At 44.9% G+C, this 57,671-nt stretch carries 43 protein-coding genes (2 of these 43 cut by a window edge); 20 read left to right on the top strand and 23 right to left on the bottom strand.

Annotation, left to right across the window (positions count from 1 at the left end; genetic code table 11):
- Positions 1 to 391: the 5' portion of a hypothetical protein gene (locus EPX21_RS12735; protein ID WP_134090073.1), read on the bottom strand. It extends 542 nt beyond the left edge of the window; only the first 391 of its 933 coding nucleotides appear in the window; it begins with the start codon at positions 389 to 391; its stop codon lies beyond the left edge, outside the window.
- A 247-nt stretch (positions 392 to 638) separates the two neighbouring features.
- Between EPX21_RS12735 and EPX21_RS12730 the strand changes: the two genes are divergently transcribed.
- On the top strand, positions 639 to 1,067 hold the full coding sequence (locus EPX21_RS12730; protein ID WP_134090072.1) for an EamA family transporter: 429 nt from the start codon (positions 639 to 641) through the stop codon (positions 1,065 to 1,067).
- 88 nt (positions 1,068 to 1,155) lie between these two features.
- Here the strand turns inward: EPX21_RS12730 and EPX21_RS12725 are convergent, their stop codons facing one another.
- Positions 1,156 to 1,959, bottom strand: a complete 804-nt coding sequence (locus EPX21_RS12725; RefSeq protein WP_134090071.1) for an inorganic diphosphatase — start codon at positions 1,957 to 1,959, stop codon at positions 1,156 to 1,158.
- A 267-nt stretch (positions 1,960 to 2,226) separates the two neighbouring features.
- On the opposite strand from EPX21_RS12725, the gene EPX21_RS12720 reads away from it, so the two are divergent.
- From EPX21_RS12720 to EPX21_RS12705, 4 genes are all read left to right on the top strand, one after another.
- Positions 2,227 to 2,964 carry a 3-keto-5-aminohexanoate cleavage protein gene (locus tag EPX21_RS12720; protein ID WP_166670753.1) on the top strand — a complete coding sequence of 246 codons (738 nt, stop codon included), beginning with the start codon at positions 2,227 to 2,229 and terminating at the stop codon, positions 2,962 to 2,964.
- A 162-nt stretch (positions 2,965 to 3,126) separates the two neighbouring features.
- Positions 3,127 to 4,380: a putative DNA modification/repair radical SAM protein gene (locus EPX21_RS12715; RefSeq protein ID WP_134090069.1), complete on the top strand. Its 1,254-nt coding sequence runs from the start codon at positions 3,127 to 3,129 to the stop codon at positions 4,378 to 4,380.
- Positions 4,380 to 5,144, top strand: a complete 765-nt coding sequence (locus EPX21_RS12710; protein ID WP_134090068.1) for a TIGR03915 family putative DNA repair protein — start codon at positions 4,380 to 4,382, stop codon at positions 5,142 to 5,144. The genes EPX21_RS12715 and EPX21_RS12710 overlap by 1 nt, the downstream gene beginning before the upstream one ends.
- Positions 5,145 to 5,244: 100 nt before the next feature.
- Positions 5,245 to 5,685 (top strand): pyridoxamine 5'-phosphate oxidase family protein, encoded by a 441-nt coding sequence (locus EPX21_RS12705; protein ID WP_134090067.1) that lies wholly within the window; start codon positions 5,245 to 5,247, stop codon positions 5,683 to 5,685.
- Between the two features lie 132 nt (positions 5,686 to 5,817).
- Here EPX21_RS12705 and EPX21_RS12700 read toward each other — a convergent pair whose 3' ends face one another.
- Entirely contained in the window at positions 5,818 to 7,299 is a 1,482-nt protein-coding gene (locus EPX21_RS12700) for a zinc-binding dehydrogenase (protein ID WP_166670752.1), read from the bottom strand.
- Positions 7,300 to 7,554: 255 nt separating this feature from the next.
- Between EPX21_RS12700 and EPX21_RS12695 the strand changes: the two genes are divergently transcribed.
- From EPX21_RS12695 to EPX21_RS12685, 3 genes are all read left to right on the top strand, one after another.
- Positions 7,555 to 10,065, top strand: coding sequence for a heavy metal translocating P-type ATPase (locus EPX21_RS12695; protein WP_134090065.1), 2,511 nt, complete (start codon positions 7,555 to 7,557; stop codon positions 10,063 to 10,065).
- 134 nt (positions 10,066 to 10,199) lie between these two features.
- Positions 10,200 to 12,482 (top strand): glycosyltransferase family 4 protein, encoded by a 2,283-nt coding sequence (locus EPX21_RS12690; protein WP_134090064.1) that lies wholly within the window; start codon positions 10,200 to 10,202, stop codon positions 12,480 to 12,482.
- Positions 12,433 to 13,446, top strand: coding sequence for a glycosyltransferase family 4 protein (locus EPX21_RS12685; RefSeq protein WP_134090063.1), 1,014 nt, complete (start codon positions 12,433 to 12,435; stop codon positions 13,444 to 13,446). The genes EPX21_RS12690 and EPX21_RS12685 overlap by 50 nt, the downstream gene beginning before the upstream one ends.
- Here EPX21_RS12685 and EPX21_RS12680 read toward each other — a convergent pair.
- The 4 genes from EPX21_RS12680 to EPX21_RS12665 form a co-directional block, all read right to left on the bottom strand.
- Positions 13,435 to 14,931 (bottom strand): glycoside hydrolase family 130 protein, encoded by a 1,497-nt coding sequence (locus EPX21_RS12680; RefSeq protein WP_134090062.1) that lies wholly within the window; start codon positions 14,929 to 14,931, stop codon positions 13,435 to 13,437. The genes EPX21_RS12685 and EPX21_RS12680 overlap by 12 nt on opposite strands.
- Before the next feature lie 118 nt (positions 14,932 to 15,049).
- Complete coding sequence (locus tag EPX21_RS12675) at positions 15,050 to 16,324, bottom strand: PepSY domain-containing protein (protein ID WP_134090061.1); 1,275 nt, start codon at positions 16,322 to 16,324, stop codon at positions 15,050 to 15,052.
- 18 nt (positions 16,325 to 16,342) lie between these two features.
- A complete protein-coding gene (locus EPX21_RS12670; protein ID WP_134090060.1) occupies positions 16,343 to 17,563 on the bottom strand; it encodes a DUF4374 domain-containing protein in 1,221 nt (406 codons plus the stop codon).
- Positions 17,564 to 17,579: 16 nt separating this feature from the next.
- Positions 17,580 to 19,877, bottom strand: a complete 2,298-nt coding sequence (locus tag EPX21_RS12665) for a TonB-dependent receptor (protein ID WP_134090059.1) — start codon at positions 19,875 to 19,877, stop codon at positions 17,580 to 17,582.
- 713 nt (positions 19,878 to 20,590) lie between these two features.
- Here EPX21_RS12665 and EPX21_RS22700 point away from each other — a divergent pair.
- Complete coding sequence (locus tag EPX21_RS22700; protein WP_166670751.1) at positions 20,591 to 20,749, top strand: hypothetical protein; 159 nt, start codon at positions 20,591 to 20,593, stop codon at positions 20,747 to 20,749.
- Positions 20,750 to 20,838: 89 nt separating this feature from the next.
- Complete coding sequence (locus EPX21_RS12660) at positions 20,839 to 22,638, top strand: serine hydrolase (RefSeq protein ID WP_134090058.1); 1,800 nt, start codon at positions 20,839 to 20,841, stop codon at positions 22,636 to 22,638.
- Between the two features lie 243 nt (positions 22,639 to 22,881).
- On the opposite strand, the gene EPX21_RS12655 is transcribed toward EPX21_RS12660, so the two are convergent.
- The gene (locus tag EPX21_RS12655; RefSeq protein WP_134090057.1) at positions 22,882 to 24,198 is read right to left on the bottom strand and encodes a DUF389 domain-containing protein; all 1,317 of its coding nucleotides are present in this window, start codon (positions 24,196 to 24,198) and stop codon (positions 22,882 to 22,884) included.
- A 462-nt stretch (positions 24,199 to 24,660) separates the two neighbouring features.
- Here EPX21_RS12655 and EPX21_RS22695 point away from each other — a divergent pair, with 462 nt between their 5' ends.
- From EPX21_RS22695 to EPX21_RS12610, 10 genes are all read left to right on the top strand, one after another.
- Positions 24,661 to 24,801 (top strand): hypothetical protein, encoded by a 141-nt coding sequence (locus EPX21_RS22695; RefSeq protein WP_166670750.1) that lies wholly within the window; start codon positions 24,661 to 24,663, stop codon positions 24,799 to 24,801.
- 467 nt (positions 24,802 to 25,268) lie between these two features.
- On the top strand, positions 25,269 to 28,280 hold the full coding sequence (locus EPX21_RS12650) for a SusC/RagA family TonB-linked outer membrane protein (protein ID WP_134090056.1): 3,012 nt from the start codon (positions 25,269 to 25,271) through the stop codon (positions 28,278 to 28,280).
- 18 nt (positions 28,281 to 28,298) lie between these two features.
- Positions 28,299 to 29,981: a RagB/SusD family nutrient uptake outer membrane protein gene (locus EPX21_RS12645; RefSeq protein ID WP_134090055.1), complete on the top strand. Its 1,683-nt coding sequence runs from the start codon at positions 28,299 to 28,301 to the stop codon at positions 29,979 to 29,981.
- A gap of 261 nt (positions 29,982 to 30,242) precedes the next feature.
- On the top strand, positions 30,243 to 30,509 hold the full coding sequence (locus EPX21_RS12640) for a hypothetical protein (RefSeq protein WP_134090054.1): 267 nt from the start codon (positions 30,243 to 30,245) through the stop codon (positions 30,507 to 30,509).
- 417 nt (positions 30,510 to 30,926) lie between these two features.
- Positions 30,927 to 31,703: a LamG-like jellyroll fold domain-containing protein gene (locus EPX21_RS12635; protein ID WP_134090053.1), complete on the top strand. Its 777-nt coding sequence runs from the start codon at positions 30,927 to 30,929 to the stop codon at positions 31,701 to 31,703.
- Between the two features lie 110 nt (positions 31,704 to 31,813).
- Complete coding sequence (locus tag EPX21_RS12630) at positions 31,814 to 32,422, top strand: RNA polymerase sigma factor (protein WP_134090052.1); 609 nt, start codon at positions 31,814 to 31,816, stop codon at positions 32,420 to 32,422.
- A gap of 72 nt (positions 32,423 to 32,494) precedes the next feature.
- Positions 32,495 to 33,454, top strand: coding sequence for a FecR family protein (locus EPX21_RS12625; RefSeq protein WP_134090051.1), 960 nt, complete (start codon positions 32,495 to 32,497; stop codon positions 33,452 to 33,454).
- A 170-nt stretch (positions 33,455 to 33,624) separates the two neighbouring features.
- A complete protein-coding gene (locus tag EPX21_RS12620) occupies positions 33,625 to 36,972 on the top strand; it encodes a TonB-dependent receptor (protein WP_240768680.1) in 3,348 nt (1,115 codons plus the stop codon).
- A 19-nt stretch (positions 36,973 to 36,991) separates the two neighbouring features.
- Positions 36,992 to 38,788, top strand: a complete 1,797-nt coding sequence (locus EPX21_RS12615; RefSeq protein ID WP_240768679.1) for a RagB/SusD family nutrient uptake outer membrane protein — start codon at positions 36,992 to 36,994, stop codon at positions 38,786 to 38,788.
- Between the two features lie 20 nt (positions 38,789 to 38,808).
- Positions 38,809 to 40,011: a metallophosphoesterase gene (locus EPX21_RS12610; protein WP_240768678.1), complete on the top strand. Its 1,203-nt coding sequence runs from the start codon at positions 38,809 to 38,811 to the stop codon at positions 40,009 to 40,011.
- A 544-nt stretch (positions 40,012 to 40,555) separates the two neighbouring features.
- On the opposite strand, the gene EPX21_RS12605 is transcribed toward EPX21_RS12610, so the two are convergent.
- The 15 genes from EPX21_RS12605 to EPX21_RS12535 form a co-directional block, all read right to left on the bottom strand.
- Positions 40,556 to 42,163 (bottom strand): hypothetical protein, encoded by a 1,608-nt coding sequence (locus EPX21_RS12605; protein WP_134090049.1) that lies wholly within the window; start codon positions 42,161 to 42,163, stop codon positions 40,556 to 40,558.
- Between the two features lie 19 nt (positions 42,164 to 42,182).
- Positions 42,183 to 42,935: a hypothetical protein gene (locus EPX21_RS12600; protein WP_134090048.1), complete on the bottom strand. Its 753-nt coding sequence runs from the start codon at positions 42,933 to 42,935 to the stop codon at positions 42,183 to 42,185.
- 472 nt (positions 42,936 to 43,407) lie between these two features.
- Positions 43,408 to 45,780 (bottom strand): polysaccharide biosynthesis tyrosine autokinase, encoded by a 2,373-nt coding sequence (locus tag EPX21_RS12595; RefSeq protein WP_134090047.1) that lies wholly within the window; start codon positions 45,778 to 45,780, stop codon positions 43,408 to 43,410.
- Positions 45,781 to 45,797: 17 nt separating this feature from the next.
- Positions 45,798 to 46,619: a polysaccharide biosynthesis/export family protein gene (locus EPX21_RS12590; protein ID WP_240768677.1), complete on the bottom strand. Its 822-nt coding sequence runs from the start codon at positions 46,617 to 46,619 to the stop codon at positions 45,798 to 45,800.
- A 9-nt stretch (positions 46,620 to 46,628) separates the two neighbouring features.
- Complete coding sequence (locus EPX21_RS12585) at positions 46,629 to 48,092, bottom strand: capsule assembly Wzi family protein (RefSeq protein ID WP_134090046.1); 1,464 nt, start codon at positions 48,090 to 48,092, stop codon at positions 46,629 to 46,631.
- 9 nt (positions 48,093 to 48,101) lie between these two features.
- Positions 48,102 to 49,331 carry a WcaI family glycosyltransferase gene (locus EPX21_RS12580; RefSeq protein WP_134090045.1) on the bottom strand — a complete coding sequence of 410 codons (1,230 nt, stop codon included), beginning with the start codon at positions 49,329 to 49,331 and terminating at the stop codon, positions 48,102 to 48,104.
- A gap of 7 nt (positions 49,332 to 49,338) precedes the next feature.
- The gene (locus tag EPX21_RS12575) at positions 49,339 to 50,166 is read right to left on the bottom strand and encodes a glycosyltransferase family 2 protein (protein WP_134090044.1); all 828 of its coding nucleotides are present in this window, start codon (positions 50,164 to 50,166) and stop codon (positions 49,339 to 49,341) included.
- A 60-nt stretch (positions 50,167 to 50,226) separates the two neighbouring features.
- Entirely contained in the window at positions 50,227 to 50,775 is a 549-nt protein-coding gene (locus tag EPX21_RS12570) for a WcaF family extracellular polysaccharide biosynthesis acetyltransferase (RefSeq protein ID WP_134090043.1), read from the bottom strand.
- The gene (locus EPX21_RS12565) at positions 50,768 to 51,973 is read right to left on the bottom strand and encodes a glycosyltransferase (protein ID WP_240768676.1); all 1,206 of its coding nucleotides are present in this window, start codon (positions 51,971 to 51,973) and stop codon (positions 50,768 to 50,770) included. The genes EPX21_RS12570 and EPX21_RS12565 overlap by 8 nt, the downstream gene beginning before the upstream one ends.
- Entirely contained in the window at positions 51,961 to 53,091 is a 1,131-nt protein-coding gene (locus EPX21_RS12560) for a glycosyltransferase family 4 protein (protein ID WP_134090042.1), read from the bottom strand. Before EPX21_RS12560 ends, EPX21_RS12565 begins: the two co-directional genes overlap by 13 nt.
- Positions 53,092 to 53,096: 5 nt before the next feature.
- Entirely contained in the window at positions 53,097 to 54,074 is a 978-nt protein-coding gene (locus tag EPX21_RS12555) for a glycosyltransferase family 1 protein (RefSeq protein WP_134090041.1), read from the bottom strand.
- Complete coding sequence (locus tag EPX21_RS12550; RefSeq protein WP_134090040.1) at positions 54,071 to 55,504, bottom strand: hypothetical protein; 1,434 nt, start codon at positions 55,502 to 55,504, stop codon at positions 54,071 to 54,073. Before EPX21_RS12550 ends, EPX21_RS12555 begins: the two co-directional genes overlap by 4 nt.
- A gap of 13 nt (positions 55,505 to 55,517) precedes the next feature.
- Complete coding sequence (locus tag EPX21_RS12545) at positions 55,518 to 56,672, bottom strand: glycosyltransferase family 4 protein (RefSeq protein WP_134090039.1); 1,155 nt, start codon at positions 56,670 to 56,672, stop codon at positions 55,518 to 55,520.
- Between the two features lies 1 nt (position 56,673).
- Positions 56,674 to 57,417: a hypothetical protein gene (locus EPX21_RS12540; RefSeq protein WP_134090038.1), complete on the bottom strand. Its 744-nt coding sequence runs from the start codon at positions 57,415 to 57,417 to the stop codon at positions 56,674 to 56,676.
- Positions 57,407 to 57,671, bottom strand: the 3' portion of a protein-coding gene (locus EPX21_RS12535) for a hypothetical protein (protein WP_206106059.1). It continues 1,301 nt past the right edge of the window; the window shows 265 of its 1,566 coding nt (coding positions 1,302-1,566); the start codon falls outside the window, past its right edge; it ends in the stop codon at positions 57,407 to 57,409. Before EPX21_RS12535 ends, EPX21_RS12540 begins: the two co-directional genes overlap by 11 nt.

Raw genomic sequence — 57,671 nt, 5'->3', positions numbered from 1 at the left:
CATCAAAACCGTCAACGGGCACCGTTGAACCCACCACCCCGATATCATACTGACCATAATGGAGATCAGCTATTAAAACCCCGAAATTATCGGAAGAAGTATCCTGTGTCACCAATGCTACACTTTCAAAAGTATTTCGGTCTCTGATAGCCATGTACAGATAGTTAATATGATGTTTCAAATCATTTCCCCAAACCTGCTCCATTTTTTTTGCAACAGCCAGTTTTCCACCCCCTTTGGCAAGGGGTTCCGTTATTACCTGCAGGTTGGACACCCTAAATGTAACCGCGTGTTTCTCATTGGAAGGCCCTGCTGTTTCCCGGTCTTTGCTGCAGGATACCGATAGGATCAACAGCAGCAAATACATGTACGAAAGTTTGTTTTGTATCATAATCTTGTTTTTTGGTTTTCAAAAGTACCTAAAAGCCAATCAGTTAATCACAAATTAAGTCGATTGTACTATTGGAAAGCTTAAATTGTGAAAAGCTGAGAAAAACAGTTAAAAGGTAAATAATGTCTTCAGCCTAACGATGTTTTATGTATATTAATTTGAAGAAATATGTGTGGACTATTGTTGGATACATCTCGGTGCACAACTTTTTACGGATCCGCTTGTTTGTGATAGAAAGAGAACAGCTATGTGGGTTTTATGGGCAATATTAGCGGCGATATGTGCTGCATTAGTAATAGTACTAACAAAAGCGGGATTAAAAGACGTAGACTCGAGTTTGGCCTTTGCTATACAGGCAATACTGATTCTTATGATTTCGTGGTCTGTTGTTCTCTATCAAGGCAATTTTGGCACTTGGAAAGCCATCGAAAAAAATGCATGGATCTTCTTGCTCAGTGCAGGCGTATGTACATCCCTTTCAACTTTATTCTCTTATAAAGCTTTATCTATGGGGCCGGCATCATACGTCACTACGATAGAGCGTACATCCTTAGTCATTGCCATCATTCTCTCTGTTTTCTTCCTAAAAGAAAAGGTTACCTGGCAGCTTATTGTGGGCGCAACGATCATGGTTGCCGGCGCTGTATTAATCACGTTGTCTGATAATGCCAATTAAGACCGTACCTTCGGTTAGACCTTCATAAAGAAAGACAAACACTATAAGACGGAAATTTCATTAAGCTTTATAAATAAGCTGATTTTTCTTACAGCACACCAATCTCCATTTGCCGGATAAGCAGTTCATCTTGCTTAAAGGTTTTCGCTAATTTTTTTTTGTAACTCGTCCAGAAGTCGACCTCAATCCGATCAACCATAACTTCATAGACAACCAACATGTCTTTTTCTTTTCTTCCTTTTTCGTCGTTCCAAATTCCGCTAACCGGCGAATGCATATAAATCGACACACCCCCGAAACGATCGGTAAGCTCTTGCCGCAATGTGAGATAGTATTTCTCCGGAAAGGGCTTCGCATTCGAATCGTACAAAGGAAGAAAAAGTTGGATCAGCTTATTGGGCCTTGTCTTTTCTGCTAAGGCCTGCGCTAACAGCTGGTTTGCCCGGACTGCTGGCAGCCATTCCAAGGGCTTGAATTTTTTACCGGCTTGTTGGTTATAATTAATAAAGAACTGTTCCAATTGTTCCTTCACTTCTGGCGTCAAATCAGCGATATCCTGCACGGCTCTGTACAAAACGGATACCTCCGGGATGCCAATGAAACGATTGTTTCTAAATACAGCACCATCCCGCTCCTTTTGATCGGCCTTCAGGCATCCGATGACCCGACAGTTCACTGCACAGCCGGTAAATGTGCCAAGCTCGGATAGAACGATCATGTCCAAGGGATCCCCGTCTTCTCCCACCGTTCCCATTATAAAGCCGAAATCGAACGGGAATACCAAGCCCATCGGTAGGACTTTTGTCAGTAGGTAATAGCCTAACTTAGGATCAAAATCATATTTTAGCCCTTGCCCTTTGGGTGTCTCAATAACAGCGGTGACAATCTTCATAAATAATGCAGCGATTTTGCGCCCTTTAGCAATTATAACTATGTGTTAGGAGAACAAGGTAATCTGGAGGTTGTTTATATTGTATAAGAAAATCGCAAATTTGTTTCAAATTTCTTATCCAGATAAAAGACCTCTTTCGGTATAAGGGAAAAGAATAGAAGCCATCCGTCAAAATTCAAAATTGAAGGCTTAGAGATTTCGGATAGTAAAAAAATAAACTAGTTTTATGATCTATCGAAACATGAGGTGTCCTAAAAAACGATGAATATGAGCCAAAAACTAACCTCACCACTTATTAAGGCAGCTATAAACGGCTCTAGAACAAAGCTAGACAGCACAAAAATACCAACAAGCAAGGAAGAAATTTTAGCGGAAGCTAAACTTTCGGTAATTGCCGGTGCCCAACAAATTCATTTTCATGTCAGGGACAAAAATGGCAGAGAAACATTGGACGGCAAATTTGTAGCTGAACAGCTATCACTCCTAAGGCAACATCTATTAAATATTCCAATAGGTATCAGTACCGGCGACTGGATAGAACCGAATTTTGAATTAAGAAAAAAACTTATAAACGGATGGACGACTTTTCCGGACTTTGTTTCTGTTAATTTTGGCGAAGACAATTGTGAGCAAATTATTAAAATGCTTTTGGATAAAGCAGTTTCTATTGAAGCAGGAATTTCGAAGGTAGCCGACGCGAAAAAATTGATAAACTCTGGCCTGCTTAAATATTGTTTCCGAATATTAATCGAACCGCAAGAGCATACAATTTCAGGTGCGCTGGAAAACGTTTCTGCAATTGAAAAAGTTATATTGCCGGTTATCTCCAGACAAGAGATTCTTTTACACGGTTTGAACGGGACTTGCTGGGCTCTGATTGAAAAAGCATTCGAACGAAACTACAGCACGCGGGTTGGATTTGAGGACACCCTTTATATTGACGAAACCACCAAAGCGGAAAGCAATGCAGCGCTTATTAAGAAAACACTATCTTTCAAAAAATAGTCAACATCACAATCGGATTCCTTGGCATACACAATCGATTTATGTCGATATAACGTTTAAAGCCTCCAACGCCAAAGTTATAATTGAAAACTTATCCGCAAATCACCTTTTATACTAATTTTTTTAGTACATTTGAAACGATTCGACTAATATATTGAGCATATGCTTGGATTTGATGAAAAGTTGAAAATATTGGCGGATGCCGCAAAATACGATGTCAGTTGTAGCTCGAGTGGCGGAAAGCGAAAAAATGGGGGTGGTATTGGGGATTCTTCTGCGAGTGGAATCTGTCATACTTATACAGAAGACGGACGTTGTGTGTCTCTATTAAAGATTTTGATGACGAATTATTGCATATATGATTGTGCATTTTGTGTTAGCCGACGCAGCAATGATGTCCAGCGATCAGCATTTTCAGTAAAAGAAGTGGTAGAGCTGACTATGAATTTTTATCGCAGGAATTATATTGAAGGTCTCTTTTTAAGCTCCGGAATATTTAAGTCGGCGGATTATACGATGGAGCGGCTTATGTTGGTAGTCAAAAAGCTCAGAACAGAAGAGAGGTTCAATGGCTATATCCATCTAAAAGCTATTCCCGGAGCAAGTGAAGCTTTGCTAAAAGAGGCCGGATTATATGTAGATCGTATGAGCGTTAATCTTGAAATTCCAACAGAGGAAGGGCTAAAACTCGTTGCCCCGGAAAAAGACCATCAGTCCGTACGTGAACCCCTCACCATAGTCAAAAATGAAATTAAAGCAGCGCAACGAGATAAAAAGTTCCTCAAGAAAGTTCCACTATTTGTACCGGCCGGACAGAGTACACAGATGGTAATAGGCGCCACTCCTGAGAACGACTTGCAGATTATGCAAACCGCAAGCGAATATTATAAAGATTTCGACTTAAAGCGGGTGTACTATTCAGGATATATACCTATCAACGATAAGGACAGTAAACTTCCGCAAGTAGGTACTACCCCGCCATTGGTCCGTGAAAACCGGCTTTATCAGACCGATTGGCTGTTGCGGTTCTATGGGTTTTCCTTGAATGAAATTCTTAATAACAAACATCAGCATCTGGAGTTGGATATAGACCCCAAATTATCCTGGGCCCTGCGAAACCCCCAGTATTTTCCAATCGATATTAACAAAGCCGATTATAATTGGATCATAAGAATTCCCGGAATTGGCACGCATTCCGCTCGCAAGATCATCCAAGCTAGGAAATATGGCAAATTAAAGGAATTTCAGCTCCAAAAATTAGGGATAGCCCACAGTAGAGCCAAATATTTCATGATCTGCCAGGATACCGTGGCCAGTTCGGGATTTCTATATCCTGAGCGTATCAAAAAAGCAATCCTCGAACATAATCCAAAATCAGCGCTGATCCGTTCAGCATCTCAATTATCTTTATTCTGATGCATTATATATTTGATGGAAGCTTCAGTGGTTTTTTGTGCTGTGTATTCGAAGCCTTTGAACGCAAGGAGTTTAATGCTATTCCAATAAAAGACAAGATACCGGAAACCGACCTGTTCAGTAAGCATCGCATGATTATTACCGATGACACCAAGTGGAATCGGATATTCGTCGGCATGGAAAAAATCATAGGAAAGAAGGGTATCCAAACTTTTTACCATAATTTTCTGGCTGATACACCGCAGGCCTGGCAGAACGGTTTCCGATTGATCGTAAAGCTCTTTAAGACAGGTAGCATTGACATGGGAAACTATGGAAATACAGAAATGCTAATGATGCATCAAACCATAAAAAAAGTAAGTAGGGAAAGGCATCGCATGAAAGCTTTCGTTCGGTTTGTAAAATCTTCCGAAAATCTCTATACAGCCCTGATAGAACCGGATTTCAATGTACTGCCCTTGGTAACAAATTTCTTTAAGAACAGGTTTGCAGATCAGCATTGGTTGATCTATGACCTGCGCCGGAATTATGGCTACCATTATGATGGACATGCCGTACAGGAGGTTTCCCGTTCCAATGACGAGCGCATATCGGATCCATATAGTTTTGAAGTAGAGCTGGATCCCCGAGAACTGGAGTTTCAGCATTTATGGATCACTTACTTTAAAAGTACCAATATAGAATCTAGAAAAAACATCAAACTACATTTAAAGCATGTTCCAAGAAGATATTGGAACTATTTGGTTGAAAAGAAGGGAACTTAACGATATGGCGGTTTTTATAACCGTAAGCATTTACCCACGTAAACCTCTTGTTTTTGATAATCAAGAATTTTAAGTAATTTTAAAGATATTCAATGACACTATGCTTGGAGAACTAAATAAAAGAGAAATAGTCGATTTATTGAAAAGCCAATTCATTGGCCGCCTGGGATGCCATGTAAACGGAGAAACCTATATCGTGCCGATCAATTATGTTTACCAAAACAATGCGATATACGCCCATTCGGGCGAAGGCAAAAAAATAGAAATGCTGCGCGCGAATCCACGGGTATGTTTTCAGGTTGATGAAATTGAAAGCATGTTCAAATGGAAGAGTATCATTCTTTGGGGAACCTTTGAGGAATTGAAAGACATGGAGCGTCAGCAGGCCATGCAAGGCTTAATTTTGCGTATTATGCCCAATACCAATGAGCCCGGACGAAACCCTTCCCATGCGATAAGCCCGGATCTTCGGGACAGTTTGATCGTCTATCGAATCAATATAGAAGAAGGAACCGGTCGTTTCGAATCGCATGAAGCATAAATCGTCTCGCACTAGGCTTTAGGCAATAGGCGGTAGGCAATTGGTATTACGCTTTAGGCTTTAGGCTTGGGTCGCCTGCTACTGCTACTGTTTTATCGCTCACAACGAATAACAAACAAACAACAAACCAGGTCATGTCGTACCTTTTGTCCGTTGTGCGAGTGCTGCGCCAACCGCCAAAACGAGTGCGTCCTCCATCATCCCGAGAACGACGTCCGGCAATTTAGTCTTTTTTGCGACACCCGTTCTAACGTAATACATGGCATAGGTGGCCGCGATTGCCGCAAGTCCGCCCACAATTGCTGCCGCAACTGTACTATGGCGGGTCTTCTTTGCCACCGCCGCCGACGAGGTGGCACCCGAGGCGGCCCGCACGACAAGCGACAGCGGCTTTATTCTGTTGGGTACTGAAGGTAGCTTATCAGCAACCATCTCCGTTGTTGCAAGGAGTTTCAAAACGGTGGACACTGCCGGACTCTGTAAGAAACGTAAACGACTGGATTGGAGTTGCCCGCCAGTTGTATTTAAGATCATATCCCGTGCAATTACCGGTGCAGACATACTTCGCAGACCGGCTATAAAGCCGGTAGCAACGAGCTCCCGCGTGTAGTTTGGCTCTTTCGTTGTTTTTATCCGTTGGATCGCCTGTTGGTCTTTCGGAGTGAGGCCAACGTCGGGTATCTCAATAACCACCTTACCTACGACACTTTCTTTCTCCATATAATGATGTGCCTCGGCCACATTCTCGAACAGAAAAGTCTGCGCAACCACAGGCTTTAGCTGGCCCGAATCTACCAACTCACGTATCTTGTCGAGATCTGCCGAGTTCGGCTGTTCAACAACGATCCGCATCCGTTTATCAAAGATCGCACCCTTAGCAGCCTTTACTATTCCCGAAGCATCGTCTGTACCTCCCCGGGTGGACACAAACATGGCATCCGAAGTGAGATTGTCCTTATAATCGCTGATACTGAAAAAACCACTGGCATCAAAAATAAGGTCGAATTTTTCGTCACTCGGAACCTTTTCTTTTTCATAGTCAAGAATGCGGTCGCAACCGAGCGATTTAGCAAATTCCATATGTTCTTTGCTGCACGTGCCCGATACCTTCGCTTCAAAAGCCTTAGCAATTTGCACTGCAACCGAACCAACCCCACCGGTACAGCCAAGGATCAGCACTTTATCACCGCCTTGAATTTTACCGTCCTTTACAAGACCTTGCCATGCGGTTAATGCGACCATTGGCAAAGCGGCCGCTTCAGTATGGCTTAATGTTGATGGCTTTAGCGCGGCATGTTGTCCATTCGCCTGCAGAAGTTCGGCGTAGGCCCCGCCTTTTGTAGCGTTCAAAACACCAAAAACCTCATCACCTTCCTTGAACCGGGCGCTTTTAGAGGCGACAACTACGCCGCTAAAGTCACTGCCGATCACCTGCCCGCTGCTGATGCCGGTCAGCAGCTTCAGCTTTCCCTGCCGCACCAGTATATCAACCGGATTGACTGACGAAGCTTTGTTTCTGACCAGAATTTCTCCTTCTTTTATCACAGGCACATCAAGCTCTGCAAAATGAAATTGCTCCGGCGTACCGTATTTCTTTAAAATCGCTGCTTTCATAAGGCATATTCTATATTGAGGGCTGTTCCTTATCCTTCTTCTCGATCCGAATGTTGGTATCAGTCTCCCCATTATGATACAGCTGAGAGACAAAAATGTTTACCGGCCACTGATCAGGCTATATATAAATCGCTCGCTTTTAAAATTTCTTCCTACGAATTAGCATAATAGCACTATTTTTTTTTATTTTGTAAGCGACACAGGTAACTGATTTAACCAGTTAACCTGCGGAAGCATCTCTCAGCGAAGAACACAATGACACATCGATACATCATCCACGGCATGAGCTGCGCAGGCTGCCGTGAAAAAGTAGAGGAGGCATTGAACGGAATAGAAGGTATCCATGCGGTGGTAAGCCTTGATCCGCCCGAAGCAACTATATCTATGGCGCAGCATGTCAATACGGGCACTCTTCAAAAAGCAATCGCACGTGCAGGCAATTACAGTCTCGAAATGGCTTCGGGGAATCACCACGCACATCCACCGGCAAAGTCCGTGATATCGCCGGGGCCGTTACCTCCCACCGCCGGCCAAAAATATTATTGCCCGATGCATTGCGAGGGCGATAAAGCCTACGATGGCCCGGGTAATTGCCCGGTTTGCGGGATGAACCTGGTGAAAGCGCCCGTGTCCGAACAAAGGCGCACACAGTATACCTGCCCCATGCATCCTGAAATTATCCGCGACAGGCCGGGTGCCTGCCCGATCTGCGGGATGAACCTCGTGCCCTTGCAAGGCAGCAGTAACGACGAAGACGATGTAAGCTACCAACAGCTGCTCCGTAAACTGACGATAGCCGTCGCCTTTACCCTACCTATTTTTTTGATTTCCATGTCGGATATGCTACCCAATAATCCGTTACATCAAATCATGAGCAAAAGAGGTTGGGACCTGGTTCAATTCGGACTCTCTATCCCGGTTATTTTTTATGCCACTTGGATGTTCTTTCAACGGGCCTGGCAATCGCTCTTATCCCGCCATTACAATATGTTTACCCTGATCGGTATCGGAGCAGGCGCAGCATGGGTGTTCAGCGTGATCGCTTTACTGTTCCCGGGCATTTTTCCCGACCGCTTTAAAATGCACGAATCGGTATATGTTTATTTCGAGGCAGCTACCGTAATTCTCACACTGGTACTGCTTGGACAAGTACTGGAAGCGAAAGCGCACAGCAAAACCAATACAGCGATCAGCGAGCTGTTGAAGCTCGCCCCGAATCAGGCGACCAAAATTAGCGATGGCAAGGAGGAGACCGTAGACATTGATCGCATTCAGCCAGGAGACCTGCTAAGGGTAAAGCCGGGAGAGAAGATTCCGGTGGATGGAGTCATCACAGACGGCGAGCCCACCATCGATGAATCCATGATTACCGGCGAGCCCATACCAATAAGTAGACACCCGGGAGATCCGGTTGTGGCCGCCACTATAAACGGAAACAAAACCTTTGTCATGAAAGCCGAAAAAGTGGGCGCAGACACCCTGCTTTCGCAAATCGTCGAGATGGTTAATCATGCCAGCCGCTCGAAAGCTCCCATCCAGAAACTTGCCGATAAAATATCCGGATATTTTGTACCGGTGGTCATCGGCATTGCCGTGCTTACCGCTATCCTTTGGGCAATATGGGGGCCCGATCCGCGCTATGTATATGCCTTCGTAAATGCCCTTGCCGTGCTAATTATCGCCTGCCCCTGCGCCTTGGGCCTGGCAACGCCGATGTCCGTCATGGTTGGCGTGGGGAAAGGTGCCCAGAATGGGGTGCTGATTAAAAATGCGGAATCGCTTGAAAAGATGAATACCATTGACGTACTGGTAATTGATAAAACCGGCACCGTCACGGAAGGTAAACCTTCCGTGGAAAAGGTCGTGGCGGCCGATGGATGGCAAGAAGCCGCGCTGCTGCCCTATATTGTATCGCTGAACAGCAGCAGTGAACACCCCTTGGCGCAGGCGACCGTGCAGTATGGAAAAACCAAAAATGTAGTGCTCCTACCGGTAACCGGCTTTGAAGCGGTGACGGGCAAAGGCGTCAAGGGCAGTATCAACGGCAAAACCTTTGGTTTGGGGAACAGCAAGCTGCTACAAGCATTGCAGGTGGCCATACCGGCGGCCTTATTCGCACAGGCCGCCAAGGAGCAGCAGGCGGGTAAGACGGTTTCCTTTTTATCGGAAAACAAAGAGGCGATCGGTTTTGTGGTAATCACCGATAAAATCAAAGCCACCAGCCGGGAGGCTATACGACGGCTACAGGCGGAAGGCCTGCAGGTGATCATGTTGACCGGCGACAATGAACATACGGCCAGCGCCGTAAGCAGCACCTTAGGTCTAAATGGATTTAAAGCGCAGATGCTGCCCGAAAACAAACTGGAGGAAATAAAGCGCCTGCAATCGGAGGGCAAAAAAGTGGCTATGGCCGGTGATGGGATCAATGATGCCCCGGCCCTGTCGCAGGCCGATATAGGCATAGCCATGGGTACAGGTACAGATGTAGCCATTGAGAGTGCTGCCATTACGCTGGTGAAAGGCGATTTGAACGGCATTGCCAAAGCGCGGCTTTTGAGTCACCAGGTTATGCAGAATATTAAACAGAACCTGTTTTTTGCACTTGGATACAATGCATTGGGCATTCCTATCGCTGCGGGTATTTTATATCCCTTCACCGGCATCCTGTTGTCGCCGATGATTGCTGCATTGGCTATGAGCCTCAGCTCGGTATCGGTTATCGGTAATGCACTGCGACTGAAGGCGATCAGGCTGGGCTTCCGGTAAGGCATTGAGATAACTAGCTCTGCTACCCTTCGTGATGATCGCCTGTACATTTCAAGTATCAATACCAGCACTATACAAACAAAATCGGCTTTTTGTTCTTTATCTAATACAGCACTGGATTAACGCATAGATAAATGAAAATCGCATTCATAGGAACCTACAGACCGCGCCAATGTGGCATCGGTTCCTTCTCGCAGCACTTGTTTGAATCCATCAGCGATTTAAAAAGTTCGCAAGATTCGGAACATATTGTGATCGCTATCAACGATCCCGGCAACAGCTATCTTTATCCCGATGAGGTTCAATACATCATCGATCAGGAGGATCATAATACCTATATTGAAGCCGCTAAGTTTATTAATCGGCAAAATGTAGATGTCTGTATTATACAACATGAGTATGGCATTTTCGGAGGGCAGAACGGGGTATTCGTGCTTACCCTGTTACATGACATAGCTATGCCTATCATGGTCACTTTGCATACCGTTTTACAAAAGCCCTCCTATAACCAATCTGTTATACTAAGAGAGATAGCCAAAGTTGCCCAAAAAATTATTGTTATGGCCGATAAAGCCGTGCAGATGCTGCAGGAACTATACGCGGTTCCGGCCAGTAAAATTGAAAAGATTCCCCACGGCGTTCCCCATATTCGGTACGACAAGAACATCGCGCGCCAATCACTTGGACTTAACCATAAAAAAGTGCTGCTTACGTTCGGCTTTATCGGTCGCAACAAAGGCATCGAAACCGCCATTTGTGCCCTTACCGAAGTCGTTGCCGAATACCCGGACGTCGTCTATATCGTCTTAGGGAAAACGCATCCGAATGTCATTAAACACGCAGGTGAAGAGTACCGCTTATTTTTATATCATCTTGTCAAAAAGCTCAAACTCGAGGATCATGTGCTTTTCCTGGATCAATACGCTTCGCAGGAAGACTTATTTAAATACCTCAGTGCTACTGACATATACCTCACACCCTATCTCAATGAAGCCCAGATTACCAGTGGTACCCTGTCCTATGCGGTAGGGGTAGGCTGTGCGGCGGTTTCTACACCCTATTGGCATGCCGCGGAACTACTAGCCGACGGAAGAGGTCGATTGTTCCAGTTTAACGATACGAAGGAGCTGGCGCATGTGCTGACGGATTTACTCGGCCATCCACAGCAGTTAGCGCATCTCCGTGCCCGTGCAAGTGCATACGGAGAGACGATCACTTGGCCAAAAACCGGGAGCAAGTATTACGGGCTTGCGCAGCACCTTGCCAAAAATGCACATAAAGCGGCTATTAAAAAGGATGCTATCTTAGATCGCAACGTATTACCGCCTTTACACTTTGATCATATCAAAAGGCTTACTGACAGGACGGGCATATTTCAACATGCCACCTACGGCATTCCTAATTATCGAGAAGGATATTGTTTGGACGACAATGCAAGGGCTCTGCTTATGATGCTGATGGCCCACCGAAGAAGCAAAAGTGATATGGCCATTACGTACATAGCGATTTACTTAGGCTATATCCACTATGCACAAAATCCGGATGGGACTTTTCGGAATTTTATGGCTTTTAACCGTACCTTTCTGGACGAAGTGGGTTCTGAAGATGCTTTTGGGCGAACCATCTGGGCATTAGGGTATGCTTTGGCTTATTCCCCGGTAGACGCCTATTATCAGCTTGCCCGTCAAGTATTTTTCAAAGCGGTACCACACTTCAGCCAATTGCAATCCGTCCGGGGCATCGCCAATACCATTATAGGCATTTACCATTATCTAAAAGATAATCCGTCTGACGAAGGGATGATGGAAATAACAAGGACCTTAGCCACGCGCCTTCTTGGCGAGTATAATGCTCATCGTAAAGAAAAATGGCATTGGTATGAAACCTTATTAGCTTATGACAATGCGCTGCTTCCCCTAGCGATGTTGTATGCAGCAAAAATCACGGGTAATTCGGCATTTCGGCACACTGCATTTGAAAGCTTGGCCTTTTTGGAATCCCACACCCTACAGAAAGGGTATTTAAGTTTAATCGGCAATGAGAACTGGTACCGTCATACCGCTTTGCCATCGCCTTTTTCGCAGCAACCCATTGATGCCATGGCCATGGTATTGCTTTATCTGGAAGTTTATAATCAAACGCAGGAATCACACTATCTCAAGCTATTGTACCGGTCATTCATGTGGTTTTTAGGAGAAAATGACCTTCGTGTAAGCCTCTATGATTTTGAAACACACGGTTGTTGCGATGGGTTGCAAGCCGACGGCGTGAACCGAAATCAAGGAGCCGAAAGTACCATTGCGTATATCATTTCCTACCTGGCCATTCAACATACTTTTGAAAAACCCCACAGCAAATCTGTTCAAAATGAAAGTCGCGATATTAGCACCCATCGCCTGGCGAAGCCCTCCTTATAAGTATGGACCATGGGAGCAGGTGGCTTCCAACCTTACGGAAGGCCTGGTTCGCCAAGGAATAGCGGTCACGCTCTTTGCTACTGGCGATTCGGTCACCGCAGCACAACTCAGCTACAGTGCGCCGCGCGGCTATGCCGACGATCCTACCTTAGATGCTAAGGTTGAAGAGTGCTTGCATATCAGCCAGGTAATGGAAGCAGCAAATGACTTCGATATTATCCATAATCATTTCGATTTTCTACCGCTTACTTACTCCAAACTGATCGACAGGCCCATACTGACCACCATTCATGGATTTTCGTCACCAAAAATTATTCCCGTCTATAAAAAATATAACGGACACTGCTTTTATGTTTCCATTAGCGATGCAGATCGGTCGCCGGAATTGGACTACGTAGCCACCGTATACAATGGTATAAATACAGCACAGTTTCAATTTGTAAACACACCGAACATGGTTTACCTGCTATATTTCGGCCGGATACACCCCGAAAAAGGCGCTCATTTGGCCATTGAAGTTGCCCGACGCGCAGGCATGCGCCTGGTTATGGCCGGACTGATACAGGATCAAGCCTATTTTGCCAAGTACATTCAACCGCACCTGGAGAGCAAGCAAGTTCAATATGTGGGCAATGTGGGGCCTAATGAAAGAAATCGCTTATTGGGAAACGCTACCGCACTGCTTCACCTGATTGATTTTAATGAACCTTTTGGACTGAGCGTTGCGGAGGCCATGTTGTGTGGCACGCCTGTAATAGCAATGAACAGAGGCTCCATGCCCGAGCTCATCCGGCATGGTTCCACAGGCTTCTTGGTCAACAGCTTGGAAGAAGCCGTAAAAGCCGTTAGCCACATCGGTAGCCTTTCGCGTGAAGCATGCTTTCTGTGGGCTAAAAGCCAATTCACCCTGGAAAAAATGACAGCAGATTATCTCTCCGTTTATCGGCGTATGCTAAATACTTGAAGCCCGCTCTTTTTCAAGCAACTTCGTTAGTAATTCTTCCAAATTAATCGCCGCATAGGTGGAAGCATAGTCGGACATGGCATAAGGAATCACCAACTCCCCGGCATGAATATACGCCCCGCAAGAGTACACCACGTTAGGCACATAGCCTTCGCGCTCTTTCGCATTCGGCCTTAACAGCGGTTCGCTAAGCCTACCGAGCTCGATGGTTGGATCGTCTAAGTCAAGCAGCGATACACCCAGCACATATTCGCGCATCGGCCCGACGCCATGGGTTACAACCAGCCATCCTGCATCCGTTTCCAGGGGTGAGCCGCAATTCCCCATTTGGATGAACTCCCACGGATATTTTGGTGCTTGTATCTGTTGCGCTTCACGCCATACATTGATGTTATCGGAGAAGGCTATGTAATTGTTTACGCCGTCAATTCTACAAAGCATGGCATACTTTCCGCTAACAAGCCTAGGGAATAAAGCCATGCCTTTGTTCTGTGCGATATGTCCATGTATAGGCATCACCTTGAAATGTAAAAAATCTTTGGTCATCAGGAGTTTGGGCAATATGGCTACGCCATCGTAAGCCGTATAAGTGGCATAATAGGTCACTCCCCCAGTTGTATTGACGAAGCGTACAAAGCGGGCATCCTCGATACCATTTTTTTCTGTTTCGGCAATGGGAAAAATTACCCGTTCGCAAATAGTGGTATCTGTAGCAAAGGTCATCTCATAATGAGACGAGGCTAACCATCTCACTTCTTGCAAAAACGTAACATGCTCCGGCCTGGCTTCCAATTTTGATTCGACAATTTTTAACGAATGTTTGAGATCTTCATAAGTAAATGTTTCCGGAAGCGCCTCGCTTACCAGGGTATAGCTCTCGTTGCTGCAGTAGCCACTATCCTCGCACATTTCGGTAAGCTTGCGTAAAAAAGATTTTTTATGGTAAATATGGTTTTTAACATGTTCAGGAACTTCCAACACTTTACCCGGGTGCTCAATTTGGATGTTATTATGCTTGTCGAGTATTCCTTGCCGAAACACGATGGAAGAAATGTGTCCTTCTCCGGTTGCGCGGAAACTAATGATTATCCGCTTCTCCCCATCGCCAAGCATCGATTGATCGGGATGCTCTATAATGGACGGATTAAAAAATGCCGCAGCCTCTATGGAATACTCCATGGTAAAATAAGCCCCAATAAGCAACCGTGCCCGTTCCGGAAGCTTTTCGGGTGCTAAATCCAACTGCTTCATTAAGGCGTCCAGGCGCCTGAAGTGTTTTACAAAAATCTTTTCAATATTGCGGTGCCTGCCGGCATATTTCCGCATAACCCGGTCTAACAGTTCTTGCTGTTGCGTATCAGTGAGTTGTAATACCTGAGCAATCAGGTGCTTTGCCCGTTCATCTCCTGCAAACATAAAACGTGCAATAACCCTACTCGAATCGGGTTCGAATATTTTCTCTTTTCTAACGACTTTTATGGCCATCGTACTTTTCTAAAATGGTGTACCCTGTTTTCCCTATTTTCAACCACAAGTAACACATTTTATTGCAGAAAATGGTATTTTTTTTAATGATAACGATGACAAGAAAAATAAGGCGATGTTATAAAGTATCCGCTTTGCTGTACATCGAAACAGGTACCCGCCTTTTCATCGGTAACACCGCCTTTGCTGGGGACTTACGTGGCTTCTTATTCCGCTTCCCCCACCAGATCAGAAAGCCTGTAATCGGTAAACTGGCGCCGATCAGCGAAGCCAAAAAGGCCAATACCTTACCGGGCAGCCCTAGGATGGATCCGACATGAATATCGTAATTCATCTTTCTCAGCTTTTGGCCAAAACTGGCTTTTTCGTAAGCAACAGAGAATGGATCATTGCGCGTAATTGGCTGAAGGGTGTACTGGTCGAACAGGTAACTTCTGCTATTGTAAAATTGCCCGGCTCTTGGATAGACAATCACATAGATGGTGGAGGCGGGATTGGCCCGATCGGGATAGTTATAATAAAAGCCCTGGGATGCCGGATTTTCCGCTAACACTTGATTCCACAGCAGATCCATGGCTACATTCGGGTCTTTTGCCTGCGTCCGCTGCGTACTGTCCGACTGCATCCGGCGGCCATTTTCCAGTTTTTGTCCACCGGTAGTGACCCAATACAGACCTTTACTATACCATTGCAAGCCGTACACCATACCTGTTAAGGCTATAGCCAAGAGAAACAAGAGGGAGTAAAAGCCCAATACATTGTGCAGGTCGAGATTGACCCGTTTAAAGGATGCTCCCCATTTGATTTTAAAACTTTTGTCGCGCGTCGACTTGTTCCACTTTTTCGGGTACCACCAAACAAGACCGGTTATCAGTAAGACGACAAAGATCAAGGTGCCATAGTTTACAATAGGTCGACCGATATCATAGGGAAGCCATAGGGCCCGGTGCCCATCCAATACGAAGCGGAAAAAGTTAGCATCTCCGCGCCCCTGACTCCGCTTTTCACTGATGATTGTGCCGGTATAAGGGTTGACCTTCAGCAAAACACTTTCCCCACCCCGGCGTCGCGTCTCCCCCGCCTTACGTAAGGTCAGGTTGACCGCTTTTCCTTGATGGTAATTGGCATAAGAGGGAAGCCAGCCCGGATAGACCGCCTGGCCGATGGCTGCCAGCTCACTCGGGCTAAGGACCGGCTTCTCCTCATAGGCAACGCGCGATTCGGGCTCCAATAAATCGGTGATTTCTTCCTGAAAAACCCAAAGGCAACCCGTTATGCACACGATGAACACAATAATACCCGATACCAGTCCTAGCCAGAGGTGCAACCAATTATTAACTCTTCTGAATAAAGAATCTTTTGCTTTTTTCTTGCTTTGTTTTACCCTGTTCATCCTGTGCCGTTTATACGTTTATGGTAAATATTGAATAGCGGTTAAGCGGCCGCCTTCTACTTGCAGTCCGCGCGTAGCCGTTGAGGTACTTGCATCAATTTTATATACCCAAGTGGTTCCGTCTGCTAGGTTAACGCCGAGATAGGCCGTTTCTCCATCCTTTGGTGTATAATTATTATAAGTTAGGCTTTCGATTGATGCCGCATCGGGCATGCCGCTAACCGATTTAAAGCTTTTGTCGACCACGTTAATAATACCCACATGCTTGCCTGTAGCATAGGCACCCTTTTCCTCTTTAGTTGACGCAAGTACCATAAAGGTATTGTTGCCCAGATATAGCCATTCGGTGATGTTCATACCGCCACTGGCCTCTTCAAAATTGAAAAAGTAGGATGGATCGAATTCTTCCCTTTCGGTATCAATCTTAACAACGGCAGAAGGCTTCGTGGAGTTGAAAGCCGCTCCATCGGTTGCAACGGCGGCCGAGAAACCATAGAGATCGCCGTTTTCCGTCAAGGCCAATCCATCCCTGAAATACCGACCGATAAAGCTGGTGCGATCGCCTTTAATGACCTTTTCAACGCTCATGTCGGCATAGTTGAATACCGCGATCCAGGCGCTGTCTGGGTAGTCGGTAGCGAAATTGCCTCCTTTTATGGAAAAATACGGCGCATAAACCTTGTCGCCCACCTGCTTCAACCAGCTGAAGTGCGCCAGTTCGCCATTGCCCGTCAACTCAAGCGTATTGGTGCTTCCTTCGGAAGTAATCAGTAAGCTATTGGTATTTACTTTATACCAATTCGAAAGCGGTGATGTTAGGCTTCTGGAAATCTTAAACAACAACAGATCGTCATTCACCGGTTCAAAGGCCTGCACCGTTTCTGTTTGAAAGTTCGTCAACTTGTTCAGTTTACCGTCTTGGATGTCATAGGCGGTTACCGCCCCCGGATTCCCCTGCCCGTACAGCATACTGAAGAATTTATTGTTGTGGGTTACATAGTACCGATAAGTCCCGTCTTGTTCAATCCCATTACCGGCCGTAGATATTTTCCCGGCGTCTAAGTTACTTGCTGTAAGCAGATAATCCGCTACCGCTTCAGAAGCAGCGGGAGTAACGGTTAAAATGTAATTGCCGGGATTGTCCGGTGTGGGAGGCGTCACATCACTATCGCTCTTAGAGCAGGAAGCCAACGTGGCAGCGGCAACAAAGGCCGCAATCATTGTTTGTAGAGGTTTCATATGTTTTATTTATCGTTTATTTGTTAAAGAAATAGCGTAAGTTGAGGTAAAAAGCCCGTCCGGGTTTCTGCAAACTAAAGTTGTCGTACAGCAAGGCATTGCCGATGTTCCGGCCTTCCAAGCCGATGTTATAACGGCCATTCCGGATACTATAGACGAGATTGAGATCGTGGCTAAGCTGCTGCGGGATATCCAATTTATCGCCGCCGCGACTGGGCCAATAGAGGTAAAAGGCATGTACATATAGCAAGTTATAGCCAAGGTTAAGCCGAAGAGATACCGAAACATCGCTGTTACCGAATAAATAAGGGATGTTCGGCATTTGATCTTTATAAACCGGACTGACCCCCGTAAAACCCGTTTCGTATTGCTGCAAATTCTGCAAGTATTGATAGGTAATGGTAGCTCCGGCAGAGAGCCAATCCTTATACGAATAGCGGATTTCGCCGTCCCCGCCAATGGTACGCACCCCTTCCCGGTTATCGGCTATTAATTTCGATTGATTGTTATTGAGTCGGTTATAGATAAAGTTATCCGAATGGCGATAGATGGCATTTGCATTGACCATAAATTTGCTATTCGGATTCAGCGCGAAACTGTAACTGATCCCAAAATTGATGTTATTACTTTGTTCGGGACGTAAATCCGGATTTCCCTCCTGATTTTCCACATCGCCAAAAATTTCCTGCGCTTCGGGCAAACGATTCGTCCGTTCATAAGACGCTTTCAGCTGTAAATCGGGCTGTAAAAAATAAGTACCCGCCACGCCATAACCTAACTTATTCGTGGTGGTTGCCCTTGATCCGCTATGGTTGTTCTGCAAAAGATGTTTACCGAAAACCGAGATGCTCCATTGGTCTTCTTCATCGAAATTATAAGCTAAGCCCAGCACATTTTTCTGCGACTTTTTCTTTTCCTCATTTTCCTGTACTTCGGGATTTAAAGGATCGGTGCCTTCGCGGTTAAAGGTGGTGAACACATTGCTCAAAGCGATCGCCTGCTTTTTACCGATACGGTAGTTGAACATCGCATTGGCAATGCCGTTGTTATTCTTGTATTTGTATAAGCTGCGTGAACGCTCACCATTGGAGCCATTCGGTTTACTATCGCCGTACCACCCGTAACGTGCATTTACGGTGTCAATATTACGCTCACTGCCCAAGTTGTAATTCGCATTCAAGGTCACATCGAGCCCTTTAATCAGATCGGTCTTTTTATATTTCAAGGTAGGCATGATGATGTTGCCCCGACGGTGCCAAGCACCGAACACAGAAACCATCCGGGCGCCTGTTTGAATCTCCTTATAATTTTGGCCAAGCGTAATGCCCAGCAACAGCTGATCGGCATAAGGTTTATCAACCACCCCTACTTGGCTAATCAAGGTCTCATTATGGTAGGTATCATGAAAGCGGCGAACCCAAGTATTGGGACTGTAAGCCCCGGTATAAATATCTGCCGCATCCACTTTTACCTTGTAGTCGTTATCCGAATAGTTTTGAAAAGCACTTAATCGGAATGTCAAACCTTTTTCGCTGGTAAGCGCGGCATTGATGACACTGCGATGGGTATTAAAGGAGCCGTAAGAGTAAGAGGCATCGATGTAATTGCGTTGCTTACTTCCGGTAATAATGTTAATGGCGCCTCCCAAAGCGTCTGAACCCAACCAGATAGGCACTACCCCCTTATACACCTCAATTCGCTCGGCGATGTTAATTGGAATATTGTTGATCTGAAAGGAGGTACCAAAATTATCCATCGGGATACCATCGATGAAGTAACGGACATGGTTTCCGGAAAAGCCGTTGAGGGAGAGATTAAAGTTGGAACCGACACCGCCCGACTCACGTACACGGATGCCTGATACCCGATCCAAAGCTCCGGCCAAATCGAGTGTGGTATTATAAAGTTGCTTGGCATCCACTGCCGTGACATTATAGGCCTGTCGATTCCGGTCCTGCACCACCGTCCGTCCGATAACGGTGGCCGATTCCATGGCGATGCTTTCTTCCCGCATGGTAATGTGAAGTTCGCTTTCCTTTCCTGCCTGAATGTTAATCTCCTTCTCCAAGGCTGGATAGCCTACGCCACTGATGTGGAGCATATAGCGCCCCGGCGAAAGCTTTTGAAGCGTAAAGAAACCGGATGAATTGGACATCGTCCCAATGGATCCGCCTTGTACTTTCAGGCTGACGGAAGGAATGGGTTCGCCCGATTCCGTGCGTACATAACCACGCACGGATCCATAATTTTGGGCGTAAGTAACCAAACTATAGGCCGAAAATACGGCATATAGCAAAATTTGTTTAAATTGCATCGCTTTTATATCACTTTAAAGCGCCTTCCCTTAATCGGGATAGAGCCGTGCAGTTCCCGCTGCGCGGCTTCTTTTTAAGACACGTGGCAAATATATACTTATTTAGACAAATTCCAAACAACAATCTTTTTGCGTGAAGCGGTAGCCCGTAAGTTTAGTTTGGTTATCGGTTGCCGGTTATCAGTTGTCGGTTGCCGGTTGCAGTTGTTAGTTGTTAGTTGTGAGTTGTGAGTTGTGAGTAACTGAAGAGTAGCGGTGGCAGGAGCTGTAGCACGTTTACGCCATGGTCACTTACAGTCGTCACCCTGAGCAAAGCCGAAGGGTCTGTATGCGATTGACTCATTATTCGTTTGTGAATTAAAGCCTATAGCGTAATGCCTTTATCGTTATTAGTTGCCAGTTGCCAGTTGCCAGTTATCAGTTGTTAGTTGGCAGTTATCGGTTGCGAGTGGTAGAGTGGTAACCGTGGCAGGAGCAGTAGCCAGCATGGGTACTACGCTACTCGTCACCCTGAGCAAAGCCGAAGGGTCTGTATACAATAAGCTTTAGCGACAGACTTTTGACTTTCACTTTGAAATAAGCGTTCCGAAGAACCGAAACCGACCTAGGCTTCAGTTTTAAATAGTAAGTTTTAAGCGAAAGCTATATGCCGCCCTCCTCCCGGTAGGCTCCTTAATAATCGGGAACGCTTCCGTCATGTCGAACGTAATGTAATGAAGTTGAGACATCAATATGTGTTATTGGTTATCAGTTGCCAGTTGTGGGTTGCCAGTGCCAGAGTAGTAGCCGTGACAGGAGCAGTAGCCAACATGGGTAGTACGCTACTCGTCACCCTGAGCAAAGCCGAAGGGTCTGTATACAATAAGCTTTAGCGACGGACAGCGGGCAATGGATTTTTTCCTATATTTATAATCTCATATAATTACATATAAATTTACACTACAAAATCATATATATACTTATGCGCCTAAATCTACTCAGTCTCTTATTTACTTGTTTATGTTCGCTCGTTTTTGCGCAAAATCAAACAACCGACAAGCGCCTGACGGACATCGATTCTATTTTCAATAAAGTGCTAAGGGATTATCGCTTGGCTGGCTTTTCAGTGGCGGTTGTACAAGGCGATAGCCTAATCTACTCTAAAGGTTTTGGCTATCGGGACTATGAAAAGCGCTTGCCAGCCACACCCAATACGCTCTATGCCATTGGTTCTTCCAGTAAAGCTTTTACAGCGGCTTTAGTGGCTAAGCTTTTCGGCGACAGCCTATCACTGGACGATAAGATAGGGAAACACCTACCGCAACTCCATTTTCAGGATGGCCGCGAAGCGCAGGTGACGGTACGCGACCTAATGACCCACCGCACGGGAATAACACGCTACGACTTCTCCTGGTACATCTTTAATAGCATGAGGCGCGACAGCCTGCTACAAAGAGTGGCCTTTATGAAACCGACGGCTGACTTGCGGACGAAATGGCAGTACAACAACTTTATGTACCTGGCACAAGGCATGATTGCTGAGCGGATGACGGGAAAGACCTGGGAAGAGAATGTCAACCAACATTTCTTTATTCCCCTCGGCATGAAGCGCTCAAATTTCAGCATCAACGAAATGGCGGTTGACACGAATGCTTCCTTAGGGTACACCGTTACCGAAAACGATTCGATCAAAAAAATTCCGTACTATAATCTCAAAGGAATGGGGCCTGCGGGAAGTATCAATAGCTCGGTTCTAGAGCTGGCCAATTGGTTAAAATTGTGGATTAACGGAGGAACCTATGGCAAGGACACATTGCTGTCCAAGTCTTACATCCGGGATGCAGCCAGTTCGCAAATGGTCATAGGCAGCGGATTGCCCGGTGCTGAACATCCCGATATCCATATGAGCAACTATGGCCTAGGATGGATGCTTAGCTCCTACAAAGGCCATTACCGGGTAGAGCATGGAGGCAATATAGATGGTTTTTCCGCGAGCGTTTGTTTCTTTCCGAGCGATAAACTCGGCATTGTGGTGCTGACCAATCAAAATGGATCAGCAGCTCCCGATGTAATCCGTAATTCGCTGGCAGACCGATTTTTAAATTTATCTAAAGATAATTGGAACACAAAAAGTGTAAAACAGGATAGCACCCTGAAAGACACGCCGAAAAAGGAAAAAGACATGGCTCGCGTTCAGGGAACCAAACCTTCGCACAGCTTAGGCGATTACACGGGCATGTATCAAAACGACGCTTATGGTCGGTTTCACATCTCCATTGATAAAGACACATTGAAAACGCACTTAACACAAGACAGCTTATGGCTCAGCCATTATCATTATGACGTGTTCGACTTTAAACAAATTAAGAATGGCTTAGCCGACACTTCCGACGGTCAATTTAAAATCAATTTCCAGACAGGTTTAGAGGGGCGTATTGTTTCCGCCACATTGGATCTGAACGATCCTTCCGGCGAACCCGTCGTTTTTAAGCGTGAAGCTAACCCGGTGACGATAGGCGACGAGCAATTGCAAGCTTATGTTGGCACCTATGAAGTCGCAGGCATGCGGGTTAAAATTACCGTGGATAAAGGAATAATTTTTATGGATGTACCGGGCCAAACTAACTATGAAACGATACCACAGGGCGATCACTTATTTAAACTAAAAATACTAAATGGTTTTTCCGTCCGCTTCGAGACTGATCCGAAAACAGGTAAAGTTTCCGCGCTGTATGCCATCCAACCCAATGGAACATTCAAAGCGACGCGTATAAACGATTAAGGACAAGTGTCACCATTTCATTTTTTGGCACGGGCTTTGTATATTTATCGGTAGGTTTAGGTTGATTAAAAATAAGAAAAGGTCCGGCATCCCCAAAAGCTGGACCTTTTCGTTTTTGTAATTGTAGCTCTACGCTATAGGCGGTAAGCGTTTATTACACAGGTGACCTTTTCACTGTTTTTAAGTGACTAAAAACTATACAGCTTCACTGTTGTACTCGTTCATTGCGGACGCGAGGCTGTATCAAAAGGCTTTTTCAATGTAAACCTGAACCGAATCTTCTTGCAAGCGATTGCGGTACCAATCCGTTATACGTGCCTTGCTGGCCGAGGTTTTTTTCACATCCCGACTTTGCAGCGTAAGCGAGTGATAGCGATACACTTTTAGCGAATCGCTGTAAAAGATCTGCTCGGCAGTCGCACAAGCCTGCACTTCCGGAAACATTGGCTTCAGTTCCTTCAATAATTGCTGTCCGAGCCTATTTTTCTGCTGCAAACTATCCTGGCGCCGCAAATTCAAGGAAAGTTCCGACCGTAAGCGATTGATTTCCGCCTGCTGCTGGGTCAACTCCAATAGATCGTCCCCTACTTCTGAAAAGGAGAATCCCTGCTGAATAGAAACTTTCGCTCCAGTGAGCGCATAGTTTTTCAGCCTCTCCTGTAGCTGAGCCTTTGCAGTTTCAGGAATCAGCTTGCCTCCATAGGTCAAGTGGATACTTTGTTCCAATGGATCGATATCCGACTTGAGCAAATAATCCCCTTCTATATAAGTTTCGTTTTTGATAAACCTGGCCGCTTCTTGTTTAAATTTCTCCCGTTGCACTAAGACATAGCCAAAATAAATACTTGGAATGATCGTAATGGTGACAATGATGCTGACCCACATGTTAGCGCGTTGTTTTAGTCCTTCCTCGGTTTGATGCCATATGGGATACTTAAGAAAACGTACGGTTACCAAAGTTGCCGCCGCAATAAAAACCGTATTGATCGTAAAAAGATAAAAAGCACCGAAAAAATATGACCAATTGGCAGTCGATAAACCGTAACCCGCAGTACAAAGAGGCGGCATTAACGCCGTTGCAATGGCCGCGCCGGGAATAACGTTCCCTTTTTGCTTGCTGGAAAGCGCAACAATACCAGCCAAACCACCAACCATCGCAATAATAACGTCGTATATATTAGGTTGGGTACGGGCCAGCAATTCCGAATGGGCCTCGCTGAGTGGCGTGAGAAGGAAGTACAAAGTGGAAGTAGCCAAACTTGCGCTCACAGCGAAGCCAAAGTTGGTAAGGGCCTTTCTGAGCAATTTAAAATCATAGGTCGCCAAGCTATACCCCATTCCGAGAATTGGCCCCATTAAGGGCGAAATAAGCATCGCGCCGATAATAACCGCCGTCGAATTCACATTAAGCCCTACACAGGCGATGACAATGGCGAAAATTAGAATCCAGAGATTGGTACCCTTAAAGTAAATTCCCTTTTCTACCGTTTCGTGTATTAAGCCGTATTCTTCTCTTTCTGAAGAAATACTGAACTTCTCAATCAATTTATATACGTTCATTTTTAAATAATACGCTTACTTTTGCTTCGCCTCGAAAATAAGACTTTTCTTTTATTCATTGGCAAACCGCCTTATTTACTCAGGGCAACCGCATTACCGTGGAATATTGCTTATATTAATAAGGACGTCTTTTCTTAATCAACTTGTTATCGCTTCGGCTTGCTCCAAGCGAATAATTTTGAATAAAAAACCAGACCAAGTGTCTACTTTATAGTACAATCGAGAAAGCACCCGCTTGGCAACGGCTATCCCGTATGGAACTTGCTATAGTCTATTGCTTACGGCTTAAAGCCTAAAGCTTATACATACCGATGTCTCAACTCCATTGCATGCCGTTCGACATGACGCGCTATCCCCCTCCGTCCTCTCGACCGAACCCCGACACTTCGGGAGAGCGGAGAGAACAGTATGACTTAAATGGAAGCGCGCTTAGGGCTTAAGGCCTAAAGCTTATACATACCGATGTCTCAACTCCATTGCGCGCCGTTCGACATGACGCGCTATCCCTCTCCGTCCTCTCGACCGAACCCCGATACTTCGGGGGAGCGGAGAGAACAGTATGACTTAGATGGAAGCGCGCTTACGGCTTATGGTCTAAAGTAGACAGCTAATAACTAGCTTAAATTCTTTTCTACTTGGAAGCACCCAAGTAGAGCAAGGTGCTTGGCTGGTGCCTTTCGATATAAGGAGCATTTTTTACCAACAAAGCCAAGTTTGGCATGGGCTTTGTGTATTAAGAGCAAGGTTTAGGTTGATTAAAAATAGAAAAACGTCCAGCATCCCCAAAAGCTGGACGTTTTCGCTTTCACACCGTCCAGTTTCTTTTTGTTTTCTTGAAAACGAAATAATTTACTAATATTGCGAAGCGAAAGCTAACCAAGTAAGCAAATAAAAGAAAGGCTTCGTAACTAAATTAATATAACATCTTGTTTGGCTCATTAAAGTCATCAAAAAATGCTAGCGATAAAACTAACCACCTTATTTATGACGTATTTAGACCATTTTCCGTTTCCCATCAGCAAAAACATAAGCACATTGCTTTCATAACATAATAACTAACACAACTTTTTATGACAAAAAACAGCAAATGGATTGCTTTCTGCAGCATTCCTATCCTTGGCTGTGCACTGGTTACAAACAACCTCTATGCAGCATCACGGATAAACAAGCCGGCGACCTCCGCGGTCTATCTAAAAAATGGTCAACAACATCGCATTCGGGGAAAGGTGACCAGCGCTATGGGATCGGTGCCGTTAATCGGTGCCAGTATCAAAATCAAGGGTGCTCAAGGCGGTACTTCTACCGACAAAGACGGTGTATTTGAATTGGCATTACCAGGACCCGAAGTGACCCTGGTAGTCTCTTCTCTCGGTTACATCACCAAAGAGATCCTGGTTAGCGATCAGCAAACACTGACTATTCAGCTACAAGAAGACGCCAACAACTTAGAAGAAGTGGTGGTTGTCGGCTACGGCTCATTAGACAAGCGCGAACTCACCAGTGCGGTTTCCAATTTGAAGCAGCGCGACCTGGTAGCCGGAACGGTTTCACCACTCCTGGCTATTCAAGGGAAGGTCCCAGGCTTGAATATCTCGTCGAACAATGGATCAGATCCCAATGCCAATGTCTCTTTACAGCTTCGCGGCGTAAATTCCGTCAAAGCTTCGCAAGGACCTTTAGTCGTGATCGACGGGGTTCCCGGCGGCGATATTAACGCAGTTGCAAAAGAAGATATTGAATCGATCAACGTACTGCGAGACGCCTCGGCAGCTGCCATCTATGGCACACGGGCTTCCGGCGGGGTTATTCTCATCACCACCAAACGGCCTCAAGTCGGCAAGGCGACGGTTAATTTCACTTCCGAATACTTCGTTGAAAGCGTACGAAGACGTCCGGAGGTGCTCTCAGCGGAGGAATACCTTGCCCATGGTTTAGGAGAAGATAATGGGGCGCGGACCGACTGGTACGACGTGGTGACCAACAAAAATCCCTTCAGTCATCGCCAAGTGGTAAACATCAGCGGAGGTTCGGAAAATGCCAACGTCTATACTACCTTCTTTAAACGCGACGCCAAGGGGATTTCCATCGGCTCAGCGCGTGGTGAAATTGGGGGACGTATAAACAGCAATTTCAAATTTTTCGACGGCCGGGCTGAGTTGAGCACCAATATCAGTTATAACCAAGTAGATGCCGACTTCCCGGGCAATGGCGCACCGGGAGACTTCCGCGATGAAAACAACAGCCTATATAACATTGCGATCGGCTTAGATCCTACCATTTCTCCCTACGATGCTTCGGACCCTTCGGGTTATAATGTACTGACTGGCGGATACAATACCTGGAATCCCTTAGCGGAAGTAATGCTCCGTAAGAAGCAAAATCAATACCGCTATCTCCTTGCCAATGCAACGCTGAAAGTGAATATTACGCAAGACCTATACACCACCGCTATGGTGGGTATAAAGAACAATACTGAGCACCCAAGCTTCTTCCGCTCGGCGCAGCACCGCGTGTCGCGCGAGCAAAACGTCGACGGCTATGCGAAACAGGAATATAAACGCTGGGATGACCGCATCGTGGAATGGACTTTAAATTACAGCAAGCGGTTCGAAAACCATCAGGTCACCGCTGTAGCGGGCTACAGCTACCAAGATTTCAACGGACAAGGATTCTGGGCAGAAAACTCCCAATTTCCGGTTGACGGACTGCAGGAGCATGACATGGGATCGGGCACATGGCTGGCCGACGGGCGTGCCGGCTTAGGTTCGTGGAAAGATCCTTGGGTAAAACTGGCGGCTTTCTTTGGTCGCGTCAATTATTCTTTCAAAGACCGCTATATCTTAACCGCAAACCTCCGCCATGAAGGTTCTTCCAAGTTTGCTCCCGGCAACCGCTGGGGTACTTTCCCCGGCGTATCGGCGGGCTGGCGACTCAGTGAGGAGCCCTTTATGCGCAATCTCGAATTTATCGATGACATTAAAATCCGCGGAGGCTATGGGGAAACCGGAAACGAAGGATTTGGCGCCGAGGTTTCGTCCCGCATGTATTCTGCCGACACCTGGTGGCTCTTCGACGGCAACTGGAACCGCACCTTTGGTGTCAAGCACAACCAAAACCAAGACATCCGCTGGGAAGTAAAAAAAGAATATAACCTTGGTATGGACTTCACCATCTTGAACAACAAGTTAAGCGGCCGATTCGACTATTATAAAAGAGTGATCGACAATCTTATTTACGACATCAGCGTGTCGCAACCACCGGCTATCCACGATAAGACGACCATGAATGTGGGCAGCATGGAAAACCAGGGCTTCGAGTTTGAATTGAACTATAACGTAGTCAATAAAAACGACTGGACCTATACCACTTCCATCGTCGCCTCGCATAATAAGAGCACCTTGCGCAGCCTTTGGGGCAGCCAAACCTTCCAAGATGAAAAAGGCTTTCCGGCTCCGGGATCACCGGGTACAGCGGTTCGGCTTTATCCGGGTGAAGACATCGGTCGGTTCTTCCTTTGGCAATTCGCCGGCTTTACGGACGACGGTCAATGGTTGCTTTATAACCAGAACAACGAAGCCGTTCCTGCAAGCGAAAAAAGACTGGAAGATAAGCGCTTCATCGGTAATGGTATCCCGAAACTCCAGCTGTCTTGGAATCACTCGCTATCCTACAAAAATTGGGATGCAAGTATTTACCTACGTAGTTGGTTAGGCTATGATGTATTCAACATGATCAATATGTATTATGGCATCGCCAATGTGACGGGAAGAAACGTATTGAAGAGCGCTTATGAAGAGCTAGCAAACGTGACAGGCGAAAAGCAATTAAGCGATTACTGGCTCGAAAAAGGAAACTTCCTGAAAGTGGACGCCATCAGCTTAGGCTATACCTTTAAGCAGAGCTGGATTGGTCCCTTCAAAAACCTGCGGTTATATGCGGCCGGAAGAGATCTCTTTGTTTTCACCAAATACAGCGGTTTGGATCCGGAAGTCAATATCAACGGCTTAACGCCCGGATTTGAAGAACTGGATGTTTATCCGCGGACACGCACCTTCATGTTCGGTTTACAGGCAAGCTTTTAACTATAAAAAACGACAAAAATGAATAAGCTATTCATCTATACCCTATCATCGCTTTTAATACTCTTAGGCAGTTGTACGAAACTCGACCAAGAGTTTTATAGCCAAGTCACTCCGGAAACATTTTTCAAGAGCGAAAAAGATATTCTGGCCGCGCTCAATCGGCCATTTACCCATGCCCGTTGGTATATGGGTGAAGACCGCTGGCAATTGCAGGAGCAGACGGCCGACAACTTCGCCATTACCACCAAAGGACCCCACTGGTATAACGGCGGAACCAATGAACGCTTTCATTATCATACCTGGACACCAGACGAAGGATGGATCTGGGGAACCTGGCGCGGCACCTTAATGGGTATTGCACTCGCCCTTGACGCGCGAAGTGATCTGGAAAAGTTAGACTACACCAAGTTTGCCCTGACCGCTGAAGATCAGGCAGCACATGTTAACCAGCTTAATACCTTGGTTGCCTACTTTTATCTGCGCGGGCTCGACTATTTTGGAGGCATGCCCTTATTCAATGATTTAGCAGGCGAAAGTTTGCCGCGTAACACCGATCAGGAGGTATTCGACCACATCGAGCAGCTATTGAAAACCGCGATGACGGCCTTACCTAAAAAAGAGGCCGGGCAACGGGAGGCGGGCGAGTTGAAACAAGCGGCCGCGGCCACCATGTTGGCTCAGCTCTATTTCAATGCAGAAGCGTATATCGGCAAACCCATGTATGCGGAATGTCAGCAGTTGGCACAAGCGGTTATTGATGGCCAATACGGTTCGTATCAGTTAGACCCTACTTGGAACGGGCCCCACGGTTTCAGAAACAATGAGTCGCCCGAAATTATCTGGTCAATTCCCTCTGAATTCAACAAGCTGCAGTACGACTGGTTTTATAGCAACTTCTACCACTATAACAGTCGCGAATACTTCGACCAAGACATGTCGGCAGACAACGGCGCGCACCTTACACCCTCACGCCGCCCGGATTCCACGCTTTACCAAACCGAATGGAAACTCGGCTCGCCCTTTGAAAAATTCGATGAAGGGGATTTAAGAAAAAAAGCTTACCGTTATTTGGGAAGTGGCAGTTACGAAGGCATGTTCTTAGTAGGCCCGCAAACAAAACCCAATGGCGGTATCATCGTTGGAACACAGGAATACAAAGACCAAGCACTTGTTTTACGGGATCAGGTTGGCCGCTTCACCGAAGTCGGACCGGGGAAAAAGTACAGTACAGTATCTCAAGTGCCCTCAAAAATGTCGGAAGGCGAAGAGAACACCGGTATCCGCTTAGTGAAGGTGCCTATCCCTACCTTGGCGGAGAACAGCTTACGCTGGGGAGCAGACAACCCCGTCATCCGGCTGACCGAGGTTTATTACATGTTAGCCGAATGCAAATGGCGCAGTGGTGACCTCGCGGGGGCGGCAGAGCTTATCAATACGGTAAGGAAACGCAATTTTGAGAACGGCGCAGACCCTAATCCGGTACAGGCGGCTACCTTTGACAAATACCGTTTCGTTGATGAGTGGAGTATTGAATTTCTGGGAGAAGGGCGGAGACGCACAGACCTTATTCGATGGAATATGTTTACAAGCGAAAACTGGTGGGATCATAGCGCCTCGCAGTCTGATCATTTGAAGCGATTTCCGGTTCCAACGCAAGCGATTTCGGGCAATAACAGTTTAACACAGAACCCAGGCTATTAACCGTTTTTTTAATCGAAGAAAAAAACAAATATGTTACAATTGAGATCTCTCTTTTGGCATAAGCTTTGTTTATCTTTGTACAAGGTTTAGGTTGATTAAAAATAGAAAAACGTCCAGCATCCCCAAAAGCTGGGCGTTTTCGTTTTAATCCTATTTCCTGTTCCATAGACAAAATGCCAGTTTAGTTCGAACACAACAATTTAATAATTAAATTTTAAATTAATGCAACCGATTGCATCAAAAAATTCGTATGTTTATTGCATGAAAATCAGGCTATTATCTCTTGCTAAGCTTTTGAATGCAAGCATTCATCAAAAAGGTGACATTAGGTATATTCAGATAAACGATGTCTACGTTATAACCGAGAATCCCTTAACCAAAGAAATTGAACTTAACAGTTTAGAAACCTACGATTCGCAGCCCCTTACCTCGCATAACGTAGCGGATATGCTGGAACTTAAATTTGTACAAATTATGAAAGCGAAACAGAAACACACCGTCGGTCGTGAAAACGCCGATGTAAAGTAAATCACAAGGCCTCCCAGTATGATCCTTCCCGGGAGGAAGAGCTCGGCTATAGCCGCTTATCAAATTTTTATATTCCCGATAATCTCAACTGATTCGAATCAAAGTATCCGAACCTATACATCCATACAGACCCTTCGGCTTTGCTCAGGGTGACGACTGTAAGTGACCATGGCGTAAACGTGCTACTGCTCCTGCCACGGCTACTACTCTCACAACCGGCAACTGATAACTAACAACCGATAACCGACAACTGCCAACCGGCAACCAAATGTGTAAAGCTATGAAAATACAGGAAACAAAAGCCCAAAAAAACACAATATCAAACACATAAACCAAAAGCGATGCTAATCGAAAGACCGTTTCCCTAACTTTGATCCTATTATCTAAATGGCCGTCAGCTACTAAAACATTACAATAATGAAAATATTTAGTTATCCAAGCTCATTCATGCTGAGCTTTATATTATGGGGACTGCTCCTTTCGTCCTGCGATAGATCGGAATCAATTACCCCTAATATAAACCTTGATCAAGGCTTAGTATATTACTTTCCTTTTTCGGGCAACAGCGTTGACCAAGTGAGTCAGACCTCATTTGATACGCACGGCGCAAGCTTTGAGAACGATCGTCACGGCAATCCTCAATCTGCGCTTTGCTTAACCAACAATTACATGGAACTGAACGCCGGCTTTAGCGATGCTGTAGGATCGCTATCGTTTTGGGTGAAGGTCCGCGACTTCGAAGAGACCGGTATGCTTTTTAACAACACGTACCAGTATATCAACTTCGGCGAATACCAATTGGCTATTGCCCCTACAGGTGAAATCGTTACCTGGTGCAGTTACAAATGGGGCTATGCTCGGGACGATGAGGGCTATTTGGATTATTCGGCACTCCGAACAAAACCAGTAATACAGCCCAACGAGTGGTATCATGTGGTTGTTCGTTGGTCGGATGAAAACGAACAAATCGAAATCTTTGTCAACAATAAAAAAATACTGACCGAATCTTATATACCGGATTGGCGGCCTTGGGACGGCGATGACGATTACAATGTAACCGCTATGGGCATGGCTTGGAGAAACCCTGGTAGCCACGAGGATATTATTCTATGGCATTTTCATGGACAGTTCGATGAAATCAGGCGCTACAACCGGTGGATAGTTGACGAGGAAATCGCGGAGCTTTATAAATAAGCTCATTTCTCAACCGTTATCGGGCAGGAACGGATCACAACGAAAATTTAACGTATTCATAATGACGTTTGTTCAGTTTATTACTTCCCTTTAAATATTTTTGGCGTTCGATGGAAAGAATGTCCGAAAAAAGAGAGGAGTTTGCCCTGCTAAAAGGACTGGCAACAGGTGATGCTCGGGCTTTCGAATCAATAGTGGAACACTATTCGCCCAAGTTGCTTCGGAAGGCCGTCCGGCTTACCAAAGATGTGGATATGGCCAAAGATCTCGTGCAGGATGTCTTGGTAACACTTTGGGAGCGTGCCGGCCAACTAAACGTTGCCACTTCGCTGGAAGCTTACCTGAATACGATGTTACGGAACCGCTTTCTGCGCGAGGTGTCCCGTTCTACCTTACATGAAAAAGCCACGCAGCAATTATTACTGCACATCAACCAAATGCAGGAATCGATTGCCGATATACTTACCGTAACGGAGCTCGAACAATCACTTACCGAAATCGTACATCAACTGCCCGCCAACATGCAACGTATATTCGTTCTCCGCAACGAAGATTACTCCCTCCGTGAAATAGCCGAAGCACTGGGGCTGGCAGAACAGACCATAAAGAGTTACCATACCGAACTTAAAAGAAGAATTAAGGTAGCGCTTTTGGCCCGACATCCGGATATTGGATATCCCTTAGCCTTGCTGTTAGTTTCGCTGTTAACAGAAAATTAACCATTCCGTATCATTTATTTTATATACTTTCCCGCCTCTCAGGTATCTACTATCATGTAAAAAGACAAGATAGTGGACCAAGAACATCTCAAACACTTGATAAAAAAGTACGAGGCGGGAACCGCCTCGGCAGCCGAGCGCTATGTGGTGGAGCGTTGGTACGAATCGCTTCTTCAGGAAGGCACGGAAATGGATCATTTCGCCGATGCTATCGACCACAAGGCCTTCCAAGAACAGCTTGTTCGGCGCGCATTGCAGTCGACCATTCCCATTAAACGATGGCGCCCGTATAAATGGATATCTGCAGCTGCTGTGATGCTGTTCCTTATATCGGCAATCGGAATGCTATACCGGTACGGTGCCGGCAACCCTAAAGACGAGGATCCACTTATGCGCTCCCACTCGGTCAGCACAGGCGTGCGGGAAGTAAAACAGGTGACCCTCCCCGACAGCTCGGTGGTATACCTCAATGCCAACTCCATCTTAACCATTCCGCCAGACTTCAATCATGCAAACCGCGACATAACACTGATGGGCGAGGCCTATTTTGAGGTTCGAAAAAACCCTCAACTTCCCTTCAACGTACACGTCGGACAACTAGCTATCCAAGTCCTCGGCACCACCTTCAATATACAAGATTACGAGGCAATCGACCATATCAGTATAACTGTTGAATCGGGCCAGGTGCGGGTATCCAATCCGGCGGAGGTGCTCGGCTTACTAAATGGAAGGGATCATTTGGTTTACGACAAGAAAAGCAGTACCGCTAGTTTATCCACGGTTCCATCCGATGTACGCTCTTCATGGAGGAACGGCACGGTGGTATTGGACGGAGCGAATTTTGACGAGCTGGCACAAGCCTATTATAATACCTATGGTGTACATCTCCTAAGCAAGGACCTAAAAGTGCGGCAAAATCATTACCATTTTACCATCCGCACAACCCGCACGGTCGACCAGGCCATGGAACAGCTGTGTGAAATGATTAACAAACGTTATAGAAAGGAGGGAAACCGTATCCATATTTATTAAGAACAAAAGACAACAAGTGCCACGCAGCGTGACACTTGTATCCAGCAAGTAGCCTATAGCTTGGACCCTTATGGCTACTTATCGAGTTAGCAAATCAAACAATTCACCAACACACCAAATGTAAACAAAAAAAGTATACATCCAGGTGTTTTAACAACCGTGCTTATATAATGAAAATTTTACCGTATTGGCGGTGGTATATGAAAATCACAACCCTACTTTATGCACTAGTCGCCCTTGCAATGCCCGCACTAAAAGCCGCTCCTGTGCATGCACAAGCATTGGAGAAAAGGGTAACAGCGACTTATACGCGAACCAACCTTCATCAAGTAATCCTTGATCTAAAGGCTAAAACGAATATCGATTTCGGATTTACACAGGAATTGGGAATTGAGAAAATAACGATTGAGCATAAAAACTTTGAAAATGAAACACTAGCGCAAGTACTGCAAAGTCTGCTTGCACCAACAAAGATCGCGTACACCGAAAAAGCCGGTGCCATCATCCTCTCCCGCGTACAACAGGCCGGGCGCATCCGCGGCAAGGTATCGGACGATAAAGGCGCGCCGCTGGCAGGAGCAAGCGTTAAAGTAGTAGAAGCAGCCCGCAGCACCAGTACAGACAAAGACGGGAACTTTGACATCGCCGTACCGCCGGGCATTTATACCGTCGAGGCGAATTTTATCTCCTATACCCCGGATCGGAAAAGCGAAATACGTGTGGACGAAGGCCAAGCGATAACGCTAAACTTCACCATGAAAGAAGCTTTTGGAGATTTGGAAGAAGTGATCGTAGTGGGTTACGGAACACAAAAGAAAGAGAACATCACCGGATCGGTAAGCACCTTGAAGGGCGAAAAAATAACAGCAGCCCCCGCAACGAACCCCTCCGATGGAATAGCCGGCAGAATTCCCGGTTTAGTAGCGTTGACACCGTCGGGAGAGCCCGGGAGCAGTTCAAACATTACCATCAGAGGAGCAAATACCTTGGGGAACAATGCCCCTTTGGTTGTTGTGGACGGCATTCCCAACCGGGAATGGGAACGCTTGAACCCCCAGGATATCGAAAGCATCACCGTATTGAAAGATGCTTCGGCTGCCATTTATGGTGCGCGGGCCGCGAACGGTGTTATTATGGTTACCACCAAGAAGGGCAGTGCAGGCCATACCCAGATACAGTTTAGTTACAATGAGGCGAAAAGCGCTCCTACCGTCATTCCGCGGGCAGCCGACGCGGCTACCTACGCGCAACTGCTCAATGAAATCCTAGCGTATGAGGGGGCAGCGCCTATATATTCCAATGAGGATATCCAGAAATATCAGGACGGATCCGACCCTTTACGCTTTCCCAACACCAATTGGTACGATGTGACCCTAAAGGATTGGGCCAGCCAGCGTAATGCCGACCTCAACATTTCGGGCGGACAGGAAAACCTGCGCTACTATATTTCGGCAGGCACCCGCTTTCAAGATGCCATCTATAATAACAGCGCCACCTCCTATAAGCAACACAACATCCGCCTCAACCTGGATGGCGATCTATCCAAATATGTAAAGTACGGTGTTAATGTAGCCGCGAGGGAAGTATACCGCGATTATCCGACCGAGTCGAGTTCGACAATCTGGGATCGGCTACGCGCCTCCAAACCCAACATGCCCGCGTTCTGGCCACATGGCGAAGCCGCCGATAATGGAGACAGCGGCAATCCCGTCGTCATTACCACCAATCAGACGGGCTATGATAGAAACAAAACAACCGTGTTGGAAACGCGGGCCACTATAGACGTTCAAGTCCCCTGGGTACAAGGCTTATCCATCAGTGGAAATGCGGCATTAGACAAAAGCACCCAGAATGATAAGCTTTGGAAAACCCCTTGGTACCTCTATGCCTGGGACCGCACATCGCTTCTGGAAGACGGCAGCCCGGTGCTGAGTCGTGTACAAAGAGGCTATTCCAATGCCGAACTCACCCAAGAGATAGAAGAATCTCGGCTGGTAACATTGAACGCCCTGGCCAAGTACGACTTCAGTTTAGCCAACCACCATAAGTTCAATTTCATGGCTGGTGTTGAACGGATGGATGGCAACTTGATGGCCTTTAATGCGTTCCGTAAGAACTATGTCTCCACGGCAATTGACCAGCTTTTTGCAGGCGGAGACATCGACAAGAACAACGGTGGTTCCGCCAGTACCGAAGCCCGATTAAATTATTTCGGACGAGCCAACTACAATTTTAAAGACCGGTACCTATTGGAGTTTGTGTGGCGATATGATGGCTCCTATATCTTTCCAAAAGAAAGCCGTTTTGGCTTTTTCCCCGGCGTATCCGGTGGCTGGAGAGTCTCTGAAGAGCCCTTCTGGAAGCCGCTGCTGCCCTATATCAACGACTTCAAATTAAGAGGTTCCTGGGGAAAAACCGGAAACGATCGCATTGACCCCTATCAGTTCCTAAGCAGTTATGCCTATGCTACAGGTGCGGCTGATATCTACGTATTCAATGAAAGCGAAGTTTCTAAAATACTGTACGAGGCGCGAATAGCCAATCCGGGTGTCACCTGGGAAGTGGCCAACCAAACAAACCTTGGGTTGGACCTCCATCTTTTCAATAGTAAATTCGTTCTATCGGCCGAATACTTTTATAACCTGCGGACCGACATCCTATGGGAAAGAAATGCATCGGTTCCCGGCTCCACCGGCTTAACCCTGCCCGACGAAAATATCGGGGAAGTCATCAACAAAGGAGCTGAGTTCCAAGTAGGATACAATGGAGGCAGTGGCGACTTCAAATACACGCTTTCAGCCAATGTATCCCTCAACAAGAACAAGATACGTTTCTGGGACGAAACACCGGGCGTACCAAGTTATCAACAATCAACCGGCCGGCCGATGAATACCGGACTTTATTATAATGCCATTGGCATCTTCCGGGATGAGGCAGCCCTGGAAAACTACCCGCATTGGGCAGGAGCACGGCCTGGTGATATTATTTTTGAAGACGTCAACGGCGATAACGAGATTAACGCACTCGACCGCATTCGCATAGATAAAACCTCCTTACCGACCCATATAGGCGGATTCAACGCCGATTTATCATGGAAAGGCCTATATGCCTCCCTTTTCTTTCAATGGGCATTGGGAGCCGTACGTAACGACTACTACGAGATGCAAGGGCAAATTGGAAACTATTTGGCCAGAAATGCAGCAGGACGCTGGACACCCGAAAATCCCGATGCAGAAAAACCGCGCACCTGGAACAGATACAACGAGTATTGGAGAAGTAACAGCAACACCTATTGGCTACAGAAGACCGACTACCTGCGATTAAAGAGCGTGCAGCTTGGCTACAACCTGCCATCCTCCATCTGCAGTAAGATCTCGGCGAAAGCTGTTCAGGTCTACCTCTCCGGTTTAAACCTGTTAACGTTTACCGGCGTGGAAGATTTCGATCCGGAAAGTACTGCTGCCACCTCGTATCCGGCTAACAAAGTTTATAACCTAGGCGTTTCCGTCACATTTTGATATTGATAATAAAAAGACAATGAAAAATAAGCTTAAGCTACTGCTCTTAACAACCTTTTGCGTGCTCACCCTGTTTTCCTGCAAGAAAGATTTTCTGGACACGCCATCGCAGGAAGAGTTTACCGATGAAATGGTATGGTCTGACCCGGCATTGGTAGAAACTTTTCTCAACGAAATCTATTTCCGCCTCTATGAACCACTTACAGACGGACGCGGCACGGCCAACATCGTGGATGAAGGGCATTACCGGGGGAATAGCGCCTCCACACAATTTAACAACAGCCTATCCACGCAAGATAACCTCTATGCCTGGGGGTACCAACGCTTCCTCGTATGGAACGAGCTGTATAAGTCCATTCGTTATTGCAACATCTATTTCAGCAAAGTGGATGAAATACCGTTTACCAACGAAGTGACAGACGGAAAAACGGATGCCGATAGGATGACCGGAGAAGCCCATTTCCTGCGAGCCTTCCTCTACCATTACCTCCTTTCGCTATATGGAGGCGTACCGCTGATTACCGAACCCTTTGATCTGGGAAGCGACTTTGCCCAGGCGAGGAACAGCTATGCAGACGGTATTGCCTTCGTGGTAGCGGAATGTGACAAGGCGGCTGCCCTCCTACCCGATATACACAGCGGGTCAAACCTCGGGCGCGCCACGAGAGGCGCGGCCCTGGCACTCAAATCAAGAGCCTTGCTCTATGCGGCGAGCGACCTACACAGTCCGAACCCCGTCACCTCCTCATTTGCTGAGCCAGCACTATTGGGCTACACCGATAACAATCGGACGGAACGTTGGCAAAAAGCCAAAGACGCCGCTAAAGCCGTGATTGACCTCGATCTATACCAATTGCATAAAGCAGAGCCTGCGGCAGGCGATTCGGTTGCACAGCACATTACCGAAATATTTCTAACCAACAATACAGAAGAAGACATCTTTGTCAAGTTCTTCACCCAGGTGATGGGCCAACGCTGGGGTTTATATAGCTCGCCGAACGGGTATTACGGCTGGGGCGTCAATGCGCCCATTGCCAATTTTGTCGATGCGTTCCAAATGGCAGACGGTACACCTTTCGATTGGAACAACCCCGCGCATGCGGAGAACCCCTATGCCAATCGGGAACCTCGGTTCTATGCGACCCTCTTATATAACGGCGCCTCTTGGCGGGAGCGGCCGACAGATGCCAAAGGATTAGATCCCGATAATAAAATACAGACCGGCGTGTACAAGCGGTGGAACGCTTCGAACAACAGTGAATACGAAACCTATGGCATTGACACCAGAAATGGCCCCATCGAAAACTGGAACGGCTCTTATACCGGGTATTATTGCCGTAAATACATTGATCCGGCCATCAATGTGCAGTACCTTTCGCAATCAGTAACCTGGCGTTTCTTCCGTTATACAGAAATACTGCTCAACTATGCCGAAGCCTGTCTAGAACTCGGCCAAGAAGAGGAAGCAAGAACCTATATCAATAGGATACGGAAAAGAGCCGGACTACCCGCTACCAGCGCATCCGGCACGGCTCTTCGAGCCCTATATAGAAATGAACGCCGCATTGAACTCGCCTTTGAAGAACACCGCTTTTTTGATGTTCGGCGATGGATGATCGGGCCAGAAGCCTATAGTCCGGCTTATCAAGCCCGCGTAATCTATCCCTTAGCGGCCAACAACACCACCTCGTCGGTGCCTACTATAACGCACGTAAAATTTGAGGACCGATCGTGGAATGATAAGTCTTATTTCTTTCCTATTTTTAGAGACGAGCTCAACAAAAACAATCTGTTAATACAAAACCCAGGATATTGATTAAGTATTCGATATAGATCATGACAAAACTAAAAAGAAGAAATTTCATCAAGACCCTTTCGGGTACTTCCTTACTTACCTTAACCGGAAGTGATGTCCTTGCAAGGCATTCAGAAGAGGCTTTCTTATTGTTGACCAAGCCCTATCTTCAACATCCCTCAGAAGACGGCATGACGATTTGCTGGTTAACCAACAAACCTGCCCATAGCTGGGTAGTATACTGGGAGCAGGGACAAAGCGATAAGAAAACAAAAAAGCAAACCCTGGTAGACGGCTTGGCCATAGCGAACAATACGGTAAACAAAATCAGGTTAACAGGACTAAAGGCCGGGCAGCAGTACAGCTACCAAGTATACAGCAAAGAAATTATCGACTTCCAGGCCTACAAAAAAGTATTTGGCCCTACCTTACAAAGCGAGGTATTTAACTTTTCCACCGTAGCTCCTGAAAAAGAAGAGATGGCTATGTTAATACTGAACGACATACACGACAGGCCACATTCTTTTGCAGCGCTCATTGGTCTGCATCGCGACCGCCCTTATGATGAAGTGTTCTTAAATGGCGATATGTTTGACTACCAAGACGGCGAGCAACAGTTGATTGACCACCTCATCGCCCCATGTACAGCCATTTTTGCCTCGGCAAAGCCCTTTTTATTTGTAAGAGGAAATCATGAAACCCGAGGGCATTTCGCCTATCATCTGAACGATTATTTCGAGAACATCGATAAGCAAGCCTATTTTACATTTACCCGTGGGCCCGTTTTTTTCGCGGCATTGGACACCGGTGAAGACAAAGAAGACGACCATGAAGCCTATTATGGCATGGCGGCCTTCGATCCTTTTCGGGAAGAACAAGCCGCTTGGCTAGCGCGTGCACTCCAAACTCCTGCCGCACGGCAGGCACATTACCGCGTCATACTCATGCACATTCCCCCCTACCACTCGGGAGACTGGCATGGGACAAGCCATTGCAGGCAAGTCTTCTCGCCCGTATTTGAAAAACACCAGGTAGACTTAGTAATCAGTGGGCATACACATCGTTATGGCGTACACTTGGCTCAGCCTGATCACTCCTATCCTATTGTAATCGGCGGCGGCCCCAAAGAAGGAACCCGAACGGCCATACACTTAACAGCCAATAAGGAGCATCTCCAGCTATCCATGGTAGCCGATAACGGGCAGGAAGTTGGTCAGCTCGCTTTAAAACCCCGGCAGGGTTAAAAACGGTTCTTCTATACGACCGCATCCCACAAGCACATACCCATTAGCCTCTATAATGATAGGGGCTAATTTATGGTATAAAAGCGATTGGAACATTTAGGACACATATACCTCTTCTTGAAAAAAGGAAAAAGCAATTTAACTAATTTCGCGCGTGGTATTCGATAGTCAGTAGCAGTTTTGCATCGCGGACATTTTACTTCCTGATCAACTCTTTGTGAGTGCATGGTGATGGTTTTAAGGTGATTGAAACATTTGGAAGCAGGGACAACAACCGTCACTGCAACTATATAAGGCTCATGCTTAAAACACGGCAACACATATCTCGAAGCATTAAACAAAAGCCTCCGGAAAATATATCTCTACACGTCAGAAAAAACGAGTTCAATGGCTGATTAAGTTAGTACAAAAAGTGACCAAAATGAACCTGTACTTCAGTTAAAAGTAACTATTTCAAGAAAATTCTACAAATAAAACGGTATAAAAGAAGACGCGTCCCTCAGGAACGCGCCTTCCAACCACACATTAGATCATTGTATTTAAGCTATTGATTGCCACAGTTTTCGGCGACAAAGTCGAGCGCATTATCTCTTGGTATGATATCGCCTTCGCCGTTACCGATGACGGCCTCATTTGTTTCCTGTACAACGCGATTCAACACCGTACGTGTTTTACTGCCCCAAATAGCGCGGAAATCATAACGATTGCCAGCGGTCAATTTGGTAGTATTCAAGAAACCGTTGGAGGCAATGCCCAGCAACTGCCAGCCATCGTTGCTACTACCTGCGGGTTCGCGATAGAAGACATAAAAGGTTGGAATATAACTTATGATACCATTGTCAATCGGACAGCGCACATACAATTGCAAACTGACCGTAGGGCCTTCAATCGGCTGCGTTAGATTAATGGTAGTTGCCGCGCCGCAAGCTCCGTCAATGGCTTGTGATGCCAGTACCTCGCCATCGCGCACCACTTCTATGGTAATACCCGATGCCGGTAAGCCGGGGATAACCACCGTATTGTTGTTGGTCATGATGGAAGCTTCCAAGGTAGTGATCACGCGGTTGCCGATAAGCGCGCGCACCGTGAAGGGATAATTAAAGTTATCCTGCAGCCAGCTGCCGGTTAAATTAAATGAAGACGGGGTATTGCAGCTTTCCACAAAATTGCCCACCATGTACCAAGTCAAGTGGTCCGTTTCGAATTCGGCCACGAGCTGACCGTCAGTGCTACTCACGCTGACATCCTGCTCGTATTTCCACACTCCTTCTCCTGTATTGTAACTATATATTTCCAGCTGGTCGCCCGCTTGCACGGTACCACCGGTACGTAGATTGGTAAAGGCCGGATCAATCTCCATAGCCACATTAATCGCTTGACTAAAGCCACGCACCTCACCACCGCCTACGGTAAAGTCGATGTTCGACACCGCCGCCGGATTGAATACACCGTCCGCATGGATGCCATCGGTCTTTCTGACACCACGAGCTATCAGCGAACCTCCAGGAAAAACCGCTAAAGCTTCGGGTATCGCAGCATCGAGTGTAATCAATGTTGAGTTCAAAGTGGACCCTTCCAAAAGATTGCCGTTTATTTCGTGGAACTGTGTACCTCTCGAAATCCGCACGGTGGTAATCCGTTCAGCGTAGTTCTCGCGTCTGGTTTGAAAAACAAGGTCTCTAGTTGTCGCATTATTCACAAGCGCCTCTGTTTGCATGCTTACTGCAACGCCGATGGGTAGATTGTTCAAATCCAGCATATTCACCTGAATGATAGCAGGCGCCTGTTGCATGCTGATGGTTACCGGCACCTTTTGGGTTAAATAGCCTGATTTTCTCAGTTCGACAACAAACTCGGTAGGCCGATCGGCCGTAGGTTCGTAAGAAGGGTCAACACCCAAGACCAAGGTACCCTCTGCTACGGTGAACTGTTTATAGCCCTCCATATTGTAAATATGATCGCCATCAGCGCCGGAAATACTCACCTGTATATCGTTGACGGGACTGCCATTGCCATCCTCGATCTGCAATACAGTAGAATAATTGATTACGTCTCCCGTAATGTTCAAGGTTACGTTTTCCAGCGGATCTTTGCAACGGGACAGCGTTAAGCCTATTGCGGCCAAACATAGAATGGTAAATATCTTCTTCATGATAATCTCTTTATATAGCTTATTTCAATTTATAAGAAACGCCTACCTGCAGCACAGGATAAAAGCGATAGTCTTTCAAGTTCTCGTTCAAAATGGCTTCGTTATGCTGATTGTTCTGCAGCATTCTGGTGCCGTATAAGTCGATTTCCGGGCTATCCATATAATAAGACCCCAGGTCGAAACTAAAACCGAAGCGTTCATCGATGGTGATGTTCCGGAAGCCGATGCCCAGGTAAGGGGCGATGTTATTTTTCCACGACACATTGGTAACCATCTCGCCTACTTTATCTACCGGCACCTGGATATCGCCATATTGATAGGGATCACGGAGCATGGTATTGATATAACCATCGGCCTTGTAAAAATAGGCCGCTCCGGCACTGATCACGAAATGCTTCCACCAGGATTCGCTTTGTCCGGCAGGGGCAAATTCAATCATGGCACGCACATTTCCTGCTTTCCCGCGTATCCTGTTACGGGTATCGTAACTACCGAAGCGATCAAATATGTTGGCACTGAGGGGTAAAAAGGTACCGCCCACTTGAAAGCCAAAGTTACCACCTATGGGGCCGTAAAATTGTAAACCCACGCCCTGGGTTCCGACATTTACACCAAAAGCAGGAATAAAAGGGGCGTCGTTCTTAACCGTTCCTGTTTGTTTTCTCTTTTTTTCGTTTTTGTCTGTATCATTTGTTCCCGCGAAGACGTTTGCACAAAGCAGGGTCAACATGATAACAGCTAGACTTACTTTCCGTCGTCTGTTTGTTTTCATAATAAAGCTGATTTAAGTTTCGGGTTCCAAGCTGTGTCTATAAAACAGAACGAAGCTCTACCCATCGGTATGCGTTTTAAAAATTTAGTTCAACATGAGTTAAGGTTCCAAAATATATTGCTGCCCTCCCATCGGGAATACAACACAACAACTTTTCTCACATCGGCCAAATATCCGGGAATTACTTAAACAAGTTTTCACATTTTTACACAGGCACTAATATAGGAAATAATTGTTTATCAAAACAATAGATGCGGGCAGCCTGCTCCGAATTTCGCAAAAAAACGTGCTGAACGACAGATTAACGTACATGAACGTATTCTTTACCCTGAGAAATCATGAAAAGAACTTGAGAAAATGGCTAGCTTTCAGTACAACAGTAAACGCGGCGGGGACCGAAGCCTCCGCCGCCTTTAAGTACTAATTCTTAATTAATCGAACCGTCATATAACAAACCGCTGGTATCACAAGCTTATGATTTATTTCGTTTCAACCAGGACTTTTTGGTTTCCTCCTGCCCATAATAGCCATAGGTGTAGCCGTAATAGCCCTTATTTTTTGCGGAAACATCGTTGAGAACGATATTTAAATTTTTTATTTTTCCTTCGCGACGCATATCTTCAGGTAAAGAAACCAAATCTTTCGGCGTGTAACCAGCTCTCACCACATACAAGGCTACATCGGAAAATTCGCTTAAGAGTTGCCCATCCGTTACCGCTCCAATAGGCGGTGCATCGACAATGACAATATCAAATTGTTCGCGTGCTTGCTTAAACAGTTCCGCTGTACGGGGGTTCATGATCAACTCCGAAGGGTTAGGTGGAATAGGACCACAGGCGCCAAACATCAAATTATCACTGGAAGGAACAGGAGCAATAATATCGTTCAAGCCGAAGTTGGCGTTAACAATAAAATTAGAAATACCAAGCCCTTTGCTATCGGTATAAGTTTTTGAAAGCTTTGGCTTTCTTAGATCAAACTCCAGTAAAAGGACTCTTAACCCAGAGGCGGCGTAAACATTTGCCAAATTTAACGAGATAAAAGACTTTCCTTCACCAGGCATACCGGAAGTTACCAAAATGACTTTATCCATATCTTGTGGCATTAGGAACTGAAGATTCGTCCGGAGACCTCTGAATTGTTCCGCCAGCGCACTTCGTGCATTATCGAATTCAATAAGATCTTTTTGAGCGTCGTTGTGTTGTAATTCTGCAACCACCGGTAAGTTAGTTCGCTTTTCAATGTCTTTCCTTGAATTAATTGTGGTGTTCATCGAATCACTTACGTACAAACCAATAGCCGGCAGTATGAGACCAATCAGGAAGCTAAACGCTAAAATTGCACGTTTATTCGGACTGAAGGGAAGCTTTTCTGCCTTAGGATTATCGAGTCTGCGGATACCTGCGATATTGGAAGTATTCGATAAAGCTGTTTCCTCACGCTTCTGCAACAAAAAGAGATAAAGTTCCTGTTTTAGCTGCTGTTGTCGGGAGAGGTCTAAAAATGCGCGCTCCTTTTCAGGCACTTGCCGGATGTCGCCCTCTATCTTGTTGGTATTCCGTTCAAGACCCGCAACTGAAGCCAGAAGGGACTCTTTGGTGTTAGCTATGTAATCACTAATGTTCTGCTTGGCACTCTCTATTTGCTTATCTATGTTAACAATATAGGGATTGTCAGCGGTGTATACCATGGCTAATTTTTCCTTCTCCAGAATCAAATTGTTATAGCTCGATACCAGGTTACCAAAACCCGGATCAACCGGCCCCGCGCCTAAGACAGATCCTGACACCAAACTTTTGCCATTCGGTCGGCTAATTGTTTCCCCAATAGCCTCCAGGATTTCAACCCTGTTCATGATATCAGCAACCTTCCCTGCATATTGACTACTGTTTTCAAGCAAAATTTGCGTCTGGGCGGTTAAATTTGTAATTCCGCGCCCCTGCATAAATTTCTGTATATTACCCTCAATACCTGCAAGCTCCGCGCTAACAAGCAATATCCGATCATCTATAAAGGCTATCGTACTATCCGCGATCCGACTTTTATCTCTAATGCTCTCTTCTACGTACTTTTGAATAAAATGCTCTAATATGAACTCGCCCTTTTCCTTTATGGGATAATTAAGCTGCAAATCAATAACCGATGTCATCTTGTTTGTTAAATTAACCAGCAGACGTTTTCTCAGGTCCTCAACCTGGTCATCAATAGTATTAATTAGCAACCTGTAACTACCTTTAAAACTCGCCACATCCGCATTCGTCATTTTGAATCGAAATACACCGCATTTAGGAACGGTGATCGATTTATTATACGCAACATGCATTTTTTCGAACTCCCCCGTTTCTTTACTTTTAAAGCCCAGAGAAAAGCCCTCAGTATTTATATCCTCAATTAAAAACGTCAAAGGCTCATCTTCATCAGTGATGTTTTCAACGTACAGGAACAATGGATGTTCAAATATCTCTACATCTTTTATAGAGCCAACATGGAACCAATTGATATGCAAATTTAAATCGCTCACCAGCGCTTCCATAAGCGAACGGGTTTTCAGCACTTCGATTTCATTATCAACCGAATTCTTTGCCCCGAACATCAAGCTCAGATCGATAGCAGGTGCCGCGTTGTTGCCTGAAGAGCTATTCTCATCGTTAATTAACACTTTAGCATTAATGTGATAACTGGGAACGCTATAATAACGGAGGTAAGCGATCGATGCAAGCAAAAAAACAATTACACTTAATATTATCAGAGGCCAAATGCGCAAAAATCGCTGAAGATAATCTTTTATGTCGAAGGTCGGGTCGGCCTTTTCCATATTCCAGATTGATTTTGTTTCTTTATTCATATATAAAACTAGCTATGCTATATAATAAGATTTGCAATAATTGCCAACGCGGAAAGAACAGATGCTGCGACGGAGAACCTCATAAGCTGCGCATTATCTGCGGCTGCAACTTTTGATTCACTTGGCTCCACATATATAATATCGTTTTGCTTTAAATAATAATAAGGCGAATTAAAAATTTCGGAATTGTTCAGATTAAAGCGAACCATTTCTTTTCCGTTCGTGGTTTCCCGCACAAGCAACACATTCTCTCGTTTCCCATAAATCGTCAAATCCCCCGCAAGGCCTAATGCATCTAATATCGTCACGCGTTCAGAGGGCATAGTATAGCTCGAAGGCCGGTTTACCTCTCCAATAACAGTCACTTTGAAATTAACGAATCTCACCTGCACAGTAGGTTCGATAAAAAATTTCCTGGCCTTCTCTCTGATCACGTTCCGAGCTTCAAAACTAGTGAGTCCCTCTAATTTTATTTTACCCAGAATAGGAAGTTCAACTTCACCATTTCTATCGACAACAAATCCTGTTGCTCTGGCCTGCACATTGGGTGCAACAATACTATTATCCGTAGCGGCCGCATTTATAGAACGAGACGCATTTGCATCTGCCGTCTGAATAGTGATATCCAAAATGTCATCGGATATAATCGTTGGCTCCGTATACTTTACTTGATTTAGCTTCGTCTTATCCAGCGAGGTCATATCCTGAAAATAAGGTATTGCCCGTTGGCTTTTGCAACCGGTAAGAAAGCCGAGCAGGACAGGCAACAGTAAAAGCATGCATAACTTCCGTGTATTCGAATTTCCACCGTTAATTTTTGTTAACAAACTACTTCCCATTTTCTTAATTTATTTAATATCATATTTTAAACCGAGCATACCACCAAAATTATTGTACAGATCGCCGACATCTATTGCGATCGCAGAAAGAAGCGTAAGCTTATCTTTTAAACGAAAACTGAGTTTCTGAACCGAATAAAACTGGTTTTGAACCGACGATATGTCGTTTCTCAAAATTGATCTATCGAGGCTATGGGAATTAAACGTTAATATGGTCGTAAGCAATAAATTGTTGTGCACGGTCCATTCTCCCGCCAGGTTAACTCCGATTATTCTATTGCCTATGATATTAGAATTCCCCGGCGGATCGGCTTCGGCGTCCAATCCCCAATCAAACGGTTGTAAAGGAAAGAAATAGCGTCCGCGTTTGCGATTTATAAAAAGAGGCGTACCTACTATCGCCCCATTGTATTCCCACCCAGTTTTGTAAGCGCCGTTGTTGTAATAGCTTTGCTGCTCTGTGGCAAAACCTTCCATTTGTTTTGTATAGATAAACTCAAAAACCAATTTTTTAAACAAACTGCTTGATTCTTTCCAGCGAAAAGATATACCGGCTAATCTATCGACATTACGAATGTCGATTCCGGTGCCACTTTCAAACGGTGTTTGATGATAGAAATGCCAGTACCCTTTATTAGCCTCTAAATCAAATCCGAGCTCCATCATTCCCCTATGGTCGCCTGCGCGATTAGGCCTTTTCCCACTTTCTTCCGGAACACTACCATCATTTGCCTCCCGAAGAGAAATGACATTCCAAAATGCCTTCAGCCCTCGGTCTAGCTGATAATCAGCCCGCTTTCCGCCCCATTCGGCGAAATGTGCAATTCCCCCAAATAGTTTCAATTTTCCACGGCCCGCCCGCAAATAAAAAGCCTTTTCATGCAGATAGGAATAAAAATAGCGATCGTTCCCCATCCAACCATGGCTGAACAAACCCTTAAACTGTAGCCAACCATTGGTCCATGGAAAGGGCTTATATTCCGGCACAGCGATGCTGATCTTTGGGATAGGCATCGCATTGCCACTAATACCCAAAGAACCGGTTGATAAGGCCGAATCCACCTCCCCTATCACCTCCCGATACCGGCCGGCGCGGAATTGCCAGCCCCGCCAATTCAACTTTAGGTTCCCTTCGATAATGTTAACATCTTTGAAGTGATTATTATTATAAATATCAAAAGTATAACTAAGCTTAAATGGATACCGCTGTGCTCCCGCTCTCCATTTGCCATAGTTCAACACGTGTTCATTCGCTAAGCGGACATTCGTTGAGAAATCCCATTGCTGGTCCGTAATCGTCCCAAATTGATTTGCGACCAACCAAAAAGGCTGGAAATCTTTCGCGGCGGCTGTGCCCACCGTTCCTATCGAAAGCTTCAGCGAATCCTGCCAAGCCGGCTTCAGCTCCTGCGAGGCTAATCGAAGCGACTGTAGTAGTGAACCTATGATAAATAGAAAGTATACAACCCGCATAGTTATGAATTACTGAGCCAATTTATACAAATTTGTTTCAAAAGTTCTCATTATTTGTTCTTTTGATAAATTTTTAACGGCATAAGTCCGCGCCGCTTCTTTAAATACATTCAAATCCTCCTTCAACATATACTTTAATCCACTGCAAAGCGCCCCAACTGACTCCGGCTCCACAACTACCCCTATTTTTTCTTCCAGAATCAGATCATGCAGGGTGGTATTTGGCATGGCCGTTACCAAAGGGCAGCCACCGGCCGCCAAGATACTCGTGAGTTTGCTCGGCATTACCAAGTCAGCCGCCGATTTTTTCTGCAACACCAGGTGTATATCTGCACACGCTAATAAGGCACTTAATTTGGGATAAGGCTGTAAGGGAAAAAATTGCACATTCCTTAACTCTTTCTTCTTCGCCATTTTCTCCAGTGTTTCCTTATAGCCGCCTGATCCGACAATCAAGAAGTGAAGTTTCCCGACATCCCTAAACTGTTCAGCAGCATCTATAATAATGTCCAAACCCTGTTTTTCTCCTAGATTCCCTGAATAAAGCACGACCTTATCTTCCATCGGTATATTCCATTCGCTCCTCAGCGAATGTTGCAGGCTGAGCGGCCTGATAGCTCCTTCATCTACCCAGTTTGGAAACATAATATACTTTTCTAGCGGCACCCCCTTGTCGATAATCTTACGTTTCATGCCCAAGCTGATAGAGGACACGCCATGGCTATTGTTCAGCAAATAGCGCTCGGACTTGAACATCCAGTTCAATAAGCGTTTGTTGTTAATCATGCCCAAATCTTTCGCGGCATCGATTTGTAGATCTTGAATATGCGTCAGTAAACGTGCCCGCTTAATCTTAGCATATAACAAGGCAAAAAAGCCCAGATGAAAAGGGGGATTGATATTGATCACCACCTCGTACTTTTTTTTCAACAGCAGGGCAAACCACTGCGGGAAAACCCCACCCAAAAAGGAAAACTCGTGGACGATCCGCTTTTTGGAAGTTACTTCCTTCGGCACATATATCGGCACACGATAGACGGTTACACCATCAATTATTTCTTTAAACCATTTTTTGCCTTTATACGCAGGATGGATATCCCATTCCGGATAATAGGGCGGCGCAGTCACAACCGCAACCTCATGGCCTTGCGCGGCCAACCATGCAGCCATTTCTCCGGTATATTTGCCGATACCCGTAAGCTCGGGATAATAATTGATGCCAAATATTAATATCTTCATAGGACGCCTATTTGGAACGTTGTTTACTGATCAACTCTTTTGTCTTCAAAACAATAAAATACTCGTAGATAGACTGCAAGGTTGCATAAGTAAGCCCTGCCCTCCTATCTAAAATGGCTCTTCGCCAAAACATCATATAGAGCCACTTTATCAATGGCCTACCTGGTATTTTATAATACAAACCTTTCTGGTGATAGCGCTTCTCATTAAAATCTTTACTGAAAAGCGCTTTCTTCCAGGAAAAATGTAGCTGCTGTTCATGTTCTTCCATCCACCTTTTGGCTTCCATGCTAGAGTAAACGTTATGCTTGTCTAACCAATGCTGATATCCCTTAGAAAAAGGGTAATGATCAAAATAACTTTGTAAATCGACCACCTGGCCGTTTACCTCCATGACCTCGTTTATTTCTCGATGGTAGCCTGCATAGCCACGCCTAACAAGCCTAATATAAAAAGGTGAAATTTGCGCATGCTTAAGCCAGGTTTTTCCAAGAAAATCCCGCCTGCGTATCCGAAAGCCCTTTACCTCTTCCGGGCATGTTCTCAACTTCACCTCTATCTCCACTTTTAATGCTTCCGGTATACGCTCGTCTGCATCCAAGATAAAAAGCCAATCGTATTTAAAGGACGGTATCGTCATCGCCGCATTTCTTTGGGAGGCATAACCATCAAATTTGCGTTGTATCACTTGCGCGCCTGCTGCTTTTGCAATCTCCACAGTACGGTCTTCGCTAAAAGAATCGAACACATGAATATCATCGCACCAAGCTACCGAAGCTAAGCAGCCGGGTAAATCTTGTTCTTCGTTCTTTGTTAAAATTAATACCGAGACCATTTCTTTAAGTAATAAGTTGTAAGTTATACGTAATGCATAAACTATCTTCCATTTGCTTTTTTAATCGCCGCTCATCATTCGCTCTTTTAGCGGTTTACAAGGATGCCCGGCACATACCATCCATGCAGGCATATCCTTTGTAACTACCGAACGTGCACCAATTACGGCGCCTTCTCCAATGGTTATCCCCGGATGAACGAAACAATCGGCAGCTACCCAAGCCTTATCCTTTATGGTAATCGGCAGTGTGTATAAAGGGTGTCCGGCCTTGGTATAGTCATGGGTGCCCGTACAGATATAAGTGCCTTGTGAGATAATTGCCCGGTATCCGACAGTAATCAAGCCTTGCGAATATAATTCGACTCCCGAGGCGATGCCACATTCATCTCCTAATACTAAGTTCCATGGTGCCCATATTTTTACCCCGGGATATACATGCACTCCTTTCCCTACCTGCGCACCGAAGCAACGTAGGATAAACGCTCTATATGCGTGAAAAGGCCGCGGGGAAAACTTAAATAAGATCAGATAGACCAAGTTCCAGAGCAAGCGCTTTAAACGATTTGCCAGGGAAAAGGAAGCACCTGTATATGTATCCTGATTATGCATTCGCCACCTCCCTACGGATTGTATCCCCCATATTCACAGCTGCCTTCTCTACAGTAAAATATTTCTCATAGGCACTGTAAGCCCGCGTAGTCAGGAATGACTTGCCGGCCAGATCCATCAGTATCCATTCCTTCAATAGGGTAACAATGCCATCCAGCGTATCCTTGTCAATAATTCCGGCGCCTTCACTTTTTATCTCTCGCCAAATGTTCACCTTGTCGGTAATCAATACAGGCTTTTCGCATGCCAATGCTTCTACTACGGATATACCAAAATTTTCCTGATGGCTCGGCAATATAAAGACTTCGCAATAATGAAAAGCGGCCCATTTCAGATCGCCTGAGAGCATACCTGGAAATACAATGGACGCATGGCTGGCAGCGAGTTCTATCATCTGCTTTCCAAATACGGTATCCAGCCCAGGCCCGGCAATAACCAGGGCAGGTATTTTATGCTGGCCTTCGATTGTCTTCGCTACTGATTTATATGCTTTAATTAACAGGTCGACTCCTTTTTTTTCATGGATCCGGCTAAGAAATAACAGATAAGGTCGGTCAGCCACTTCTCCGAGCCTCTCTTTTAAAGCAGCGTGCATTTCTGGTGTCCGGGCTTTTGGCTTTCGGATACCATAGCCCACATTCAGTTCCTTTTTTGGATGGTAGGCGCTGAAGGTTGTTCGTGCCAACAGTAATTCTTCTTCGCAGGTAAAAAGCACCCCATCCACACCATTCACCACTTTTGATTCGATAAGTTTCCAGTAGAGATTATTTCGCAAAGCTTTCAGTTTACGCCCTTCTGCTTTCTGAAAATAAGGATCGAGCATGCCATGCGGCATAATAAATACTTTAGGGACGGCACTACCCGCTTTTCTTAGCACCTTTACTGCTTTAAATGCAGCATAGCTATGATACAACCATAAGCCATGGATAATCACCGCATCATACTTACTCAGGTTATCTGTTAGCCATCCAAGCAGTTTGCTATTGTAAGCCCAGGGGCCCCTGCTATTGCCCAGTGCATAAATAGTGAAAGGATCATTTCCCAGGTACGCTGCTGACGGATCATCTAAGGACACTACGTCATTTTCAATACCGTGCGACTGCAGAGCAGGCACAGAATTTCGAATACCTTGGCATGGGCCGCCATGCGTAGGATTCATACTTGATATGACACGTAGAATTTTCATTATCTTTTCCATGGTGCTATTGGTTTTTCATTTGCAGCAGCTAAAGAATTCAAAATCTCAATAAAATATGCACTCATGGCACTTCCGGAAATACTTTTTTCAGCCCATATTCGTAAATCTCTTCTATGCGCCGCAGACGGCTTTCCTTTTTGAATTAACTTGTTAAGTACGTTACTCATATGCTTGGGCTCAATATCCTTTAGTACTTCACCCTGCAGCGTACTATTGATCAAAGTACTTGCCCCGCAATTCCTACTGACCAAGGCAGGCAATCCCTCACATAAGCTTTCGCTAATTACGGCCCCCCAGCCGTCCCGTCTGCTCGGCAAGATAAAAAGGTCATAAGAACTCATAATTGAACGAATTCTCTCATTAGTTTCAAAAGGAAGCAGCCGGACTTTTCCCTTAAGCTCCCTAAGGCCTGGAATACTTCTTCTCTCCAGGTCTTGAGGAGTTCTTAAGCAATATAAGTCGGCTAAAAAAGCAGTTGTATGAAGCTTACATAAAGCTTCGATAAGCAGATCATATCCCTTCCTTTGAATTAAAGAACCAACAAATAAGATTTTAAACGGGTCGTTTTGGTTTGCATCTTGAAAAAGTAAAGTTGTTTTGGATAAAGGGACAGTGTAGGCCCAGTCAAAAACACAATCTGACTTATATCCCCAATTCAAGAATTGAGATTTAGCCTGTTCACCTATGGCTAACACCAACCTGATACTTTTACCATATATGAACCTATGATAGTAACCCCTTATATTCCTAAGCAATCCTTTCCTGCCACGCAAATCGAGCGACTCGGACAATATCCCTATCCGGCACTTCAATCTGACAGAATACTTAAAAGCTTTATGCACATTGGAAAAAGCAGCGATGCCGGAAAATATATGGAGACAATCTGAGCCACAATTTTTATTAATTAGGTCTTTCCAATCAATCTGATCATCGAATCTAATCAACGTAATACGACTGTGTAAGGTGGGTTCGGTCCATCCCATTCCCTTTCTAAATTCAGAGAGAGATTCCCCCACTATAAGGAAAACAGAAAGATTCGGTTCATCTGCCAGGGCGTTCAGAAAAGGGGCTTGATGAATGCTTACTATGTTCTGCCAAAAGAATATCATTTTCTGCATAACTATTATTGGCTTAACTCTTTGTATAAGGACAAATATTTGCCGGCGATCAACGTTGGATCGAATCTTAATACGTTTTCTTTTCCCTTTTTGATAAGTTTCTCCCTCAATGCGGTATCTTCGCTTACTAAATCAATAGCCTCCCTTATCTTCTTGCTATCATAAGGGTCTACCAATACACATGAATCACCTGCGACTTCCGGCATTGAAGAAAGATTACTGGTAATTACGACACGTCCAACTTGATTTGCTTCAAGAATAGGAACTCCAAACCCTTCATATTCAGAAGCAAAAAAAACAATATCCGACTTTTTATAACACTCGTATACTTCAGTACGGCTAATATTAGAATACCATTCATAAGGTATTTTATTCGCCTTTAACAGGTTTTCCAATTCAGAGTCGTGCTTCCTTATAAGTAAAAGTCTATACTTGCTGTTCTGCACTGCTGTAATTAATCGATGGATATTTTTATTATTGCCGCTTCCGATTTGCAAAATTACAGGCTCCTTCGCTTCGAATTCTTTCTCGTGATAAGCGAAATCCTGAGGAGCGGGATTAGGGATCACTTTAATTTTACATTCAGGTATACCGCAGGTATTTACAATTCTTCCTTTTGTAAATGAAGATATGGTCGTAATTAATCGAACCTTTTTGCAGGGTAAATAAAGCCAAAGTATCTTGAAGATATATTTTTTAACGCCCTTAAGGTCCCGCTCAAGATGGCCAATATCATGAATGGTCAACACAGTCTTATTTCCGCTTAAAAACAGAGCAAGCATATGTATATCTCCGGTAATATGATTAATATCACCTTGAAACTGCCTCGCTTTAAAAAAACTATACAAACGCTTCCATTTGTTAGTAGTATCGTACCTATTGATCTCCACTTTATCCGCTAACGCAGTCATAACGATCTCAAAGACCCCCTCAATGCTATGGGCATTTTTCATCTTAGGCCTAAAAAAGTAGGTAATATTCATTGATTTGAAGTTGATAACCGAAATCTATTTTTAATTGATAGCGCTCTTACAATAGCGTCCCAAACTCTAATGAAAATGCAAATCACTATCATCGCAATTGGCGCTTGAAAAATATTTGCAATACATTTATCCATGGATATCTCAATATATTGGGATAAGGAAAAGACACTTACTAAACCATAAAGTGCTATGATTGGACACCTAAAATTAATGGTAAAAAAAGCCGTTATGACGTCCCATACCTTAAATAAAATCCAGTACATCAGTAAGCAGATCAATGCGCCATAGTAGCCCCACTCAACTTTACTAAACATCAAGATAGTATCGGCAGTGTCTGTACTTACGCCTAATTTCCTTTCGATCAAAATTTGAGATCCTGTAAGAGACTTTTCCGGATAAATAAAACGTGGGATAGAAATTGAAATGGCACTGGCGGTTAAACTTCCATATTCAGCATCTACGTTTGGCTGAAAAGCACGTACTAAGGATTGAATAACCGCGGTAGATCGGGAACCAACAGCATCTGCTGCTGTTGAGTTTGCAGCGTCATACTGAGAATCAACATATTCAATCATTAGGGAGAGATTTTCGAACAAGGATTTTTGTTCAAGCTCTGAGCCATAATGTCTTACCCCCGACCGATAAATGTTTACCACCGGAAAGACTACTGAAATAATTACTAACAAGACACAACAGCCAACTATCACTTTTCCCCACGAGAAGGTTAACTTAAAAAAACTATAGTAGACAATAGCTAGGAATAACAAGTCACCTAATGCTCTAGTCCTGCTTCCTAAAAACGATAACAGAATGTAGCCCGCTAATAAAAAGTATTCACTCTTAAGTAACTTCCCAGCTTCCTTCCATTTGATAAGTAAATAGAAAAAAAACAGCGTATTAATAAATTGAAAAAAAGACTTGAAAATACTTTTAAAAATTCCTGATTCATAACTTACATTCTGCTGTGATGCTTCCCTAAAGTCGTTGTAACTTAAATTAATCGTTGCTGCGGTGGCCTTTAGCGTTAAACCATAATCTATCCAACCTATAACTAAAAAAATCGAAAACAATAATAGCGCAGAATGGGGTATTTGGATAGTTCGAGAAAAAGCTCGGATAAAAAGAGTCAGATTTATCAGATTAGGTATTTTCGAATACGTCGAATTACTCCAAATAATGTTTAAAATTAATAGTGTATAAGCATAAACGCTATAGAAAAAGTAAACATCAAATTGTAAACCAACATCCTCAATAAAATATGTTAATTCATAGTCTGAACTCGAAGATGTAATAGGTATTATACAATAGTAAAGAGATGAAAAGACCGTTAGCAAATCAAACGCATTTAGATCTCTTCTACAAAGGATCTTATTCAAAGGATACCACACCGGTATGATAGCTAGAAAAGCCAAAATTTTCAGGGTAATCATCGTATTCCAGATATTAGCATATCACTTCGAGCCATTTACTCTTAAAGCTTTCATAATTTAACCCAAGCTCATATATGGACTTACTTGCATTTTTTCCGTGGATGTTTATTAAGGCCGGGTTGTCTATATATTTTTGGCAACAGTCCCGAATGGAAGCTGCTGTCATATCTTTACAGATAAGACCATCTTTCCCGTGCCTAATCAGCTCAGGCATTCCCCCCGAATCAAAAATAATGTTGGGAACCCCATGAATTTTTGCTTCAACCAGGACATTCCCCAGCGGTTCTTCTTTGATAGAGGGGGTAACTAACACATCAATTGCCTCAAAATAAGAATCTATATCTTCTATTTGACCGAGAAATGTTATACGTCCACCAGAATTACTGTTCTTAGTTTTCTCTAATAATTTATTTGAAAATTCAGCATTATATTGCAGATCACCAGCAAGGAGAAAATAAACATCCGGGTATTGGTCTACTATCATAATTGCTGCGTCTATGAATTCCTCAACTCCCTTAATTTGGATAATTTGTCCTAAATATCCAAAGGTGAGGCCTTCTCGGCGCTTTGCTCTCAATCCGGAGAAATCGTTTCCGGCTCTTATGGGTGGATAGTTGTAAATCACTTTATCTTTTTTGTTTATCCCCCGGCCAGCTTCTATTAATTTAGTGTGAATGAACTGTGAAATGCAAACAAAACGATCCGTCATTTTTACAATAAACTTACGCCAGAAAAACGCAAAGGCTTTCCAACCCATAGTAGGCTTATCACCTAACCGGTATATTATTTTTACACGGGAAAACAAAAATGTGGGAATCAGATTTACGAACATGAAATCGTTTCCGATCAATATGTAATCCGGGCGAAACTTCCGAAGGTGCCAGCTAAATGAAATATTATGGACAACAACCTTCGTGAGATATTTAAGAACCTTCAAGAGTGTAAAGGGCTTCCGCATATCGCTCCAATCAGGAAAGCGTATACCTATATATCTTATCGACTGATTATCAAAAACCGCTCTCGCTCCGGGAGCCAGACCGTCTTTATTATTTAATACTAACAAATCGTAGCCTTCCTGTTGCAGCAACGAATACACCTGGACATTTGAACGTTCATGTCCGTAGTATACCTTATTGCCAAATACGCATAGAATTTTCTTCTTCTCCATATCAGTCTCCGCTTTTAGCAACTTTTCTAAGAAATATCGTGTTTTTTATCTCGCTAACCACCGTCATATTCTTATCAATTACACAGTTTGATAATGTAGTCCGATAACCTACCACACAGGAATCATTTATCCTTACACCTTTCAAAACGGAGGCCTCACGACCTATCCAGCAATCACTACCGATACTGACGGGCGATGTTTTCGGTCTTTCCGTTTCCATTCCAAACCTCGGAAAATGCTTAACAGTCAATTCCCGTCGTTTTTCATCGCTATAGATATTGTGCGTGTTGGTATCCCAGATTACGCAGTTGTAAGAGATTTGATTAAAATCGCCTATACTCACCTGCTCATCGCACCTGATTTCAGAATTTTCATTAATGTTATTGTATTCGCCGATCTCCAAAACCCCGCCAAAACGGACCAGCAATTTATTTCTAAGTCTATTATGCGACCCAATAGTGAGATCCCCATCATTTATATTCCACAATAGTTTTGATCTGGAGGGACCAATTATAAAATTAAAATCATTTATCCTTACCACCCCATTAACATTTAGTCGCAGATTCTGAATGCTGCAATTGTTGCCAATCAACAGTTTACTGCCCGGAGCAACAGTAATGTGACTATTGGTGATCAAAGTATTGTTCCCAACTGAAAAATTGCCCCCTTTACCGACACCAACGACTGACCGAGTGCCCAGATAGCTAAACTTCAGATTAGCTAATTTTCGAATTTTACCGAACATTTCCAGATAATTTAAGCCGTGTAAATAATTTGGACCTTACGCTATTAAATAGCTTAGCAATAAGCTGTTTTTCATTTCTGCTTAACGTTAAGAAGTATGAAAGACCTAAATACGTGGTAATGCACGAACCAAAAACAACCAATAATCTCGTCAGTGTTTCGTCCATAACAACAACAATATAGTTACCTACAAATACTGTTACAACGGCGGGCACCAGTAAGGGTAGCACGGCTTCCTTAAAGAACCGCATCTTA

Source organism: Olivibacter sp. XZL3 (assembly GCF_004368405.1).
Taxonomy (GTDB): domain Bacteria; phylum Bacteroidota; class Bacteroidia; order Sphingobacteriales; family Sphingobacteriaceae; genus Olivibacter.
Note: the sequence above shows the minus strand (reverse complement) of the source record. Positions and strands in the feature narration are given on the sequence as shown.

Coding starts and splice junctions, on each gene's coding strand:
- EPX21_RS12690 (WP_134090064.1), top strand. CDS start 10,200: ATGAAAATCGCATTCATAGGAACCTACAGACCGCGCCAATGTGGCATC.
- EPX21_RS12560 (WP_134090042.1), bottom strand. CDS start 53,091: ATGCAGAAAATGATATTCTTTTGGCAGAACATAGTAAGCATTCATCAA.
- EPX21_RS12655 (WP_134090057.1), bottom strand. CDS start 24,198: ATGAACGTATATAAATTGATTGAGAAGTTCAGTATTTCTTCAGAAAGA.
- EPX21_RS12555 (WP_134090041.1), bottom strand. CDS start 54,074: ATGAATATTACCTACTTTTTTAGGCCTAAGATGAAAAATGCCCATAGC.
- EPX21_RS12670 (WP_134090060.1), bottom strand. CDS start 17,563: ATGAAACCTCTACAAACAATGATTGCGGCCTTTGTTGCCGCTGCCACG.
- EPX21_RS22700 (WP_166670751.1), top strand. CDS start 20,591: ATGAAGTTGAGACATCAATATGTGTTATTGGTTATCAGTTGCCAGTTG.
- EPX21_RS12545 (WP_134090039.1), bottom strand. CDS start 56,672: ATGGAGAAGAAGAAAATTCTATGCGTATTTGGCAATAAGGTATACTAC.
- EPX21_RS12575 (WP_134090044.1), bottom strand. CDS start 50,166: ATGGTCTCGGTATTAATTTTAACAAAGAACGAAGAACAAGATTTACCC.
- EPX21_RS12595 (WP_134090047.1), bottom strand. CDS start 45,780: ATGAATAAAGAAACAAAATCAATCTGGAATATGGAAAAGGCCGACCCG.
- EPX21_RS12630 (WP_134090052.1), top strand. CDS start 31,814: ATGGAAAGAATGTCCGAAAAAAGAGAGGAGTTTGCCCTGCTAAAAGGA.
- EPX21_RS12580 (WP_134090045.1), bottom strand. CDS start 49,331: ATGAAGATATTAATATTTGGCATCAATTATTATCCCGAGCTTACGGGT.
- EPX21_RS12660 (WP_134090058.1), top strand. CDS start 20,839: ATGCGCCTAAATCTACTCAGTCTCTTATTTACTTGTTTATGTTCGCTC.
- EPX21_RS12585 (WP_134090046.1), bottom strand. CDS start 48,092: ATGCGGGTTGTATACTTTCTATTTATCATAGGTTCACTACTACAGTCG.
- EPX21_RS12650 (WP_134090056.1), top strand. CDS start 25,269: ATGACAAAAAACAGCAAATGGATTGCTTTCTGCAGCATTCCTATCCTT.
- EPX21_RS12600 (WP_134090048.1), bottom strand. CDS start 42,935: ATGAAAACAAACAGACGACGGAAAGTAAGTCTAGCTGTTATCATGTTG.
- EPX21_RS12685 (WP_134090063.1), top strand. CDS start 12,433: ATGAAAGTCGCGATATTAGCACCCATCGCCTGGCGAAGCCCTCCTTAT.
- EPX21_RS12645 (WP_134090055.1), top strand. CDS start 28,299: ATGAATAAGCTATTCATCTATACCCTATCATCGCTTTTAATACTCTTA.
- EPX21_RS12605 (WP_134090049.1), bottom strand. CDS start 42,163: ATGAAGAAGATATTTACCATTCTATGTTTGGCCGCAATAGGCTTAACG.
- EPX21_RS12610 (WP_240768678.1), top strand. CDS start 38,809: ATGACAAAACTAAAAAGAAGAAATTTCATCAAGACCCTTTCGGGTACT.
- EPX21_RS12640 (WP_134090054.1), top strand. CDS start 30,243: ATGAAAATCAGGCTATTATCTCTTGCTAAGCTTTTGAATGCAAGCATT.
- EPX21_RS12725 (WP_134090071.1), bottom strand. CDS start 1,959: ATGAAGATTGTCACCGCTGTTATTGAGACACCCAAAGGGCAAGGGCTA.
- EPX21_RS12550 (WP_134090040.1), bottom strand. CDS start 55,504: ATGATTACCCTGAAAATTTTGGCTTTTCTAGCTATCATACCGGTGTGG.
- EPX21_RS22695 (WP_166670750.1), top strand. CDS start 24,661: ATGTCTCAACTCCATTGCGCGCCGTTCGACATGACGCGCTATCCCTCT.
- EPX21_RS12570 (WP_134090043.1), bottom strand. CDS start 50,775: ATGCATAATCAGGATACATATACAGGTGCTTCCTTTTCCCTGGCAAAT.
- EPX21_RS12730 (WP_134090072.1), top strand. CDS start 639: ATGTGGGTTTTATGGGCAATATTAGCGGCGATATGTGCTGCATTAGTA.
- EPX21_RS12680 (WP_134090062.1), bottom strand. CDS start 14,931: ATGGCCATAAAAGTCGTTAGAAAAGAGAAAATATTCGAACCCGATTCG.
- EPX21_RS12620 (WP_240768680.1), top strand. CDS start 33,625: ATGAAAATTTTACCGTATTGGCGGTGGTATATGAAAATCACAACCCTA.
- EPX21_RS12695 (WP_134090065.1), top strand. CDS start 7,555: ATGACACATCGATACATCATCCACGGCATGAGCTGCGCAGGCTGCCGT.
- EPX21_RS12590 (WP_240768677.1), bottom strand. CDS start 46,619: ATGGGAAGTAGTTTGTTAACAAAAATTAACGGTGGAAATTCGAATACA.
- EPX21_RS12675 (WP_134090061.1), bottom strand. CDS start 16,324: ATGAACAGGGTAAAACAAAGCAAGAAAAAAGCAAAAGATTCTTTATTC.
- EPX21_RS12540 (WP_134090038.1), bottom strand. CDS start 57,417: ATGTTCGGTAAAATTCGAAAATTAGCTAATCTGAAGTTTAGCTATCTG.
- EPX21_RS12700 (WP_166670752.1), bottom strand. CDS start 7,299: ATGAAAGCAGCGATTTTAAAGAAATACGGTACGCCGGAGCAATTTCAT.
- EPX21_RS12715 (WP_134090069.1), top strand. CDS start 3,127: ATGCTTGGATTTGATGAAAAGTTGAAAATATTGGCGGATGCCGCAAAA.
- EPX21_RS12665 (WP_134090059.1), bottom strand. CDS start 19,877: ATGCAATTTAAACAAATTTTGCTATATGCCGTATTTTCGGCCTATAGT.
- EPX21_RS12710 (WP_134090068.1), top strand. CDS start 4,380: ATGCATTATATATTTGATGGAAGCTTCAGTGGTTTTTTGTGCTGTGTA.
- EPX21_RS12565 (WP_240768676.1), bottom strand. CDS start 51,973: ATGGAAAAGATAATGAAAATTCTACGTGTCATATCAAGTATGAATCCT.
- EPX21_RS12705 (WP_134090067.1), top strand. CDS start 5,245: ATGCTTGGAGAACTAAATAAAAGAGAAATAGTCGATTTATTGAAAAGC.
- EPX21_RS12720 (WP_166670753.1), top strand. CDS start 2,227: ATGAGCCAAAAACTAACCTCACCACTTATTAAGGCAGCTATAAACGGC.
- EPX21_RS12635 (WP_134090053.1), top strand. CDS start 30,927: ATGAAAATATTTAGTTATCCAAGCTCATTCATGCTGAGCTTTATATTA.
- EPX21_RS12615 (WP_240768679.1), top strand. CDS start 36,992: ATGAAAAATAAGCTTAAGCTACTGCTCTTAACAACCTTTTGCGTGCTC.